Genomic DNA, 57,671 nt, shown 5'->3' on the forward strand with positions numbered 1-57,671 from the left:
TATCTGGCGTTGACTTTTGGCACGCTGTTGAGTTCTCAAGGAACGGTCGCTTCTTTTGTACTCACCCTTTCGGGCTTTCCTCCGGGCGCTTCCCTTCGGTCTTTCGTTTCCGACTCTATCAGATCTTTCCGATCCGATTTCCTCGGTGCTTTCCAGGTTCCCGCTTTCGCGTTTCCCTTTCCGGCGGTTCCGACTTTATCAGAGATTCTGAGTCGGGATTTCCACCCCCGGGGTCCCCTCCACGAAGTGGTCGGGTGCCCGTCTGAGCGGAGATGTAAACGTACTGGAGCGGGGCGCCTCGATGCAAATCGAGGCGCCCCGCTCCAGGTTGGCGCTGGCGGCGAGCCGACGGGCCGTCAGACCTCCACCACGACTGGCAGGATCATCGGACGGCGTCGGTACGTGTCCGAGACCCACTTGCCGATGGTCCTGCGCACCAGCTGCTGAAGCTGGTGGGGTTCGACGACCCCGTCCTGTGCCGAGCGTTCCAGTGCCTCGACGACCTTGGGGAGCACCGCGGCGAAGGCCGAGTCCTCGATGCCGGAGCCGCGGGCCTGTACGTGCGGGCCCCCGGTGATCTTGCCGGTGGACGAATCCATGACCACGAAGACCGAGATGATGCCCTCGTCGCCGAGGATCTTGCGGTCCTTGAGGGCCGGCTCGCCCACGTCGCCGACCGACAGGCCGTCGACGTACACGTATCCCGCCTGGACCTTGCCGGAGATCTTGGCCTTGCCCTCGACGAGGTCGACTACGACGCCGTCCTCGGCGATGACGATGCGGTCGTGCGGGACGCCTGTCAGGGCGCCCAGTTCGGCGTTGGCGCGCAGGTGGCGCCATTCGCCGTGGACCGGCATCAGGTTCTTGGGGCGGCAGATGTTGTAGAAGTACAGCAGCTCGCCGGCCGAGGCGTGGCCCGAGACGTGGACCTTGGCGTTGCCCTTGTGGACGACGTTGGCGCCCCAGCGGGTCAGGCCGTTGATCACGCGGTAGACCGCGTTCTCGTTGCCCGGGATGAGGGAGGACGCCAGGATCACCGTGTCGCCCTGGACGATGCGGATCTGGTGGTCCCGGTTGGCCATGCGGGAGAGCGCGGCCATCGGTTCGCCCTGGGAGCCGGTGCAGACCAGGACGACTTCACTGTCCGGGAGGTCGTCCAGCGTCTTGACGTCCACGACCAGGCCCGGCGGGACTCTCAGGTAACCGAGGTCCCGTGCGATGCCCATGTTGCGGACCATGGAGCGGCCGACGAAGGCGACCCGGCGGCCGTACTCGTGGGCCGCGTCCAGGATCTGCTGGATGCGGTGGACGTGGCTGGCGAAGCTCGCCACGATGATCCGCTTGCGGGCGCCGGCGAAGACCGTGCGCAGCACGTTCGAGATGTCGCGCTCGGGCGGGACGAAGCCCGGGACCTCGGCGTTCGTCGAGTCCGAGAGGAGGAGGTCGATGCCCTCCTCGCTCAGGCGCGCGAAGGCGTGCAGGTCCGTGAGACGGCCGTCCAGCGGGAGCTGGTCCATCTTGAAGTCGCCGGTGTGGACCACCATGCCCGCCGGGGTGCGGATGGCGACGGCCAGCGCGTCCGGGATGGAGTGGTTGACCGCGACGAACTCGCAGTCGAAGGGGCCGACGCGTTCGCGGTGTCCCTCCGCCACCTCGAGCGTGTACGGGCGGATGCGGTGTTCCTGGAGCTTGGCCTCGATCAGGGCCAGGGTCAGCTTGGAGCCGATCAGCGGGATGTCCGGCTTCTCCCGCAGGAGGAAGGGGACGCCGCCGATGTGGTCCTCGTGGCCGTGGGTGAGGACGATGCCCTCGATGTCGTCGAGGCGGTCCCGGATGGACGAGAAGTCCGGCAGGATCAGGTCGATTCCGGGCTGCTCCTCCTCGGGGAAGAGCACTCCGCAGTCGACGATCAGCAGACGGCCGCCGTATTCGAAGACCGTCATGTTGCGGCCGATCTCGCCGAGGCCTCCGAGGGGCGTGACCCGGAGGCCGCCCTTCGGGAGCGCGGGGGGACGGCCCAGTTCAGGGTGCGGATGACTCAAAAGACTCTCCTCACCACGCACGCCACGTACCGGTGGGCACGTGGCGCGCGTGACGTTCGTGCAGAAGCAGTTGTCGGTGGGGTGCGGGCACCGGTGGCCCGCCTATTCAGTTGTGAGGTTTGCAGTCCGTCCGTCGTGCGGTGGTGCGAAGTCTGTTGTCAGAGCTGTACCCCGCCGGCGGCAAGATCGATCTTGAGCTGCTCGGTCTCCTCGGGCGTGAGGCCGACCATGGGGGCGCGCAGCGGTCCCGCCGGGAGTCCCTGGAGGGCGAGCGCGGCCTTGGTGGTCATGACGCCCTGGGTGCGGAACATGCCGGTGAAGACGGGGAGCAGCTTCTGGTGGATCTCCAGGGCCTTCTGCACGTCGCCCGCGACGAACGCGTCCACCATGGCGCGCAGCTCGGGGGTGACGACGTGGCCGACGACCGAGACGAAGCCGACCGCGCCCACGGAGAGCAGCGGCAGGTTCAGCATGTCGTCGCCGGAGTACCAGGCGAGGCCGGAGCGGGCGATGGCCCAGCTGGCGCGGCCGAGGTCGCCCTTGGCGTCCTTGTTGGCGACGATGCGCGGGTGCTCGGCGAGGCGGACCAGCGTCTCGGTGTTGATCGGGACGCCGCTGCGGCCGGGGATGTCGTAGAGCATGACCGGCAGCGCCGAGGCGTCGGCGATGGCCGTGAAGTGCTGGTACAGGCCCTCCTGCGGGGGCTTGTTGTAGTACGGCGTGACGAGCAGGAGGCCGTGGGCGCCTACGCGTTCGGCGGCGCGGGCCAGCTCGATGCTGTGCTGGGTGTTGTTGGTGCCGACTCCGGCGACCACGTGGGCCCGGTCGCCGACGGCCTCCAGGACGGCCCGTACGAGGTCCGCTTTCTCCGCGTCGCTGGTGGTGGGGGACTCGCCGGTGGTGCCGTTGATGATCAGGCCGTCGTTGCCTGCGTCCACCAGGTGGGCGGCGAGCCGCTGCGCGCCGTCGAGGTCGAGTGCGCCGTCCGCCGTGAAGGGCGTGACCATGGCGGTGAGGACCCGCCCGAAGGGGGTCTGCGGAGTGGAGGTCGGAGCCATGGGTTACACGCTACTCGTTGCTCAGGGCGGGGTCTGCCCTCGGGGGAGGCGGCAGACCTGGAGAGAGGTGGAGCCCGGCACTGCCTGCTCGGGGGTTCAAGCAGTGCCGGGTCCCTTTGATCAGGCTAGATGAACTTCTCCAAACGCCGCAATCCGGACACTTCGCATGGTTGATGCGTACATCTGTGCCCGGCCGGGCGGGCCCGGGGCGGCTCTCCTTCTTCGTTTACGGCGCCACGCGGCCGTTCGCGTTGAAGGCCGCGTAGGTGAGCGGCATCAGCCGGGCCCACTCCTCCTCCATCCGCTCGCCGACCATCTCGATCTCGCGCTGCGGGAAGGACGGGACCTTCGCCAGTTCGTGCTGGGTGCGCAGGCCGAGGAAGTGCATCAGCGAGCGGGCGTTGCAGGTGGCGTACATCGACGAGTAGAGGCCGACGGGGAGCACGGAGCGGGCCACCTCGCGGGCGACGCCGGCGGCGAGCATCTCCTGGTACGTCCGGTAGGCCTGGCGGTAGGAGTCCTCCATCGACCGGCTCACCAGCTCGTGCTGCTCGGGGGTGCCCTCGACGAAGACGTACTTGCCCGGGCGGCCCTGCTGGACCAGCTTGCGGTCCTGTCCCGGCACGTAGAAGACCGGCTGGAGCTCCCGGTAGCGGCCCGACTCCTCGTTGTAGGACCAGCCGACGCGGTGCCGCATGAACTCGCGGAAGACGAAGATCGGGGCGCTGATGAAGAAGGTCATCGAGTTGTGCTCGAACGGGCTGCCGTGCCGGTCCCGCATCAGGTAGTTGATCAGGCCCTTGGAGCGCTCCGGGTCCTTCTGCAGCTCGTCCAGGGACTGCTCCCCGACGGTCGAGACGCGGGCGGCGAACAGGACGTCGGAGTCGGTCGCGCTGTTCTTGACCAGCTCGACGGTGACGTCGCTGCGGAGGTCGATCTTGAGATCGTCGGCGGGGGTGTCGGTCACGGGTGGAGGGCCTTCCCATCTGGTCGCTTGGCGACGCCACTCTACGACCGCGGACCCCGCGCCCGCCGAATGGGGCGTTCGGTGCCGTGCCGCGATGAATTCGGTGAAACAGGGCACCCGCGAGGGCGTTCGTTCGTCTGTATGAGTAACAGCACTTCATTCCAGTCCCTGAAGGGAGACGCAGCCCCTATGATCCGCCGGCGTGAACCCGTGCCGTTCGCCTTCGTCGCCGAAGCCGACAGGTTCCGCAGCAATGTCACACCCCCGCCCCGGGAGCGGGCGTCCTTCGGCCAGCTGGCCGGGCGCTGGCTGCTCGGTCTCACCGTCGTCGCCGGGATCGCGGGATCTCTCGTGATCGGGATGCCCGCGCTGTCGGCCGACCAGCCGTCCGGGCACAAACAGCCGTCGCAGGCCTCCGAGAGGCGCTAGCAGCGGCGCGAGGCCGGTCGGCCCTGACTCCATCCGGGGACCCGAGGGTGGTGAGCTCAGACACAGGTCGGTAGCCTCACCGGGCACAGCACCTGCCATGGAACGAGTGAGGACCAGCCGTGCCCCTGCCCTTCCTGACGGCCGACCGCGCCTTCGACGCCACCGACGACGTCGCGCTGCCGCACGACGACCGTGACCTCTGGCGCCGGCCCTACCGGCCGGGGCCGTGGCGTGTCGGGGCGGCGGCGCTGATGCTGCTGCTCGCCTCGTTCGTCCTGTTCGCGGCGGTCATCATCGCGGCGACGGACTCGCTGTCCGCCGCCGGTGTGGTGTTCGGCGTCGCGCTGGTCGTCATCGTGTGTGCCCTGCGGCTGCTGCGCATGGGCGCGTGGGTCAGCGCGCACGGGGTGCGGCACGTGAGCTTCTTCAGCACGCGCACGGTGACCTGGCAGCAGGTCGCCAGCGTGCGGACGGTGCAGCAGCCGGTGCGCTGGCTCGGGCTGCCGCGCACCGTGCAGGGGCAGGCGCTGCTCCTGGTCCGCCAGGGCCGGTCCGGAGAGACCTTCCCTCCGCTGCTGACCACGCACAGCGCCGACTTCCTCGCCCGGGACGAGGCCTTCGACCGGGCGGCGGACGCCGTGGAGGCGTGGGCCGCCGAGTATCGGGGCTGAGGAGACAGAGCGAAGGGCGGGGCCCGAACCACGAAACGGTTCGGGCCCCGCCCTTCGCTCTGCGCTCAGGCGGTCTCGACGGGCTTGCCGTCGTGCAGGGCGATCGCCCGCTGCATCGCCTTGCGGGCGCGCGGGGTGTCGCGCGCGTCGTGGTAGGCGACGGCCAGCCGGAACCAGGTGCGCCAGTCGCCGGGGGCGTCCTCCGCCTCGGCCTTGCGCAGGGCGAAGACCGCGTCGGCCGAGTCGCGGTCGATGCGGCCGCTGGGGGTGCGCTTCAGTTCGTCGACGGGCAGTCCGCCCTCGGCGTCGAGTTCGGCGGCGAGGGCGTTGGCCCTCCGGACGAACTGGGTGTTCTTCCACAGGAACCACACGCCGATGACCGGCAGGATCAGTACCGCGATGCCGAAGACGACGGCGACGGGCGTGCCGGTGCCGATGAGCATGACACCGCGGCTGCCGACCAGGGCGAAGTAGAAGACCAGGACGGCGGCCGTGACGGCGTAGGAGATTTTCGCGCGCATGGGGTCAGGGGGCTCGGTTCGGCTCTCGGTTCCGGTCTCGGTTCGGGTCTCAGTTCAGGTCCAGGAAGTGTTCCAGGCCGAAGGTGAGGCCCGGTGTGGTGACCACCCGGCGGGCGCCCAGCAGGATGCCCGGCATGAAGCTGCTGTGGTGCAGGGAGTCGTGCCGGACGGTGAGGGTCTCCCCCTCGGCGCCGAGCAGGACCTCCTGGTGGGCCAGCAGGCCGCGCAGGCGGACCGCGTGGACCGGGACACCGTCGACGTTCGCGCCGCGGGCGCCGTCCAGGGCCGTGGCAGTGGCGTCGGGCGCCGGGGCGGCGCCTGCCTTCTGCCGGGCCTGGGCGATGAGCTGCGCGGTGCGGGTGGCGGTGCCGCTGGGGGCGTCCACCTTGTTCGGGTGGTGCAGCTCGACGACCTCGACGGACTCGAAGTACGGGGCCGCGATCTGCGCGAACTTCATGGTGAGTACGGCGCCGATGGAGAAGTTGGGCGCGATGAGCACGCCCGTCCCGGGGGAGGCGTCGAGCCAGGAGGTCAGCCGCGCGAGGCGCTCGTCGGTCCAGCCGGTGGTGCCGACGACGGCGTGGATGCCGTGGCGTACGCAGAAGTCGAGGTTGTCCATCACCGAGTCGGGGGTGGTCAGCTCGACGGCGACCTGGGCGCCGGCCTCGGCCAGCGTGTCCAGGCTGTCGCCCCGGCCGAGGGCGGCGACCAGCTCCATGTCCTCGGCGGCCTCGACCGCCCGTACCGCCTCGGAGCCGATCCGGCCCTTGGCACCGAGGACGGCCACGCGCAGCTTGCTCATGATTTCGTTCGCTTCCTTACCGGGAGGTCGGGGCCGGGTGGGTCAGGCGACCGCGTCGTGCAGCTGCGACGCCTGCTTGTCCTTCAGCGGGCCGATGACCGACAGGGACGGTCGCCGGCCCAGGACGTCGCGGGCGACGGCTCGGACGTCGTCCGGCGTGACCGAGGCTATCCGGGCCAGCATGTCGTCGACGGACATCTGCTCGCCCCAGCACAGTTCGCTCTTGCCGATACGGTTCATCAGCGCGCCGGTGTCCTCCAGGCCGAGGACCGTGGAGCCCCTCAGCTGACCGATCGCGCGGCCGATCTCGTCGTCGGTGAGGCCGTGCTCGGCGACGTGGTCGAGCTCGTCGCGGCAGATCCTGAGCACGTCGTGCACCTGGGAGGGTCTGCAGCCCGCGTACACGCCGAACAGGCCGCAGTCGGCGAAGCCCGAGGTGTACGAGTACACGCTGTAGGCCAGGCCGCGCTTCTCGCGGACCTCCTGGAACAGGCGCGAGGACATGCCGCCGCCGAGGGCCGTGTTGAGGACGCCCATGGCCCAGCGGCGCTCGTCGGTGCGGGCCAGGCCCGGCATGCCGAGGATGACGTGGGCCTGCTCGGTCTTGCGGCCGATCAGCTCCACGCGGCCCGCGGCACGGATGGTGCGCCGCCCGTCGCGCGGGGCGATGGGCGCCGCCACCGGCTCCCGGAAGGCACCGGCCTTCTCGAAGGCGGCGCGGACCTGGCGTACGACCTTGTTGTGGTCGACGTTGCCGGCCGCGGCGACCACCAGGTGGGTGGGGTCGTAGTGCTTCTTGTAGAAGCGGCGGATGCGGTCGGCGGTGAGGGCGTTGACCGTGTCGACGGTGCCGAGGACGGGGCGGCCCAGCGCGTTGTCGCCGAACATGGTGTGCGCGAACAGGTCGTGCACGCAGTCGCCGGCGTCGTCCTCGGTCATCGCGATCTCTTCGAGGATCGCGCCGCGCTCGACGTCCACATCCTCCTCGCGGATGAGCGAGCCGGTCAGCATGTCGCAGACCACGTCGATGGCGAGCGGCAGGTCGGTGTCGAGCACGCGTGCGTAGTAGCACGTGTACTCCTTGGCCGTGAACGCGTTCATCTCGCCGCCGACCGCGTCGATGGCGGAGGAGATGTCCAGGGCGCTGCGCCCCCGGGTGCCCTTGAAGAGCAGGTGCTCCAGGTAGTGGGTGGCGCCGTTCAGGGCCGGGGTCTCGTCGCGGGAGCCGACGTGCGCCCAGATGCCGAAGGTCGCGGAGCGGACCGAGGGCAGGGTCTCGGTGACGATGCGCAGGCCGCCCGGGAGGGTGGTCTTGCGTACCGTGCCGATGCCGTGCTCGCCCTTGATCAGGGTTTGGGTACGGGCGACGGCCCGCGCCTCCGAGGAGGTGCGGGCCGTCGCCTTGGAGCCACGGGACGTCACTGGTCGGCGTCGTCCTTCTTCTCTTCGTCGCCCTCTTCGCCCTCGATCACGGGGATCAGGGAGAGCTTGCCGCGGGAGTCGATCTCGGCGATCTCGACCTGGACCTTCTGGCCCACGCCGAGGACGTCCTCGACGTTCTCCACGCGCTTGCCGCCGGCGAGCTTGCGGATCTGCGAGATGTGCAGCAGACCGTCCTTGCCGGGCAGCAGGGAGACGAACGCGCCGAAGGTGGTCGTCTTGACGACCGTGCCCAGGTAGCGCTCGCCGACCTCGGGCATGGTCGGGTTGGCGATGCCGTTGATCGTGGCGCGGGCGGCCTCGGCGGCCGGGCCGTCGGCGGCACCGATGTAGATGGTGCCGTCGTCCTCGATCGTGATGTCGGCGCCCGTGTCCTCCTGGATCTGGTTGATCATCTTGCCCTTGGGGCCGATGACCTCACCGATCTTGTCGACGGGGATCTTCACGGTGATGATCCGCGGCGCGTTCGGGGACATCTCGTCCGGCGTGTCGATCGCTTCCATCATCACGTCGAGGATGTGGAGGCGGGCGTCACGGGCCTGCTTGAGGGCGGCGGCCAGGACGGAGGCGGGGATGCCGTCCAGCTTGGTGTCCAGCTGGAGGGCGGTAACGAACTCCTTGGTGCCGGCGACCTTGAAGTCCATGTCGCCGAAGGCGTCCTCCGCACCGAGGATGTCGGTGAGGGCGACGTAGTGCGTCTCGCCGTTGATCTCCTGGGAGATCAGGCCCATGGCGATACCGGCGACGGGGGCCTTCAGCGGCACACCGGCGTTCAGCAGCGACATGGTGGAGGCGCAGACCGAGCCCATGGACGTCGAGCCGTTGGAGCCGAGGGCCTCGGACACCTGGCGGATCGCGTAGGGGAACTCCTCGCGCGTCGGCAGCACCGGCACGATGGCGCGCTCGGCGAGGGCGCCGTGGCCGATCTCGCGGCGCTTCGGGGAGCCGACGCGGCCGGTCTCGCCGACGGAGTACGGCGGGAAGTTGTAGTTGTGCATGTAGCGCTTGCGGGTCACCGGGGAGAGGGTGTCCAGCTGCTGCTCCATGCGGAGCATGTTGAGGGTGGTGACGCCCAGGATCTGGGTCTCGCCACGCTCGAACAGCGCGGAACCGTGCACGCGCGGGATGGCCTCGACCTCGGCGGCCAGGGTGCGGATGTCGGTGACACCGCGGCCGTCGATGCGCTTCTTCTCCTTGATGACGCGCTCACGGACCAGGGACTTGGTCAGCGAGCGGTACGCGGCGGAGATCTCCTTCTCGCGGCCCTCGAACTCCGGCAGGAGCTTCTCGGCGGCGAGCGCCTTGACGCGGTCCAGCTCGGCCTCGCGGTCCTGCTTGCCGGCGATGGTGAGCGCCTGGGCCAGCTCGGGCTTGACGGCACCGGTGAGCGCCTCGAGGACGTCGTCCTGGTAGTCCAGGAAGATCGGGAACTCGCCGGTCGGCTTCGCGGCCTTCGAGGCGAGGTCGGCCTGCGCGCGGCACAGCACCTTGATGAAGGGCTTCGCGGCGTCCAGACCGGCGGCGACGACCTCCTCGGTGGGCGCCTCGGCGCCGCCCTCGACCAGCTTGATGGTCTTCTCGGTGGCCTCGGCCTCGACCATCATGATCGCGACGTCGCCGTCCTCCAGGGCGCGGCCCGCGACGACCATGTCGAAGACGGCGTCCTCGAGTTCGGTGTGCGTCGGGAAGGCCACCCACTGGCCGCGGATCAGCGCGACGCGGACGCCGCCGATCGGGCCGGAGAAGGGCAGGCCGGCCAGCTGCGTGGACGCGGAGGCGGCGTTGATCGCCACGACGTCGTACAGGTGGTCGGGGTTGAGGGCCATGATCGTGGCGACGACCTGGATCTCGTTGCGCAGGCCCTTCTTGAAGGACGGGCGCAGCGGGCGGTCGATCAGGCGGCAGGTGAGGACGGCGTCCTCGGACGGCCGGCCCTCACGGCGGAAGAAGCTGCCGGGGATCTTGCCGGCGGCGTACATCCGCTCCTCGACGTCCACCGTGAGGGGGAAGAAGTCGAGCTGGTCCTTGGGGTTCTTGGAGGCGCTGGTGGCCGACAGCACCATGGTGTCGTCGTCCAGGTACGCCACGGCGGAACCGGCGGCCTGACGGGCCAGGCGGCCCGTCTCGAAGCGGATGGTGCGGGTGCCGAAGGCGCCGTTGTCGATGACGGCCTCGGCGTAGTGGGTCTCGTTCTCCACTAGCGATTTCTCCATTACGTGTCGTCTACGTGTCGTCTTTTGTCCCTCCTCGCCCGTGTGGCGGGGGGACGGGGCGGAGAAGCGCTCATCCGGTGCGGGCCGGTCTTCGATCGAAGCACCCGGGGTGCTGTCCCCGGGGGCCACTACCGAGGACCGGCGGCGGCGAGGTGAGCTTCTCCTCGTGTGTGTGTTTCGTTCGGTGTCGTGCGTTCGTACGTCGTGTGTCGTGCGTCTCGTGTTCTGTTACCACACTACAAAGCCGCGGCGACACCGCGCACGTACAGCAAAGGGAGCGGCCCCCGAACGATGGGAACCGCTCCCTTCACGGCGTCTTACTTGGCGCCCGCCGCACCGCGGCGGATGCCGAGGCGCTCGACCAGCGCACGGAAGCGCTGGATGTCCTTCTTGGCGAGGTACTGCAGCAGCCGGCGGCGCTGGCCGACCAGGATCAGCAGACCACGACGGGAGTGGTGGTCGTGCTTGTGGGTCTTGAGGTGCTCGGTCAGGTCGGAGATGCGACGGGACAGCAGAGCGACCTGGACCTCGGGGGAGCCGGTGTCGCCCTCCTTGGTACCGAACTCGGTGATGATCTGCTTCTTCACTGCGGCGTCGAGCGACACGCGTACTCCTCTGGTCTGTGAGTGGCCACCGAGTGCCCCCGGTCTACGTCTCGGGGGATCTTCCGTGACTCGGAAGGCGGGGATCCGCTGGGCGCGGCCTCCAGGGCTCGGGGGCTCCGGGGGCGCGTACACAAACGGCCGTCACACAGCGTACCAGTCCGGGTGGACACCCCCGGCGCGAGGCCCGGGAGCGGGCCGTCGCCCCGGCGAGTACGGACATGGACAAACCGCTGACCAGGAGAATCGCGGCCACTAGGGTAGCCGCACAGCCGACCGCAGGACAGGAAGGACCCAGCCGCGATGGCCGATGCCGAGGACCTCGAACTCAAGGCGCGCAAGGAACGGGAGCGGGACGAGCTCTACTCCCTCGACATCTCCGGTGTCGAATGGCACAGCGCGCCCGGCACCGAGGAGCACGAGGAGCGGGTGGAGATCGCCTACCTCCCCGCCGGCGCCGTCGCCATGCGGTCGTCGCTCGACCCGGGCACCGTGCTGCGGTACACGGAGGCGGAGTGGCGGGCGTTCGTGCTGGGGGCGCGGGACGGGGAGTTCGATCTGGAGCCGGCGTCGCCGGAGGGGGACGCCGGACCGCGTTGACGTGCGGGCGGAGAGGTGCCGGGCAGGCTCAGGGCTTCTCCGCCGCGCTGCTCCCGATGCCCAGGACCAGGTAGAGCCACTGCTTCTTCTGTTCGCCCGAGGGACCGTTCGCGGACTTGCGGCCGAAGAAGATCCGGCCGTTCTGGACGACGATGTCGTTCTCGTTCATCAATGTCATCGTCTCGGCCTCGGCCGGGAGGCCGAAGTAGAAGTACGGGATCTGCTCGTCCGTCCCGGGGTCGAGCGCGACCAGCGCGTTCGGCGAGATGTGGTCCTCGCTCAGGCGCAGTGCGAGGAGGCGGCCGCCGCTCATCCGCACCGGCTGGAGCAGGGATCCCGGACCGGAGTCGAACTTCTTCGTCGTGTCCCCCGTCTTCAGGTCGAAGCCGATGATCCAGTTGGAGACCTGCTTCTCGAGCTGGTCCTTGCTGCGGATGAAGACCTGGTCGTCACCCACGGCGATGGTCGGGCAGTCGTCGATGACCAGGTAGTCCGTGTAGGAGCACTCGGCGACGTACGCGCCGTTGCGCAGGCTGATCGTGGCGCGGTCGCGGCCCTTGTCGTCGAGCGACAGCAGGTCGGTGATCTCGATGTCGCCGCCCGAGACGGCGAGAACCGCCGGTTCGGTGGAGGGCACCTTGAGGTCGCGGGTGCCCTCGGCGGCGGAGTAGGTCCACACGGTCCGTCCCGTGGCGGGATCGACCTTGCGCACCTTGTAGCCGGTGTACTGGTAGGAGGTGTCCGGCACGCTCTTGTCACCGGTCCGGCACATCTGGCGGACGATCAGCGCGCGTCCTCCCGCGGCGCCCATGTCCTGACACGGGCTGGTGGCCGTGGTGGACCAGCGACGCTCGCCCTTCTCCATGCCGTACGCGGTGGTGCCGCCGCCCCAGGTCACGGCGACCGTGTCGTGCGTCAGGGTCACGCTCGGCCGGTCCTGGCCGCCGTCCTGCGCCGACTGGAGGCCGGCCGGGGAGACGGGGAAGCGGGCCTCCCAGACCATGCGGCCGTCGTCGAGGTCGACGAAGGCGACCTGGTTGCAGTAGGCGTCCTCCGCCCAGTCGTTGGCCCGGAAGAGGACGGCGGTGCGGTTGTCGCCGGTCACATGGCGGGTGTAGCCGCAGATGGGACCGTCGAGACCGAGCTTCCACTCCTCCTCGCCGGGCTCGATGTCGGTGCCGACGCGCATGCCGACGAGGGTCTTGTTGATGCCCTTGGCGAGGATGCGGTCCGTGGCCCACATGCCCGGCATCTCCACGCGCTCACCGGGATTCATGTCGTCCACGGAGAACCGGAAGGCCATCTCGCCCACGGTGCTCGCGGGTTGCCTCTCGACCGTCTCCCGCACGTCGAGGGGTCCTTGCGCTTCCGTGGCCCCTTTCCCGTCCTGGGAGGCGTTCTTGCCGCCCCCGCCGCCCCACAGGAGCCAGCCGCCGGTTCCCAACGCCGCGACGAGAACGACCGCGAGCAGCGCGGTCAGTGCCTTGCGCACCTTCCGTCCGGGCTTCCGTTCGTGAGGCTCCGCGGCCGGCGGGGGCTGGGGCATGGAGGGGGGCGGGCCGAAGCTCACGCGTGGGTCCTCTTCCTGGTCATGGGATTTCCCGCGAAGGGATGACGACAAAGGGATTCGACGAGCGTCCCTACTATGCCGGTGTCTTGATCACTCGTGGGTACGGGAGAGACCTCTCCGACCTGGTTCTGTCCGAGTTCCGTCCGACTTGTTCACGGATGTCGTGTGGCGGATGCACGGATTCGGAAACGAGGTACGGCACTTCGGGGCAGGCTGTGACGCAATGGGCAGATGCTGAGGTGAGGACGGGGCTGCCGGGGTGGGGCGTGTGGTGATTAGGCTGGTGTCCGGCGCGACGCCAGAACCCGTGGACGGGGCGTCGGCGTCGTACGGGGAGGGCCGACGATCGGACGACCTCGTTTCACTTCGGACAACGTCGGACGACAAAAACGGTCGCCCCAGCACGGCTTGAGGGGCTCGACCACACCAGGAGGAACTGTGAGCAGCGATCGGGACGGGATCCGCGGGGGCTGGGCGACGCCCGGCGATGACCAACCCGACACGGAGTCCGCAGTCGAGACGACGGGCGAGTTCACCATCGACTACGCCCCGCCCGCCTGGTACACGCAGAACGCCTCCAGCGACTCGGGGCAGGGGCAGGGGCAAGGCACGGGGACGGCGGGGGGTTCTGGTGCCGGTTCCGGTTCAGCTTCCGCCGCCGCTCCGTCCGATCCGCCGGCTCCGCGCGGGCCGGTTCCGCCGCTGCCGGGGCTGACTCCCCCGCCACACGCTGCCGGGGCCGGCGGCCCCTCGTCCTTTCCGGCTCCCTCGCCGGGGGCACCCTTCACCCCGCCGCCGCCCGCTCCGGGCACCGCGTTCACCCCGCCTCCGCCGCCGGGTCCGGGGGCGCCCTTCACTCCGCCAGCGCCGTCGGGTCCGGGGGCGCCCTTCACTCCGCCCGCGCCGTCGGCCGACGGGCCGGCCGGAGTTCCCAAGCTGCCGGTCGGGAGCGGCTTCGAGCCGCAGCAGCCGCAGCCGCCCGAGCAGCCGCAGGGACGCGAGGAGTCCGAGCCCGAGCCCGAGGCGGAGCCGCAGGTGCGGTCCGAGCCGGAGGGCGTGGCCGCCCCGGCGCCCGCCGCGGACCCGGCCTCTCCGACGGCCGTACCGGCGTTTCCGGCCGGTGGGTTCCAGCTCCAGGCCCCCGCTCCCCCGCCGGCCGAGGAGCCGGGGCCCGAGGAGGAGCCCGGCAACGGTGACCTGGAGAGCGGCGCCACCATGCGCTTCTCCGCCGCCGCCCTGAAGCGGGAGATCACCGAGCGCGCCGCGGCCGAGGACGCCGGGCAGGACGAGGAGCGGCCGGAGTCGCAGGCCGACGAAGCCGAAGCCGCCGTCCAGGACGACGTACCGGCCCCTGCCGATGTGCCGGACGCTGCCGACGAGGCTCTGTCGGTGCCGGACGACGCCGACGCCGACCGGCGGGACGACGTAGACGACGTACTTGACGAGAGCGGTGCGCCCGACGCTGCCGGCACGTCAGACACGTCCGACACGGTTGATGACGGGGACGAGTCGCTGCCTCCGGCTCCGGCTCCGGCTCCGGCTCCGGCTCCGGACAATGAGCCCGAGGACGCGGTGCCCGGGCCTCAGGACACCCAGCTGCCCACGACGGACGTCGTGACGCCCGCTGCCGGGCCCGAGGACGCCGTCCCGGCCGACGCCCCGCCCGCGGCGCAGGCTGCGGTGCCGCCGCTGCCTCCGTCGTACCCTCCCGTCGCCCCGGCCCCGGCGAACCAGTGGCCCGCCGAGCCGCAGCCCGCCCCCGCCGCTCCGGCGCAGCAGCCTCCGTTCCAGCCGCAGGCGCCCCAGCCTGCGCCCGCCGCGTGGAACCCGCCGGCCACCGCGCCGGTGCCGCCGAACCAGGCATTCCCGAACCAGGCGCCCCCACAGCCCGCATCGCAGCAGGGCTACGGGTTCCCGCAAGCGCCCGCGTCGTACGGGCAGGAGCAGCAGCCGCAGCCCGGCGTGCCGCAGCAGGGGCAGCCCCAGGGTGGTGCCACGCAGCCCCCGTCGGCCGTGCCGCAGGCCGCTCAGCAGGGCTTCGCTCCGCAGGTCCCCCCGGCTCCGTCGGCAGCTCAGCCCATGGCCCAGCCGGATCAGGCCGCACCGATCCCGCCGGTCCCGACCGCCCAGCAGCCGCACCAGGCACCGCCCGCGCCGCAGCCCGGGCAGCCGGAACAGCCCCACCCCCAGCAGCCCGCGGACCCCCGCCTCGGCGCCGCCTGGCCACAGCCCATGCAGCACGACCAGCGGCAGCCCACCAACCCGGGTGCCGCGCCGCTCGGTTACACGGCGGCCGTGGAGCTGTCGTCGGACCGGCTGCTCAACAACAAGAAGCAGAAGGCGAAGAGCAGCCGCCCCGCGGCCGGCGGCTCGCGCTTCAAGCTCGGCGGGAAGAAGGAGGAGGCCGAGCGGCAGCGGAAGCTGGAGCTGATCCGCACCCCGGTGCTCTCCTGCTACCGCATCGCCGTCATCAGCCTCAAGGGCGGCGTCGGCAAGACGACGACCACCACCGCCCTCGGCTCCACGCTCGCCACCGAGCGGCAGGACAAGATCCTCGCGATCGACGCCAACCCGGACGCCGGTACGCTCGGCCGCCGCGTGCGCCGCGAGACCGGGGCGACCATCCGCGACCTCGTCCAGGCGATCCCGTACCTCAACTCGTACATGGACATCCGGCGGTTCACCTCGCAGTCCGCGTCGGGGCTGGAGATCATCGCCAACGACGTGGACCCGGCCGTGTCCACGACCTTCAACGACGAGGACTACCGGCGCGCGATCGACGTGCTCGGCAAGCAGTACCCGATCATCCTCACCGACTCGGGTACCGGTCTCCTCTACAGCGCCATGCGCGGCGTGCTCGACCTCGCCGACCAGCTCATCATCATCTCGACGCCGTCCGTGGACGGTGCGAGCAGTGCCAGTACGACGCTGGACTGGCTCTCCGCGCACGGGTACGCCGACCTCGTGTCCCGTTCCCTCACCGTCATCTCGGGTGTCCGCGAGACCGGCAAGATGATCAAGGTGGACGACATCGTCGGACACTTCCAGACGCGGTGCCGGGGCGTGGTCGTGGTCCCGTTCGACGAGCATCTGGCCGCCGGCGCCGAGGTGGATCTCGACATGATGCGGCCGAAGGTGCGGGAGGCGTACTTCAACCTGGCGGCGATGGTCGCCGAGGACTTCGTCCGCCACCAGCAGATGCACGGGCTGTGGACGTCCGACGGCAACCCGCCGCCGGTCGCCGCCCCGCCCATGCCGGGCCAGCACCACCCGGGACAGCCCCAGCACCAGGCGGCCCAGCCTCAGGTGCCGGGCCAGCAGGCCGTGCCCGGCCAGCAGCCCATGCCGGGCCAGTACGCCCAGCCCGGGCAGCCGTATCCGCCGCAGCCCGGGCAGCACCAGCCGGGACAGCCCTACCCCGGACAGCCCTACCCGCAGCAGCCCGGTTACGGGTATCCGCAGCCGGGGCAGGTGCCTCCCCCGCCGCAGCAGTAGTCCCACCGGCCCCGAACGCCCGCCTCGTCACCCGACGGCGCGGGCGTTCGCGCGTTCGCGGTGTTCACGGCGTTCGCAGGCAGCACCGGTGGGACTCGGCCGTCAGGCTCTCACCAGGGAGGCACCAGAGGTCTGGGCCAATGAGAGTGATCCTTCGGTCAACTCATCGTTTCCGCAGGCCACATGGGGTTTGACGGACCGTTGACGCGTGCAGACTGCCGCTGATAGACACACACTTCATTCCGCCGGCGTCACCCGATCAAGCACGATCCAGCCATTCGCAGTTCGCTCCAACCTGTTCACAACTGTTCACACCTGTTCAAGCCCGCCTCACGCGGGGGCGCACGGCGTCTCCCGCGTGCGATGACGTGAGGTCAGGGAGTCATGAGCACACACGATCAGCATGGCAGTGGACGTACCGGGCCCCGTCCCAGGAGGGCACGGCTGCTCGCCGCCGCGGGCGCCGCGGCGCTCCTCCTCGCGGCGGGGACCGTCGCCCCGGCGGCCTCGACGGCGCGGGCCGCGGACGGCGACCAGGGGCAGAAGAAGGTGCTCACCGTCGCCGTGGCGCAGAGTGTCGACTCGCTCAGTCCCTTCCTGGCGGTGCGGCTGCTCAGCACCAGCATCCACCGGCTGACCTACGAGTACCTGACGAACTACGACCCGGAGGACAACCACGTCATCCCGGGCCTGGCCACCGAGTGGAAGTCGTCGCCGGACAAGCTGACCTGGACGTACACGATCCGCTCCGACTCCAAGTGGTCGGACGGGGAGCAGGCCACCGCCGAGGACGCGGCGTGGACGTTCAACAAGATGATGACGGACGACGGTGCCGCCACCGCCAACGGCAGCTTCGTCGCCAACTTCGAGAAGGTCACCGCGCCCAGCCCGACCCAGCTGGTGATCCGGCTGAAGAAGCCGCAGGCCACGATGACCGCGCTGGACGTGCCGATCGTGCCCAAGCACGTGTGGGAGAAGGTCGGGGACTTCTCGAAGTTCAACAACGATGACGACTTTCCCGTCGTCGGGAACGGGCCCTTCGTCCTCACCGACTACAAGCCGGACAGCTATGTCCGGCTGGAGGCGAACAACGACTTCTGGCGGGGCGCGCCGAAGTTCGACGAGCTGGTGTTCCGGTACTACAAGGACCAGGACGCCGCCGTCGCCGCGCTGCGCAAGGGCGAGGTGTCCTTCGTCGCCGGCTCGCCGTCGCTGACGCCCGCCCAGGCCGCCTCCCTCAAGGAGGACGAGAACATCCACGTCAACGACGCCCCCGGCCGCCGCTTCTACGCCCTCGCCACCAACCCGGGCGCCCGTGCCAAGGACGGCACGAAGATCGGTGACGGCCACCCGTCGCTGCTGGACCAGCGGGTGCGGCACGCGCTGTTCCTGGCGGTGGACCGCGAGGCGATCGTCGACAAGGTGTTCCAGGGCCACGCGGTCGAGGGCGAGGGCTACATCCCGCCGCGCTTCTCGCAGTACTTCTTCGAGCCGTCGGCCGAGCAGGAGCTGGCCTACGACCCGGCGGAGGCGGCTCGGCTGCTCGACGAGGCGGGCTACCGGACGAACGCCGACGGCGAGCGGGTCGGCAAGGACGGCGAGCCGCTGAACTACCGTGTCCTGTGCCACGCCACCGACCCGAACGACAAGGCGGTCGGCAAGTACCTCCAGGAGTGGTGGGGCGAGCTGGGCATCTCGATGACCCTGGACTGCCGGGACAACGTGACCGACCCGTGGCTGGCCGGGGAGTACGACCTCGCCTTCGACGGCTGGTCCGTCAACCCCGACCCGGACTTCGTGCTCTCCATCCACACCTGCGCGGCGCTGCCGGCGACGCCGAAGGACACCGGGGCCACCGACAACTTCATCTGCGACGAGAAGTACGACGAGCTGTACGCGCGGCAGCTCGGCGAGTACGACGCCGGCAAGCGGGCGGAGATCGTCAAGCAGATGCAGTCCCGGCTGTACGACCTGGGGTACATGAACGTCATGGCCTACCCGAACGCGGTCGAGGCCTACCGCACGGACCACATCGAGTCGATCACCACCATGCCGTCCGCGGCGGGCAACATCTACGGGCAGGACGGCTACTGGAGCTGGTGGTCGGCCGTCCCCGCGGACTCCGGCGACTCCTCCGGCGGCTCGTCGTCGACCGGGGTCGTGATCGGGGCCGTCGCGGGCGGGGCCGTCCTGGCCGGGCTCGTGGTGTTCTTCGCCCTCCGCCGCCGGGCCTCGGCGGACGAACGTGAGTGAGGTGGTGGCGTCGCCGCCCGCCGGCACCGGGCCGGCCGGCGGTGACGCCACCGGCCGTCCGTCCCGTGCGCGCCGCGCGTACCCGAGGTACGTGGCGGGCAAGCTGGCCGGAGCCGTCGTCTCCCTGTTCGCCGTCCTGGTCACCAGCTTCTTCCTCTTCCGGATGATCCCCGGCGACCCGGTGAAGTTCATGACCGGCGGCCGTCCGGTCTCGGCCGAGCAGATCACCGCCTACCGCCGGGAGTTCGGGCTCGACCTGCCGCTGTGGCGGCAGTTCACGGAGTACTGCGGCAAGGCGCTGACCGGGGACCTGGGCACGTCGTACCAGTTCCGCGCGCCCGTCGTCGACAAGATCACCGAGGCGTTGCCGAACACGCTGCTCCTCACCGGTACGGCCTTCGGCCTGTACACCGCGCTGGGCGCGTTCCTCGGCACCCGCTCGGCGTGGCGGCACGGCCGGCTCGGCGACCGGCTGAACACGGGGCTGGCGCTGACGCTGTACTCGGTTCCGTCCTTCTGGCTGGGGCTGCTGCTGGTCATCGTCCTGTCGGTGGGGGTGGACCCCCTCCCGGGCCTGTTCCCGACCGGGGGCATGGAATCGGGGGGCGGCGAGGAGGGGTTCGCCTACGTCGTCGATGTCGCGCACCACCTCGTGCTCCCGGTGGTGACGCTGGTCGCGGTGGAGTACGGGCAGACGCTGCTGGTCACACGGTCGGCGCTGCTGGACGAGATGGGCGGCGACTATCTGACGACGGCGCGGGCCAAGGGCCTGCGGGACGATCTCGTACGGCGCCGGCACGCCGTGCCGAACGCGCTGCTGCCGACCGTGACGCTGGTCTTCGTCAATCTCGGCCGGACAGTGGCCGGTGTCATCCTCGTCGAGACGGTCTTCTCCTGGCCGGGGCTGGGCGGGCTGTTCTACCAGGCGCTCAGCGTGCCCGATCTGCCGCTCGTGCAGGGGCTGTTCTTCGTCTTCGCCGCGGCGGTGATCCTCATGAACACCCTGGCCGATCTGCTGTATCCGCTGTTCGATCCGAGGGTGGGCCGATGACCGCCGAGACGGCCGAGACGGCCGAGACGTCCGGGGCTCCCGAGGAGCCGCCCGGTTCGCGTGCGCTCGCGTGGCGGCGGCGCCGCGCTTCCCTCGCACGCTTCTGGCGGGAGTACCGCAGGCACCGCGCGGGCGTGTTCGGGCTGGCGGCGCTGTCGTTGTTCGTGCTCGTCGCGCTGACCGCGCCGCTGACCGTCGGTTCCGACGTGGAGAGCGTGACCAACGCGCCCGGGCAGCCGCTGGAGAGCCCGAGCGGTCGGTTCCCGCTGGGCACCGACCAGTTCGGGCGGAGCCTGCTGGGCCTGCTGGTCTGGGGCTCCCGCGTCTCCCTGCTGGTCGGTCTGCTGGCCGCCGCGCTGTCCGTGACGATCGGCGCGCTCATCGGGATCACGGCCGGGCACTTCCGCGGCTGGTACGCCACGGTGATGATGCGGATCACGGACTGGTTCCTGGTGATGCCGACGCTGGTGCTCGCCATCGTGCTGGCGACGGTCCTGTCCCGTTCGCTCGGCACGATCGTGCTGGCGATCGGGGTGACCACCTGGCCGACCACGGCGCGGCTGGTGCGGGCGCAGACACTGGCGGTGGAGTCCCGGCCGTACATCGAACGCGCGAAGGCGCTCGGGGGCGGGCACTGGCACATCATGTCCCGGCACGTGCTGCCCAACGTGATGCCGCTGGTCCTCGCCCAGACGACCCTGATCATCTCCTCCGCCATCCTGGCCGAGGCGACCCTGGCCTTCCTCGGGCTCGGTGATCCGACGGTCGTGTCCTGGGGCGGGCTGCTGCAGGACGCGCGGGAGGCGGGGTCGGTGAGTTCCGGCGACTGGTGGTACCTGGTGCCGCCGGGCGTCGGGATCGCGGCCGTGGCGCTGGCGTTCACCCTGTGCGGACGTGCGGTGGAGGCCGTGCTCAATCCCAGGCTGGGGGTGTCCCGTTGAGTCTGCTCGAGGTACGCGACCTGAAGGTGACGTATCCCGGAGGTGTGGCGGCCGTGCGCGGGGCCGGCCTGACCCTGGCGGCCGGCGAGAAGCTCGGCGTCGCGGGCGAGTCCGGCTGCGGCAAGTCCACCCTGGCGCTGGCGCTGCTGCGGCTGCTGCCGGCCGGGGCCCGGGTCGGCGGGGAGATCCTGCTGGACGGCGAGGACGTACTGACGATGAAGTGGGGCCGGGTCCGGGCGGTGCGCTGGGCGGGGGCCTCGATCGTCTTCCAGGGCGCCATGCACTCGCTGAACGCCGTGCACCGCGTCGGGGACCAGATCGCCGAGCCCGTCCTGCTGCACCGCAGGGCCACGCCGGCCGGCGCGCGGAAGCGGGCCGGGGAGCTGCTGGAGCAGGTCGGCCTGCCGGCGGCGCGGGCGCGTGCCTACCCGCACGAGCTGTCCGGCGGGCAGCGGCAGCGCGTGATGATCGCGATGGCCCTGGCCTGCGACCCTCGCCTGATCGTCGCCGACGAGCCCACCACGGCGCTCGACGTGATGATCCAGGCGCAGATCCTGCGGTTGATCGAAAACCTGGTGGGCGAGCAGGACGTCGGCCTGATCATGATCAGTCACGACCTCGCCGTGCTGGCCGACACCTGCGACCGGCTCGCGGTGATGTACGCGGGCCGGGTGGTGGAGGAGGGACCGGCCCGGCAGGTCTACGAGGACGCCCTGCACCCCTACGGGCGGGCGCTGTCGGAGGCCTTCCCGAGGATCGGGGACCCGGGCTCGCGGTTCGCGCCGCGCGGGCTGCCGGGTGACCCGCCCGACCCGGCGGCGGTTCCGCCGGGGTGCGCGTTCCATCCGCGGTGCCCGGTGGCGCTGGACGTCTGCGCCACGGACGACCCGTGGCTGCGGGAGGCGGGGACGGACCGGCGGGCGGCCTGCGTCCACGTGGGTTCCGACGCCGGCACACCGCCGGCGCGGGACGAGGGAGTGAGGAGCAGCACCCCATGACCGGCACCACGCCCGAACTGCTGAGCGTCCACGGGCTGCACGTCGCCTTCCCCGGCCGGGGCGGCGGACCGCCCGCCCGGGCCGTGGACGGGGTCGACCTCGACGTCCGGCGGGGCGAGATCGTCGCGCTGGTCGGCGAGTCCGGCTGCGGCAAGACGACACTCGCCCGGAGCCTGCTCGGCCTGGTCCGGCCGACCGCGGGCCGCGTCACCTTCGACGGCGCGCCGCTCGAACACTCCGCCCGCGCGCTGAAGGCGTACCGCAAGCGGGCCCAGCTGGTCCTCCAGGACCCGAGCGGCTCGCTGAACCCCCGGCACACGGTGTACGACATCGTCGCCGAGGGCCTGCGCATCCACCGTCACGCCGGGGACGAGCGGGCGGCGGTGGCCGGGGCGCTGGCCCGTGCCGGGCTGCGTCCGCCGGAGCGCTTCTTCCTGCGTTACCCGCACGAACTGTCCGGCGGTCAGCGCCAGCGGGTCGTCATCGCGGGCGCGCTGGTCCTGGAGCCGGAGTTCCTGGTCGCCGACGAGCCGGTGGCGTCCCTCGACGCGTCGGTGCGCGGGGAGATTCTGGCGCTGCTGCTGCGGCTGCGTGCCGAGTTGGGCCTGTCCGCGCTGGTGGTGACGCACGACCTGGGGCTCGCGTGGAACATCGCCGACCGGGTCGCGGTGATGTACCTCGGTCGCATCGTCGAGACGGGTGCGGTGGAGCAGGTGCTGACGGCGCCCCGGCATCCGTACACCCAGGCCCTGATGTCCGTCCTGCCGGAGGCGCCGGGCCGTCCCGTCGTACTGACCGGCGAACCGCCCGACCCGGCGCACATCCCCACCGGCTGCCGTTTCCACGTCCGCTGCCAGGTCCTGGCCGGGGGCGAGGCGGCACGCGCCGGTGTCGCCGACGCCTGCCGGAACCGGAACCTGGAGATCCTGCACGGGGGTGACGAGTCCCAGGTCGCCTGCCACTGGGCGCGAGCCCGGGCGGTCGAGGCGACGACGGTCGGGGGTCAGACCGGGGACGGGGACGGGGCGGCTGCGGAGCCGGGCTGATGGACGGCCGGGCTGGCGGGGGCCGAGCTGACAGGGGGCTTGGCCGACGGGGCCGGTGACGGGCGGGCGCGCGGCCGTGGCGGGCGGCCCGATGGCCGGTGGCGGGCGCACGGGAGTCCGGGGCGGATCGGCCCACGGCCGGTGACGGGCGTGCATGCGCGGCCGTCGCGGGCCGATTCAACGCCCGAGCGGGCGCACACTCCACCATGACGAGCAGGCCCGCGGCCAGTGACGGGCGTTGACGCCCGGCCGTGGTGGGCCAGCCACGGCCGGCTACGTGGCGGGTGGGCACCGGGTGGCTGCCGTGTCAGGGCGTCCGGCCGGCCGGTCAGGCGGTGCGGCCGTCGTGCGGCGTGGAGCGGCCGCCTGCACCGGGGCCGGGCAGGGGCGGGGGCTGCGCGGAAGCAGGCCGGTGGCCGCGTCCGGCGGACGGGGCCACGGGTGGGGTCGTCAGTGGCGGTCGGGATGTGCCGCGATGATCGCGCGGCACTTCTCGACGTCCTCGCCCATCTGGTCCAGCAGCGCGTCCAGCGTGTCGAACTTCGCCTGCCCCCGTACGAAGGCCAGGAAGTCGACGGCGACGTGCAGCCCGTACAGGTCGAGGCCCACACGGTCGATCGCGTACGCCTCCACCGTGCGCTCGGTGCCCTCGAACTGCGGGTTGGTGCCGACGGAGATCGCGGCCGGCATCACCTCGCCCTGGGCGTTCAGCCAGCCGGCGTAGACGCCGTCGGCCGGGATGGCGGTGTGCGGGAGGGTCTCGACGTTGGCCGTGGGGAAGCCCAGCTCACGGCCGCGCTGGGCGCCCCGGACGACGACGCCCTCGACGCGGTGCGGCCGGCCCAGGATCTCGGCGGCGCCCCCGACGTCGCCCTCGGCGACCAGGCGGCGGGTCAGGGTGGAGGAGAACGGCTCGCCGCCGCCCGCCTCACCGGTCACGTACAGGTCGACGACCTCGGCCTCGAAGTCGTAGACCTTGCCCTGCTCGGTGAGGAAGTCGACGTTCCCGGCGGCCTTGTGACCGAAGCGGAAGTTGGGGCCCTCGACGACCGCCTTGGCGCGCAGCCTGTCGACCAGGACCTTGACCACGAAGTCGGCGGCGGACAGCTTCGAGAACTCGGTGGTGAAGGGGAGGATCAGCACTGCGTCCACGCCCAGGTCCGCCATCAGTTCGGCGCGGCGGTGGTGCGGGGCGAGCAGCGGCGGGTGGCTGCCGGGGCGGACGACCTCGCTGGGGTGGGGGTCGAAGGTGACGACGACTGCGGGGACGCCCAGCTCGCGGGCGCGGTCCACGGCGTGCTTGATGATCAGCTGGTGCCCTCGGTGGACACCGTCGTAGGAGCCGATGGTGACGACGCTGCGTCCCCAGTCCTCGGGGATGTCCTCCAAGCCACGCCAGCGCTGCACTGTGTCTGCTCCTTGTCGCAAACTCGTCGGAGTCGATGCCTCTTACGCAGCTCTAAGAGTGCCATGCCGCCCGTCCCGTGCCCGCATCGGCATGGGCGCTGTGACCGGGTGCACGCTTCACGCCGGGACCCGTGCGCCCGCCAGGCCCTCGATGGTGCGGCGGGTGCTGGGGCCCACCAGGGCGGCCCAGTCCTGAGGGGCGTCGGCCAGCCAGTCGGTCAGACGCCCGGCGAAGCCCGGCAGGTGGCGGGCCAGGTCGACCAGGCCCTGATCGAAGCGGGTGGCGCCGTCCGGGGTGCGCACGAGGAGCCGGCCGGTGCGGTGGACCAGGGCGCGCTGGCCGTCGCCGTCGCACCGGGCGGCGGCGTGCAGCAGCGCGTCGAGCACGGCGGGGTCCTGCTCGTGGGTCAGAAGGTGTTCGCGCAGCTCGTGGCGGAGCAGGCCGCGAACCGAGGTGCCGTCGGCGGCGAGGACTCCGGCGAGTGCGGCCCGCACCGGCTCGGGTCCCGCGTCCAGCAGGCCGGTGACCAGGGGCTGGAGCACGGCGCGGGCCGCCGGGTCGTGGTCGAGGCGCCGGTCGACGTAGGCGGCCACGTGCCCGGCGGTCTCGGGGCGCTCCGCGACGGCCTCGCCGACGAGTACGGCCACCCGGTGGGCCAGCGCGGGTGTGGTGGCGTCGGCGAGCCTGCGCAGCGCCTCCCCGGCGTCGGGTCCGCGCAGCCTGGCCCGGAAAGCGTCGAGGACGGGCTCCGGGTGGGTGGGCAGGGCGGCGGCCACCGCGCTCGGCGGCAGGTACGGGTCTGCCGCCGCGAAACGGCCGAGGGCCCGCGCGAGGTGGCGGTCCCGGCTGCCCGGGTCCATGACGAGCAGCGCGAGGGCGCCGCCGTGCAGCCGCTCGTCGGCGGGACCGGCGAGCAGGAGCAGGGCCGCGTGGCGGAGCAGGGTGCGGTCGGCGCCGGTGCGGGCGTGCGGGGCGGTGCGCAGGCCGTGGGTGACGGACTGCGCCCGCCGCTCCGGCCGCTCGTCGCGCGCCCAGCGTTCGACGGCCCGGCAGAGGGCGGAGGGCTCCTCCTCGGACAGGACGGCGAGCAGTTCGTCGGCCCGCCGGTGCGTGCTGTCGGCGAGCGCCTCGGTGAGTGCGTCCAGGCCGCGGTGGCGGTGGGTGTGCAGCAGCGCCTGCGCGGCCGTGGCGACGGTGGCGTGCGGCGTCGCGGGCAGCGGCCGCTCGTCGTCGAACCAGCGGACGAGGAGCGGTTGTACGGTCGTGGGGTCGGCGGCGAGCAGCCGGGCGGCCGTGTCGAGGTGGCGGGGGCCGGGTTCGCGCGGGGGGCCGTCGGCGAGGACGAGGCGGCGCAGCAGGTCCAGGCGGGTGGCCTCCGGCAGTCGCAGGGCGGTCCAGAAGGCCGGTCCGAACTCTCCCTGCCCCGGGGACTCCTCGCCGCTCCGCTCGGCGATACCGTCGGCGAGCAGCCGCAGCACGTCCGTGTACGGGGTGGCGTCGGGTACGCGGGTCAGCACCTCTGTGAGCAGCCGGGCGGCCCACCAGGATTGCGGGTCGGTGTCGAGGGCGCCCACCAGCTCTTCGAGGGTGAGGGCGAGTTGGGGGATGCCGTGCTGGCGGGCGAGGAGCAGCACGGCTTCGACGACGGGGCCGATGCGGTGGTGCGGTACGGGGAGGGCGTGGGCGTGCTGCGGGGTGGCGCCGCGGTGGACGAGGGCGCGCAGGGCCTCGTCCAGGTCGAGGTGGGTGCCCTGGAGCCAGTCGGCGAGCTCCTCGTGGACGAAGCGGTAGCCGTTGCCGGCGGGGACGAGGAGGCCTTCGGCGAGCACGGCCGTCGCCCAGCCGGTGCCGCCGCCCAGCCGTGCCGGGGCCGGTCCCCACGGGAACACCGCCTCGAACGACTCCCGGTCCAGCACGCCCTGCCCGGGGCCGAGACTGCGCCGGGCCGCCTCGTGCACCTGCCCGGAGACCTTCGCCGCGAGGCGGCGGCGCACGCCGGTGCCGTGCAGGGCGTTGTCCCGGGCCAGCCGGGTCGCGACGCGCAGACAGAGCAGGTCCAGGTAGGCCGTGAAGACGGCGTCCCGGTCGACGCGGGCGGGGGGAGGTGCGGCGGGCAGGGCCCCGTGGACCTCGGCGAGCAGGCGGAGGGTGAGAGGGTGCCGGGCGTCCTGGCCGTCGAGGGCGCCTTCCGGTACGCGGTAGCGTGCGCGCGCTTCCCGGGCCTCCTCCTCCGAGAGGTCACCGAGCCGGACGCAGGGCGGCGCCCCCGCACCGGCCGGCGCGGAGTGGGGGACCTGGGGGGCGGTTCCGGCCGGAAGCCCGCCGGGGCCCGACTCGTACGGGAGCCCTGCGGGGCCTGAACCGGCCGAGAACCCAGCGGACTCCGAGCCGGACGGCAGCCCGGGGGACTCCGGCCCACACGAGAACCCGGTAGGGACCGACCCGGACGAAAGCCCGGCAGGCTCCATGTAGGACGGAAGCTCGGTGGGCTCCGAGCCGTACGAAAGTCCGGTGAGCCTCGCCCCGTACGGGAGTCCGATCGGGCTCGACCCGTACGGGAGCCCGGCGTGCCCTGAACCGGGCGAGAACCCGGCAGGCTCCGTACCGGACGACAGCCCGGCAGGCGTCATCCCGCACGAAAGCCCCGCAGTCGTCGCCCGCCACGCCGTGCGGTCGCTGTCGGCGGCGTCGGCGGCGTCGCCGTCCGGCCCGGTGCACGACCCCGGTGCCGCGGTCGGCCAAGCACACCCGTCGCCGAGCACCGGCCCGGCCGACGCGCACCCGCGTTCCCCGTGCAGCAGGTCCCGCGGGTACTCCGCCCCCGCCCGCTCCCAGTACTCCGCCCGGCAGGCCACCACGAGCCGTGTCTCCGTCTCCGTCAGCCATGCCGCCGTGCCCTCGGTCCACTCGGGAAGGCGGTGGGCCAGGACGGGCGGCATCTCCTCGGGGCCGTCGAGGAGGAGCAGGAGGGGGCGGCCGGCGGTGTGCGCGAGGTGGGCCAAGCGCTCCGGGGTGATGTCACCGAGGCCGGCGGGGCGGGAGCGGTCGGCGGCGGCCACGATGCGGGCGGCTCGGCCCAGCGCCCTGCGTGCCGCGTCCGCCACCGACATGTCGTCGTCGTGCAGGTCGGCGCCGCGCAGCCACAGGGTGGGCGCCGGTTCCGTACCCCGGGAGCGGCGGGCGGCGAGGGCGGCCAGCTCGGTCGTACGGCCGCTGCCGGGGGCACCGACGAGTCCGAGGACACGGGCCCGGCCGCGGGGCTCGGTGAACGCGGCGAACTCCCGGACCACGTCGGCGCGTTCGACCGGCTCCACCCGGTCGGCGCCCCCGTCGTCCGGGCCGTCCTGCCCCACCTGGGTCGCCGTGAGGGCGAGCACCCCGGCCAGGTTGAGATCGGCGCCGTAGGCCGGGACCGTCGCCGCGTTCTCGGCGAGCAGGCCGGCGAGGGGGCCGGGGGCGTGCGGCAGCGGGACGGCGAAGCCGATGTCGCTGTGGCCGGAGCTCAGGGCGGTACCGAGGACCCCGAGGACCGCGCCGGTGGTGAGGTCGAGGACCGGTCCCCCGGCCGCGCCGCCACCGAGCCGCAGGGCGTCCCGCCCCGAGGTGCCGACCGCGAGCTCCAGCGCGTCGGCGAGGAGGTGGAAGCGGTCGGTGGCCGCGTAGTGGACGTCGGTGGTGCCCAGCACCCGGGCCTCGCGCCAGCCGCCGGCGGCGATCCGGACGTACGTCCCGGCCTCGGTCCTGCCCCGCGTGCCGACGGGCAGCGGGGGCACGCCGAGGCCCTCGGCGCGTACGAGGGCCAGGCCGAGCGCGGGCAGCGGGGTCACGTCGGCGGCGGCCACGACGCGGCGGCGGCCGCCGGCGGCGCTCAGCACGAGCCGGGACAGGCCGTCGACGGCCTCGTGGCTCGTGATCACCGTGCCGTGGTGGTCGGCGGCGAACCCGGTGCCGCGGGGCCGGCCGGCGAGGTCGTGGACGCGGACCAGGGCGTCGTCGGGCCCGTGTTCCGCGGGGTCTGTGTCCTGCGCCTGCGGCCCGGCGTGCGGACCCCGGACGTCGTGCCCCGACCGCCGTGCCATCCTGCCGCTCCCCGCCTCCCGGGACCGGTTACGCGACGCCATCGCCGCACCTCCCCGCCGTACACCCGTGCTGTGTGTTCGACGGTAGGCGCGTGATGATCAGCGGGACAGGGCGCGTCGCCAACGCGCCCCCTTCCGCTCCCCCGGTTCACTCCGAGCGCCTGCCCGGACGGGTGAACGGACGGGGTGGGTTGGATACACCCTAGGGGGTGGGGGAACCGAGGGGGGCCGTGGAGCGGCGATGGTGGAAACCCCGTGGTCGCCGCTCCACGGACGGAGCCCGTCGGCGGGCCGTTCAGCCGAAGACGGCCAGGCTCTTGGCCTTGCCCTTCTGTTCCTCCACGAGCGCGAGGAAGCGGCCCTCCTGGTCGAAGACGGCGACGGCACCGGCGCCCGCGTACTCGTCGGGCATCTCCAGCCGTACGCCGTTGAGGAGGAGCCGGGCGCGCCGGGTGTCCACCGTCCACTGCGGGAAGGCGGCGCGGGCCGCGTCCGCGACCGGCATGACGGTCAGCTCCTCCTGGAGCTGGTCCAGCGTCTTGGCGGTGTCCAGCTTGTAGGGGCCGACGCGGGTGCGGCGCAGCGCGGTGAGGTGGCCGCCGACGCCGAGGTCGGCACCGAGGTCCCGGGCCAGGGCGCGGATGTAGGTGCCGGAGGAGCAGACCACCGAGACCACCAGGTCCAGCACCGGGGTGCCGTCCTCGGCGACGGCGTCCCGGACGTCGTACACCGCGAAGGAGGAGACGGTGACGGGGCGGGCGGGAATCTCGAACTCCTCGCCCTCGCGGGCCCGCTTGTAGGAGCGCACGCCCTTGATCTTGATGGCGCTGACCTTGGACGGCACCTGCATGATGTCGCCGGTGAGCCTGGCGACGGCCGCGTCGACGGCGTCCCGGGTGACCTTCGAGGCGTCCCGCGACCCCGTGATCTCGCCCTCGGCGTCGTCGGTGAGCGTCGTCTGCCCGAGCCTGATGGTGCCCAGGTACTCCTTCTCGGTGAGGGCGAGGTGCCCGAGGAGCTTCGTCGCGCGCTCCACACCGAGGACCAGGACACCCGTCGCCATCGGGTCGAGCGTGCCGGCGTGCCCGACGCGCCGGGTGCGGGCGATGCCCCGCATCTTGGCGACGACGTCGTGCGAAGTGAAGCCCGACGGCTTGTCGACGATGACGAGGCCGTCGGGCGTGGTGTGCTTCTCGGTCATTTAGCGGTGTCGTCCGTCTCGTCGGCCTCTTCGTCGTCCTCGCCCGGCTTGCGGTACGGGTCCGCCTCGCCGGCGTACGCGGCGCCCGCGGAGGCCTCGCGCACCTTGGCGTCGGACTGGCGTGCCTTGTCGAGGAGGTCCTCGATGTTCCGGGCGGTGTCCGGGAGGGCGTCCATGACGAAGGCCAGGGTCGGCGTGAACTTCACGCCCGCCGCCTTGCCGACCTCGGAGCGCAGGATGCCCTTGGCGCTCTCCAGGCCCGCTGCGGCGGCCGCCCGCTCCTCGTCGTCCCCGTACACCGTGTAGAAGACGGTCGCCTCCCGCAGGTCACCCGTGACCCGGGTGTCCGTGATGGTGACGTGCGAGCCGAGCCGCGGGTCCTTGATCCCGCGCTGCAGCTTCTGGGCCACCACCTCTCGGATGAGGTCCGCCAGCCTTTTCGCCCGCGCGTTGTCGGCCACTGGTCCGTCTCCCGTTCTTTCTTCTCTGTGTTTCGTGGGTCTGTCGTGTTCGCGGTCAGTCGTCTCAGCGGTCAGTCGTCTTCGCCGTGGAAGCGCCGCCTGACGGACAGCAGTTCCACCTCGGGCCGGCCGGCCACCAGCCGTTCGCACCGGTCGAGTACGTCACTCAGGTGCCCGGCGTCGCCGGACACCATGGCCAGGCCGATGACGGCCCGGCGATGGAGGTTCATGTGATCCACCTCCGCCGCGCTCACCGCGTACTTCCGCTGGAGTTCGGCGACGATCGGGCGGACGACGGAGCGCTTCTCCTTCAGCGAATGTACGTCGCCGAGGAGAAGGTCGAAGGACAGCGTCCCCACATACATGTGCAACCGGTTCACCCGCCGGTCCGGGATCGATGGCCCCGCCATCCACGGGCGGGGACATCAGAACCGTACAACGAACGGCCGGGGCCGATCGACGGATATTGCTCTCCGCCGACCGGCCCCGGACCGCACCGTCTTCGAAGTCGGGGGTGTTACACCCGCGGCTTCTCGCGCATCTCGTACGTCGCGATGACGTCGTCGACCTTGATGTCGTTGAAGTTTCCGAGGTTGATACCGCCCTCGAAGCCTTCGCGGATCTCGGTGACGTCGTCCTTGAAGCGACGCAGACCCTCGATGTTGAGGTTCTCCGCGATGACCTTGCCATCGCGCAGGAGGCGCGCCTTGGTGTTGCGCTTGACCTCGCCGGAGCGGATGAGAACACCCGCGATGTTGCCCAGCTTGGACGAGCGGAAGACCTCGCGGATCTCCGCCGTACCGAGCTCGACCTCTTCGTACTCCGGCTTGAGCATGCCCTTGAGGGCCGCCTCGATCTCCTCGATCGCCTGGTAGATGACCGAGTAGTACCGGACGTCCACACCCTCGCGCTCGGCCATCTGCTGTGCCCGCCCGGCGGCGCGCACGTTGAAGCCGATCACGATGGCGTCGGAGCCCATCGCCAGGTCGATGTCGGACTCCGTGACCGCACCGACGCCGCGGTGCAGGACGCGGATGTCGACCTCTTCGCCGACGTCCAGCTGGAGCAGGGAGGATTCCAGCGCCTCGACCGATCCGGACGCGTCGCCCTTGATGATCAGGTTCAGCTGCTGGACCTCGCCGGCCTTCAGCACCTTGTCCAGGTCCTCCAGCGACACGCGGCGCGTGCGCTTGGCGAACGCGGCGTTGCGCTCGCGGGCGGCGCGCTTCTCCGCGATCTGGCGGGCCGTACGGTCCTCGTCGACCACGATGAAGTTGTCACCGGCGCCCGGGACGTTGGTCAGGCCCAGGACCTGGACCGGCGTCGACGGACCAGCCTCGGCGACGTTGTTGCCGTTGTCGTCGAGCATGGCGCGGACGCGGCCGTAGGCGTCGCCCACCACCATCGTGTCGCCGACCCGCAGGGTGCCTCGCTGCACGAGGACCGTCGCCACGGCACCGCGGCCGCGGTCGAGACGGGACTCGATCGAGATGCCCTGCGCGTCCTGGTTCGGGTTGGCCCGCAGGTCGAGCGAGGCGTCCGCGGTGAGGACCACGGCCTCCAGCAGGGAGTCGATGTTCTCCCCCTGCTTGGCGGAGATGTCGACGAACATGGTGTCGCCGCCGTACTCCTCGGCCACCAGGCCGTACTCGGTCAGCTGACCGCGCACCTTGGTCGGGTCGGCACCCTCGACGTCGATCTTGTTGACCGCGACGACGATCGGGACCTCGGCCGCCTTGGCGTGGTTCAGCGCCTCGACCGTCTGCGGCATGACGCCGTCGTTGGCCGCGACGACCAGGATCGCGATGTCGGTCGACTTGGCACCGCGGGCACGCATGGCGGTGAACGCCTCGTGACCCGGGGTGTCGATGAAGGTGATCTTGCGCTCTTCACCGTTGACCTCGGTCGCGACCTGGTAGGCACCGATGTGCTGGGTGATGCCGCCGGCCTCGCCCGCGATGACGTTCGTCTTGCGGATGGCGTCGAGCAGTCGGGTCTTTCCGTGGTCGACGTGACCCATGACGGTGACGGCCGGCGGACGGACGACCAGGTCCTCCTCGGAGCCCTCGTCCTCGCCGAACTCCAGGTCGAAGGACTCGAGAAGCTCGCGGTCCTCCTCCTCCGGGCTGACGATCTGAACCGTGTAGTTCATCTCGTCGGCGAGGAGCTGGAGCGTCTCGTCGGAGACGGACTGGGTCGCGGTGACCATCTCGCCGAGGTTCATCATGACCGCGACGAGCGACGCCGGGTTGGCGTTGATCTTCTCCGCGAAGTCGGTGAGCGACGCACCGCGCGACAGGCGAATGGTCTCGCCGTTGCCGCGAGGCAGCATCACGCCGCCGACCGACGGGGCCTGCATGGCCTCGTACTCCTGGCGCCTCTGCCGCTTCGACTTGCGACCGCGACGCGCGGGACCGCCGGGACGGCCGAAGGCGCCCTGCGTGCCACCGCGGCCACCGGGACCGCCGGGACGGCCGCCGAAGCCGGGACGGCCACCGCCGCCGCCGAAGCCGCCGCCACCGGGACGACCGGCGAAACCGCCGCCGCCACCGGGACGACCGCCGCCACCGCCACCGGGACGGCCGGCGAAGCCGCCGCCGCCCGGACGACCGCCGCCACCGGGACGACCGGCACCGCCGGGACCGCGACCGCCGCCACCGGGGCCGGGACGCGGGCCGGCAGCCGGACGCTGCGGCATCATGCCGGGGTTCGGACGCGGGCCGCCGGGACGGGGACCGCCCTGGCCGCCGCCCTGCGGACGCGGCATCGAGCCCGGGGTCGGGCGGTTGCCGCCCGGAGCCTGGGGACGGGGACCGCCGCCCTGGCCGCCGGGAGCCTGCGGACGCGGGCCGCCGCCGGGAGCACCGGGACCGCCCGGACGCGGGCCGCCCTGCGGACGGGGCGCCTGCGGGCGCGCCATACCGGCGTTGCCGCCGGAGGTGAAGGGGTTGTTGCCCGGACGCGGGCCGCCGGGACGGCCGCCGGGGCGCTGGCCCTGGGCGCCGGGACGCTGGCCACCGGGACGGCCCTGGCCGCCCTGCTGACCGCGGTCCTGACCCGGACCGGACGGACGGGCGCCGCCGGGCTTGGGAGCGCCGGGACGCGCGCCACCGGGCTTCGGACCGGCCGGAGCCTGGGACGAAGCGGCCGGGGCGGCCGGCGGAGCGGTGAACTCCGGCGCGGCCGGGGCCGGACGCGGCGCGGGCGCGGGCTTCGGGCCCGGCGTCGGACGCGGGCCCGGCGCCGGGGCGGACGGGGCCGCGGGCTGCTGGGCGGCCGGAGGCTTGGGAGCCGCCGGAGCCGCCGGACCCGGACGGGGCGCAGCCGGGCGGGCCGCCTGCGCCGGGGAGGGCGCCGACGGCCTGGGGGCAGCCTTCTTCGGGGCCGCGGGACGACCGGCGGACCGGCCGTTGCCGCCACCCTGCTGGAAGGCGTCTGTCAGCTTGCGTACTACGGGCGCTTCGATGGTCGAAGACGCCGAACGGACGAATTCACCGAGTTCCTGGAGCTTGGCCATGACGACCTTGCTCTCGACACCGAACTCCTTGGCGAGTTCGTAGACCCGGACCTTAGCCACTTCGCTCCTCTGAGGTCCGGGTTGCGTCCGGACCGTCGCTAGTTCATGGGCGTACTCATCGCGTACTCATCGAGTGCTCATCGCAATCTCGACCTGCTTTCGACTCGCGAGGTACCAGACCGCACGGGGTTCCGCGCGGCATGTCTTCCTTACCACGTTGCTCACGTGCCGCTTTCAGCGGCCGTGCTGCAACCTTGTGCCTGCTCGACGTAGTGACGCAACGCCTTTACGTCGAGCGGTCCCGGGACGCGGAGCGCCCGCGGGAACGCCTTGCGGCGCACTGCCTGGTCGACACAGACCGGTACGGGGTGCACGTACGCACCCCGGCCGGGCAGCGTACCGCGTGGATCGGGGGCGCATTCGCCCTCGACCGCCACGGTGCGCAGCAGCTCGCTCTTGACCGCTCGCTCCCGGCACCCCACGCAGGTGCGCTCGGGGCATGCTCGGGTACGTGTCCGGCCAGACACTCCTAAGTCTACCTCCCCGGACCGACCTCACCCCTTTGGGGCAAGAATCGAACACGTGCCGCACGCAAGACTGTCGTGATCTCAGCGCCGCGCGGCTTGGATCTATTCCCCCGTACCCGCCGGACGGCCCGGACCTACTCCCCGTGCCCGCCGGACGACTGGTCGGAGGGCTGCTCGGTGTCGGGCCGGATGTCGATCCGCCAGCCGGTCAGCCGGGCCGCGAGGCGGGCGTTCTGGCCCTCCTTGCCGATGGCCAGCGACAGCTGGTAGTCCGGCACGATCACCCGGGCGGAACGGGCCGCCAGATCGACGACCTCCACCTTGGAGACGCGGGCCGGGGAGAGCGCGTTCGCCACCATCTCGGCCGGGTCGTCCGACCAGTCGACGATGTCGATCTTCTCGCCGTTCAGCTCGCCCATGACGTTGCGCACCCGGCCTCCCATGGGGCCGATGCAGGCGCCCTTGGCGTTCAGGCCCGAGCGGGTGGAGCGCACGGCGATCTTGGTGCGGTGGCCGGCCTCGCGGGCGATCGCGGAGATCTCGACCGACCCGTCGGCGATCTCGGGGACCTCCAGGGCGAAGAGCTTCTTCACCAGGTTGGGGTGCGTACGGGAGAGCGTCACGGAGGGGCCGCGTACGCCCTTGGCCACGCGGACGACGTACGAGCGCAGCCGCGTGCCGTGCGGGTAGGTCTCGCCGGGCACCTGCTCCTGCACCGGCAGGATGGCCTCCAGCTTGCCGATGTCGACCAGCACGTTCTTCGGGTCGCGGCCCTGCTGGACCACGCCGGTGACGATGTCGCCCTCGCGGCCTGCGTACTCACCGAGCGTCGCGTCGTCCTCGGCGTCGCGCAGCCGCTGCAGGATGACCTGCTTGGCGGTGGTGGCGGCGATGCGGCCGAAGTCGGACGGGGTGTCGTCGAACTCGCGGGGCGCCTGGCCCTCCTCGAGGTCGTCGGGGTCCTCCTTCGCCCACACGGTCACGTGTCCGGTGTCCCGGCTGAGCTGCACGCGCGCGTGCCGGCGGCTTCCCTCGGTGCGGTGGTAGGCGATGAGGAGGGCCGACTCGATCGCCTCGACCAGCAGGTCGAAGGAGATCTCCTTCTCCCGGACCAGACCCCGCAGGGCGCTCATGTCGATGTCCACGGCTACGCCTCCTCCTCTTTCGTGTTGTCGTCGGTGTCGCTGTCGGTGTTCTGGGTGTTCTGGGTGTCCTTGCGGTTGAACTCGACCTGGACGCGTGCCTTGTCGATGTCACCGAAGGGAAGCCTGCGGGTGGTGGCCTTGCGGCCCTTGACTCCGGGGACTTCGAGGTCGAGTCCGTCGTCGTCGACGCCCAGGATGCGCGCGACCAGTTCGCCGCCCTCGTGGAGCTGGAACCGCACCAGGCGGTCCGTGGCGCGCACGAAGTGGCGGTGCTCGGTGAGGGAGCGCTCGGCGCCCGGGGTGCCGACCTCGAGGGTGTACTCCGCGTCGCCCATCGCGTCGGTCTCGTCGAGCTTCGCCGAGAGCGCGCGGCTCACATCGGCGATCCGGTCCAGGTCGGCGCCGGTGTCGGAGTCGACGACCACGCGCAGCACACGCTTGCGGCCGACCGAGTCCACCGCGATCTCCTCGAGGTCCAGTCCCTGGGAGGCGACGAGCGGCTCAAGCAGCTCTCGCAGCCTCTCGCTCTGGGTGGTGCTCATCCGGGTGACTCCTCGGCCGCGTGTGCTGTTGTGGGACGGTGCGCGTGTCTGGTCAAAGGGTATCCGGTCGCGAGGGGTGTTGCCGTCCACCCCGGCTCGGCGGTGCCGATGGGTGGTGCCCGGCCGGGGCCCGGGTACCGTGATCACGGGCAGGCGGCCGCGGTGCGGGGTTCTGTTCGGCGCGGGTTTCGTGCGCGCCGCGCTTCGCTCCGCTGTGGTTGTCTCCGCCGTCTGTCTCCGCTTCCGTACGAGCCCGTCGAGGACGTCTGTCGTGTCGCTTCCCGTATCGCCGCGTCTGCCCTCCGGGCCGCGCAGAAGGAGCCTGCTCGCTTCGGCCGCCGGGGCCGCGCTGCTCGTCGGCTGTTCCGGCGGCTCGGACTCCGGTGGCCCGGGCGGTGATCCGTCCGCCGCCGAGCGGGCCCGCGCGCGTGCGGCTCGGGACAGCGAGGCGCTGGCCGGGCGGTACGCGGCGGTGATCGCCGCGCATCCCGGGCTGGCGGAGCGGCTGCGGCCGCTGCGGGAGGAAGTCGTACGGCACGCGGAGGCGTTCGGTGCGGTATGGGCGGCCTCTCCCGAAGCCTCGGCCGAGGCATCGCCGTCGGTCTCCGCGCGGGCCGCCGGGCCGGAGGACGGCTCCGGTGCCGTGCCCGCGGGTGAGAAGGACGCGCTTGGTCTGCTCGCCGCCGCCGAGCGGGAACTGACCGACCGGCGGACCGGTGCGCTGGCGGGAGTGCCGGGCGAGCTGGCGCGGCTGCTGGCCTCGGTGGCGGCGGCCGGGGCGGCGCACGTGTATCTGCTGACGGAGGGTGACGGGTGAGCAAGGCTGAGGACCGGGAGCTGGACGCCCTCCAGGCCGCGCTGGCGGCGGAGCACGCGGCCGTGTACGGCTACGGGGTCGTCGGTGGACGAGTCGGCGAGGAACGGCGTACCGAGGCACGGGCGGCGTACGACGCGCACCGGGCTCGGCGGGACGCGCTGGCGCGCGAGGTGCGCGATCTCGGTGCGAAGCCGGTCGCGGCGGCGGCCGGGTACGCGCTGCCCTTCGAGGTGCCGGACGCGGCGTCGGCGGTGCGGCTGGCGGCGGAGCTGGAGGAGCGGGTGGCCGGCGTCTACTCCGACCTGGTGCGGGCCGCCGGCGGTGACCGGCGGGCGGCCGCGGCCGGGGCGCTGCGGGAGGCGGCGGTCCGTGCGGTGCGGTGGAGGGGCGGGAGCGTACCCTTCCCTGGGCTCGCCGAGCGGGCCGGTTCGGCGACACCGACTGCGTAACACGTACGGCTGCGTAACACGTACGGCTCTGCCCGTACGGGAAGGGAACGGCTCGCGCATGGCTTTCGAACCGCCGCGGCGTCTGGTCAGGGCGCTCGGTGAGACGGCACCGGACGGTGACGACTGGTTGGAGAAGCTGCCCGGGGTGGCTGAGCGGGCCGTGGAGTCGCGCGACCTGGCCGTGGAACGGGTGCAGGTGCCCGGCGGGCGCAGCAGCCTGGTCGTCCTGGTGCGGCGGGCCGACGGGGCGCCGGCCGTGCTGAAGCTGGCCCCGCGCCGGGCGCGGCCGGAGAGCGAACGGGCCGCGCTCGCCCACTGGGGCGGGCTGGGTGCCGTGCAGTTGCTCGACGAGGCGGCTGGAACGGAGGGGGTGCTGCTGCTGGAGCGGCTGCATCCGGACGTGTCGGTGCGGTCGCTGCCGGAGTCGAAGGCGCTGCTGGAGGCGGCGGGGACGCTGCGCCGGCTGTGGGTGGAGCCGCCCGCCGGTCATCCCTTCGAGACCGTGGCGGAGCGGACCGGGCGGCAGGCCGAGGCGATGCGGGCGGGTGCGGTGACCGACCCGGAGGTGGCGCCGCTGGTCGACGCGGCGCTCGCGGTGCGCGGGGAGTTGCTGGCCGGGGTTCCCGAGGAGCAGTTGCTGCACGGCACGTTCCGGCAGAGCAAGGTGCTCGCCGGGGGCCGGATGCCGTGGCTGGCCGTGGGGCCCGATCCGGTGGTCGGTGAGAGCGCCTTCGACCTGGCGCGGCTGGTGCGGGACCGGGTGGAGGATCTCGTCGCGCAGCCCTCCGGGGCCTCGACCACCCGGCGCCGGATCAAGCGGCTCGCGGAGTCGCTGGAGGTGGATCAGGAGCGGCTGCGGGGGTGGACGCTCTTCCGGGCGGTGGAGTCGGGGGTGCGGGCCCGGCGCGTGGGGCGGGAGCGGGACGCGGAGCTGCTGTTGGAGTTCGCCGGCTGGTTGTGACGGGTGCCTGCGGCGCCGCTGCGGGTTCGGCGGGGGTGCGCGTAGCGCGTTCGGTTGTGTTCTGGTCGGGGCCGCGCCGGGGGGTGTCCGTCCTCGGAACGGCGCGGAATCGGTCGGCCACAGAAGTGGACGGCGCGGACGCGCCAACCGCTGCGGGCGGACACCCCCCGACACGCCCCCTTCCCGCCGTACGCGGCTGACCGACCACGCGGCGCCTCCGGTGGGCGCCGCGCCGGCGTGCGCGGCTGCGGGCGGTGGGGCTACGCCGCCGGGCTGCGGGCCGCCGTCCCGCCCCAGCTGCGGGCAGTCGTGCCTCCCCCAGTGCCTGAACGGCCTGGGAGGTACCCCCAGGGCGGCACGCCGGGTGAGCCCTGACATCCGGGCCCAGGGCCCACCCCGCGTCGTCAGACGGTGAGGCGGGTGATGGCCTCCTCGACCGTCACTTCCTCGCGCTCGCCCGTGCGGCGGTCCTTCAGTTCGACCACACCTTCCGCGGAACGGCGGCCGGCGACCAGGATCTGCGGGACGCCGATGAGTTCGGCGTCGGTGAACTTGACGCCCGGGGAGACGCCCGCGCGGTCGTCCACCAGGACGCGGACGCCGGCCGCGGCCAGCTTGTCGGAGACCTCCAGGGCCAGCTCGGTCTGCAGGGCCTTGCCGGCGGCGACGACGTGGACGTCGGCCGGGGCGACCTCCTTGGACCAGACGAGGCCCTTCTCGTCGGCGTGCTGCTCGGCGAGGGCGGCCACCGCGCGGGAGACGCCGATGCCGTAGGAGCCCATGGTGACTCGGGCCGGCTTGCCGTTCTGGCCGAGGACGTCGAGCTTGAGGGCGTCGGTGTACTTGCGGCCCAGCTGGAAGATGTGGCCGATCTCGATGGCGCGGTCCAGCTTGAGGCCGGTGCCGCACTTCGGGCAGGGGCCGCCCTCGCGGACGACCACGACGTCGACGTACGCGTCGACCTCGAAGTCGCGGCCCGCCACCACGTTCTTGGCGTGCGTGTGCTCCTTGTTGGCGCCGGTGATCCACGCGGTGCCGGGCGCGACGCGGGGGTCGGCGATGTACTTGACCTTGTCGCCCAGGCCCTGCGGGCCGACGTAGCCGCGGACTAGGTCGGGGCGGCCGACGAAGTCCTCGGCGGTGACCAGTTCGACGGCGGCCGGGGCGAAGTGGGCCTCGACCTTGTCCATGTCGACCTCGCGGTCGCCGGGGACGCCCACCGCGACGATCTCGCCGTCCACCTTGACGAGGAGGTTCTTGAGGGTGGCGGAGGCCGGGACGCCGAGGGAGGCGGCCAGGGTCTCGATGGTGGGGGTGTCGGGGGTGGGGATGTCCTCGGCAGCGGGGACATCGGTGGCGTCGACGGGGCTGAGCGCGTAGGTGATCGCCTCCGTGTTGGCGGCGAAGTCGCAGTTCGGGCAGTCCGCGAAGGTGTCCTCGCCGGCCTCGGCGGGGGCCAGGAACTCCTCGGACTTGGAGCCGCCCATCGCGCCGGCCGTCGCCGCGCAGATGCGGTAGTCGAGGCCCAGGCGCTCGAAGATGCGCTGGTAGGCGGCGCGGTGCAGGGCGTAGGACTCGGCGAGGCCCTCGTCGGCGACGTCGAAGGAGTAGGAGTCCTTCATCAGGAACTCGCGGCCACGCAGGATGCCGGCCCGGGGGCGGGCCTCGTCGCGGTACTTGTTCTGGATCTGGTAGAGGATGACCGGCAGGTCCTTGTAGGACGATGCCTGGTCCTTGACCAGGAGAGTGAAGATCTCCTCGTGGGTGGGGCCGAGGAGGTAGTCGCCGCCCTTGCGGTCCTGGAGGCGGAAGAGTTCGGGGCCGTACTCGTCCCAGCGGCCGGTGGCCTCGTACGGCTCGCGCGGCAGCAGGGCGGGGAGCTGGACCTCCTGGGCGCCGATGGCGTCCATCTCCTCGCGGACGATGCGCTCGATGTTGCCGAGGACCTTCTTGCCGAGCGGCAGCCAGCTCCACAGGCCGGCGGCGGTGCGGCGCACGTAGCCGGCGCGGACCAGCAGCTTGTGGCTGAGGACCTCGGCGTCCGCCGGGTCGTCGCGCAGCGTCTTCGCCATCAACTTCGACATGCGCTGGACCGGTGCGTTGGCCATGGTTCTCGTGTCTCCTGCTGCGTAAGGGTGGTGCTAGGAGGTTAGCCGGGGGGTCCGGTGCGGTGGAAATCGGTTATGCCCCGGCTAGTGCCTGCGGAGCGGCAGCGGGGCGCCCATCACCGCGTACGGCTTGGGGGCGCTGGGGAAGAGGACCTGGCGGGCGAGGTCCTCGTAGCCGAGGGAGTGGTAGAGGCCGCGGGCGGGGCTGTCCCGGTCGATCGCGGAGAGGATCGAGCGGGGCTGGGCGGCGCCGTCGGTGATCGTGGTGATCAGGGTGCGGCCCAGGCCGCGGTTCTGGTGAGCCGGGTGGACGTGGAGTTCGGTGATGACGAAGGAGTCGTCGAGCCAGCTGTCGTTGCCCTGGGCGCGGAGGTAGGGCTCGACGACGGTGGACCACCAGTGGGAGCGGTCGTTGGGCATGCCGTAGACGAAGCCGACCAGGGCGCCTCCGGTGGTGGCGCCGAGGGCCCGGGCACCGGGGTAGGTCAGGTGGCGCAGGACGATCTGGCGGCGGACGGCGACCTCGTCGGGGCCGAGGCCGAACGCGACGGCCTGGACGGCCAGGGCCTCGTCGACGTGGGCGGAGAGGTCCAGTGGGCCGATCACGACGTCCATGTGCGGGAGCCTAGCGCTTCGCTGGTCGGGGCAGGGGGTGCGGGTTGCCGTCCGCGCGGGTCAGAAGAGCACGCTCATGAAGGCGCCGACCTCCTGGAAGCCGACCCTCTGGTAGGTGCGCCGGGCCGCCGTGTTGAAGTCGTTGACGTAGAGGCTGACGACCGGGGCGACGTCCGCGAGGGCGTAGCGCAGGACCGCCGCCATGCCGGGGGCCGCGAGGCCCGTGCCCCGGTACTCGGGGGCCACCCACACGCCCTGGATCTGGCAGGCGCGGTCGGTGGCGGCGCCGATCTCGGCCTTGAAGACGACCTTGCCGTCGGCGTCGAAGCGGGCGAAGGAGCGGCCGGAGCCGACGAGTTCGGCGACCCGGGCCTGGTAGAGCAGGCCGCCGTCGCCGGCCAGCGGGGAGATGCCGACCTCCTCGGTGAACATCGCCACGCAGGCCGGCATGATCCGCTCCATCTCGTCCTTGCGGACGCGGCGGACGTAGGGGTCGGGGGCGATGTCGGTGGGGAGGCGGTCGGTGACCATGAGGGGCTGGCGGGTGCGGACCTCGCGGGCGGGGCCCCAGCCCGGTTCGAGGAGTCGCCAGAGCTGGGCGGTGGTGTCGGCGGGGCCGACGATGGAGGAGCAGCGGCGGCCGGCCCGGCGGGCGCGGTCGGCGAAGGCGCGCACGGCGCGCGGGGTGGCGCAGATGGGGACGAGGTTGGCGCCCGCGTAGCACAGGGACGTCAGCATGCCGTGCTCGTACCAGCCCCACATCTCGCCGCCGAGGCGCCACGGGTCGAGGCCGGCGATCTGCACGCGGGCGGTCACGAAGGCGTTGGCGACCGGCTCGCGGTCGAGGACGGCGAGTGCGGCGTCCAGGTCGCTCGGTTCGAGCACGCGGGAGGTGGTCTGCGTCAACACGTGCGGGGGCCTCACCCTGAGATCTGCTGGTCTCCGCACTGTACCTGCCATGAATATGCCGCGCCGCCCCCTGGGGCGACGCGGCGGGAGCGGCGGTGGCTCAGCCCGCGACGGAGACCGAGGGCTCGCCGGAGGTCACGCCGTCGGCCTCCATCTGCTCGGCGATCTTCATGGCCTCCTCGATGAGCGTCTCCACGATCTTGGACTCGGGGACGGTCTTGATGACCTCGCCCTTGACGAAGATCTGGCCCTTGCCGTTGCCGGAGGCGACGCCGAGGTCGGCCTCGCGGGCCTCGCCGGGGCCGTTGACCACGCAGCCCATGACGGCGACGCGCAGGGGGACGTCCATGCCGGTGAGGCCCGCGGTGACCTCTTCGGCGAGCTTGTAGACGTCGACCTGGGCGCGGCCGCAGGACGGGCAGGAGACGATCTCCAGGCCGCGCTGGCGCAGGTTCAGCGACTCCAGGATCTGGATGCCGACCTTGATCTCCTCGACCGGCGGGGCGGAGAGGGAGACGCGGATGGTGTCGCCGATGCCCTGGGAGAGCAGCGCGCCGAAGGCGACGGCCGACTTGATGGTGCCCTGGAAGGCGGGGCCGGCCTCGGTGACGCCGAGGTGGAGGGGGTAGTCGCACTGGGCGGCGAGCTGGCGGTAGGCCTCGACCATGACGACCGGGTCGTTGTGCTTGACGGAGATCTTGATGTCGCGGAAGTCGTGCTCCTCGAAGAGCGAGGCTTCCCAGAGGGCGGACTCGGCGAGGGCCTCGGGGGTCGCCTTGCCGTACTTCTGGAGCAGGCGGCGGTCGAGGGAGCCGGCGTTCACACCGATGCGGATCGGCGTGCCGTGGTCCTTGGCCGCCTTGGCGATCTCCTTGACCTTGTCGTCGAACTGCTTGATGTTGCCCGGGTTCACGCGGACCGCCGCGCAGCCCGCCTCGATCGCGGCGAAGACGTACTTCGGCTGGAAGTGGATGTCGGCGATCACCGGGATCTGCGACTTCTTCGCGATCACCGGGAGGGCGTCGGCGTCGTCCTGGGTGGGGCAGGCCACGCGCACGATCTGGCAGCCGGACGCCGTCAGCTCGGCGATCTGCTGGAGGGTCGCGCCGATGTCGGACGTGCGGGTGGTGGTCATGGACTGCACGGACACGGGGGCGTCGCCGCCCACCGCCACGGTCCCGACCTGGATCTGCCGGCTCTTGCGGCGCTCCGCGAGCCTGGTCGGAACGTCCGGCATGCCGAGAGAAATCGCAGTCATCTGCTGTGCAACCCCAAGTCGTGGATCAAGGTCCGGTCCCGTCAGCGGCGGGCTCCGGCATTCGAGATTACGGCACGGACATGAACGTCCGGCACACGGCGTACGGGAGATGCACCCAATGGCGTCCATCTGCCGTACGACCGGCGTGAAGCCCGGTCCGGAGGGACATGCTCTCCGGATCGGGCTTCTCGTCGGACCATGTGAATGGTCCGGTTCGCACGGATATCAGCTGATCCGTACCGGATTGACGACATCTGCTACCAGGACGAGCAACGTGAAGCAGACGAAGATGCCCGCCACCACGTAGGCCACCGGCATCAGCTTCGCCACGTCGAACGGTCCCGGGTCCGGGCGGCGCAGCACCTTCGCCGCGTTGCGGCGCAGCGACTCCCACAGGGCGCCCGCGATGTGGCCGCCGTCGAGCGGCAGCAGCGGGAGCATGTTGAAGAGGAACAGGGAGAGGTTGAAGCCGGCCACCAGCATGACGAACATCGCGAGCTGCTGGGTGGGCGGGATGTCGAGGGTGGCGATCTCGCCGCCGACGCGGGCGGCGCCGACGACGCCCATCGGGGAGTCGGCCTCGCGGGGGCCGTCGCCGAAGGCCGCGTCCCACAGGGCGGGGATCTTGGAGGGCAGGGCGGCGAGGGAGTCGACGGCGTCGCCGATCCGGTCGCCCATCCAGGTCACGGACTGGCCGAAGTCCTGTTTCACCACGCCGGTGGCCGAGCTGAAGCCGAAGAAGCCGGCCGTGACGTACTCGCCTTCGACGATCCGGCCGTTGGAGTCCTTCTTCGCGACCTGGTTGGTGGCGATGGTCGCCTCGAGGGTGACCTGCTGACCGTCGCGTTCGACGACGACCGGCACCGTCTCGCCGGGGTGGGAGCGGATCAGGTTGGACAGCCGGTCCCATTCGTCGGTCCGTACGCCGTCGAAGGCGACGATCTTGTCGCCCGCGCGCAGCCCGGCCGCGGCGGCCGGGGAGGCCGGGTCGGACTTGGTGCAGTCGTCCCGGTTCTCGCTCTGCGAGATGACGCACTGGGAGACCGAGCTGACGGTGGTGGTCTGCTGGGAGATGCCGAAGCCCATCAGGACGGTGAGGAAGAGCACCACCGCGAGGATGAGGTTCATGAACGGCCCGGCGAACATGACGATGACGCGCTTCCACGGCTTGCGCGTGTAGAACAGACGCTTCTCGTCGCCCGGCTGCAGTTCCTCGAAGGCGGCCGAGCGGGCGTCCTCGATCATGCCGCGCCAGGGCGAGGTGGAGCGGGCCTCCATGCGGCCGTCGGCGCCGGGCGGGAACATGCCGATCATGCGGATGTAGCCGCCGAACGGGATGGCCTTGACGCCGTACTCGGTCTCGCCCTTCTTCCGCGAGAAGATCGTCGGCCCGAAGCCGACCATGTACTGCGGCACGCGGATGCCGAACATCTTGGCGGTGGACAGGTGCCCCAGCTCGTGCCAGGCGATGGAGAACAGCAGGCCGACCGCGAAGACGACTATGCCGAGGATGAACATCAGGGTCGTCATGCACGGGCCTCCGCCGTCTGTGCCGCCAGTTGCCGGGCCCGGGTGCGTGCCCAGGTCTCCGCTTCGAGGACGTCCGGGACGGTGAGCGAGGTTCCCGCACGGGGGGTGCCGTGTTCCTCGACCACCCGCGTGACGGTCTCCATGATCCCGAGGAACGGCAGCGCGCCGTCGCGGAACGCCCCGACGCACTCCTCGTTGGCGGCATTGAACACCGCCGGGGCCGTGCCCGCGAGCTGCCCGACGTGCCGGGCCAGGTCGACGGAGGGGAAGGCCTCGTTGTCGAGCGGGAAGAACTCCCAGGTCGAGGCCTTGCTCCAGTCGAAGGCGGGGGCGGCGTCGGGGACGCGTTCGGGCCAGCCGAGGCCGACGGCGATGGGCCCGCCCATGTCGGGGGGCGTGGCGTGGGCCATCGTCGATCCGTCCGTGTACTCGACCATCGAGTGGACATACGACTGCGGGTGCACGACCACCTCAATGCGGTCGAAGGGAATGTCGTAGAGGAGGTGGGCCTCGATCACCTCCAGGCCCTTGTTGACGAGGGTGGCGGAGTTGATCGTGATCACCGGGCCCATGGCCCAGGTGGGGTGGGCGAGGGCGTCCTCTACGGTGACGCTCGCGAGCTGTTCCCTCGTACGCCCCCGGAAGGGCCCGCCGGAGGCGGTGACGACCAGCTTGCGGACGTCGGCGCGGGTGCCGGCGGCGAGCGCCTGGAAGAGGGCGGCGTGCTCGGAGTCGACCGGGATGATCTGTCCCGGCTTGGCGAGGGCCTTGACCAGCGGGCCGCCGACGATGAGCGATTCCTTGTTGGCGAGCGCGAGGGTGCGGCCCGCTTCCAGGGCGGCGAGGGTCGGGGCGAGTCCGATGGAGCCGGTGATGCCGTTGAGGACGGTGTGGCAGTCGGAGGCGGCGACCTGGGTGGCCGCGTCCGGTCCCGCGAGGATCTCGGGGAGCGGCTCCCCACTGCCGTACTGCGCCCTGAGGGCTTCCCGCAGCGCCGGTACGACGTCCTCGCGGGCGACGGCGACGGTCCGCGCCTTCAGCCGGTACGCCTGCTCGGCGAGGAGGGCGACCCGGCCGCCGTTGGCGGACAGGGCGGTGACCCGGAAGCGGTCCGGGTTGCGCAGCACGAGGTCGATGGCCTGGGTCCCGATCGACCCGGTGGACCCGAGGATCACCACGTCCTTCGGGCCGTCGCCCGCCACCGGGTCGTACACGAGGTGGGGGTCGGCGAGTGGGGCTGGACTGTCGCTCATTCCCCCATTGTGGCCGCAACGGCCCTCCGGGAGGACAGCGCGTCCCTCGGTCGGGTGTCGTGGGGTCCCGGGGGCGGGGTTCGGACCGTGTCCGGCGGCGTCGGCGGGGGTGTCGGGGCCGGGTTGGGGCGGGGCGAGGCTGGGTTGGGGCGAGGCCCGTGGCCGGGTCCGGACGGGACGATCGAGCCGGGGCGCGGGGGCGCCCGCGCGGCGGGGCGTGGCGAGCCGGGGACGGCGGACGGGCGCGTCCCGCCCCGCACACGGGGCGGGACGGAGGCCGGGCCCGACGACCAGAACGTCGCTCGCCGGGGCCGACGGGAGACCAGACCAGCCGCCCCGGGCCGGCGGACCGGAGACCGGACCGCCGTCCGCCGATCGGGAGCGCGTCCCGGGGCCCGGCGACGCTGACCGGCCCCGCGAGCAGCGCGCCGGAGCGGGGCGGCCGGGAGGGGACGCGGTCAGACGTGGCGGACCCGGAGCCGCCCGCCCCGGGCGGGAAAGTTCCGGAGGAACGGGCGGGCTCAGCCGATGGGCCGGCGGACGTTCTCCCTGGTGCTCGGGCCGGGCGCGGCGTCCGCGATCCACGGGCCGTCGCCCGACGGGTCGACGACTCCCTGTTCCAGCCACTCGTAGGCGCCGCCCAGCACTCCCTTGACGACCTTGCGGTCGAGGTCGTCGGTGTTGGTCCACAGGCGGCCGAAGAGTTCCTCGACGCGGATGCGGGACTGGTGGCAGAAGGCGTCGGCGAGCTGGTAGGCCTCGCGGCCGTGGTCGCCCTCGGCGCGCAGGTGCTCGGCGCGGACGCAGGCGGCGCTCATCGCGAAGAGTTCCGCGCCGATGTCGACGACGCGGCCCAGGAAGCCCTGCTTGGTCTCCATCCGGCCCTGCCAGCGGGACATGGCGTAGAAGGTGGAGCGGGCGAGCTTGCGGGCGGTGCGTTCGACGTAGCGCAGATGTCCGGAGAGGTCACGGTGGCCGGACGGGTGGAAGTCGGCGTAGGAGCGCGGGAGCTGTCCCGGTCCGGCGACGAGCTTGGGCAGCCACTTGGCGTAGAAGACGCCGGCCTGCGCGCCCGCCCTCGCCTTGTCGGTCAGGGTCTTGTCGGGGTCGATCAGGTCTCCGGCGACCGAGAGGTGGGCGTCGACGGCCTCGCGCGCGATCAGCAGGTGCATGATCTCGGTGGAGCCCTCGAAGATGCGGTTGATGCGCAGGTCGCGCAGGAGCTGCTCGGCGGGGACCGCGCGCTCGCCGCGGGCTTCGAGGGAGGCCGCGGTCTCGAAGCCCCGGCCGCCGCGGATCTGGACCAGTTCGTCGGCCATCAGGCAGGCCATCTCGGAGCCGTAGAGCTTGGCGAGGGCGGCCTCGATGCGGATGTCGTTACGGTCCTCGTCGGCCATCTGGGAGGACAGGTCGAGGACGGCTTCGAGGGCGAAGGTCGTCGCCGCGATGAAGGAGATCTTCGAGCCGACCGCCTCGTGCAGGGCGACCGGCCTGCCCCACTGCTCGCGCACCGCCGACCACTCGCGGGCGATCTTCAGGCACCACTTGCCGGCGCCGACGCACATGGCGGGCAGGGAGAGGCGGCCGGTGTTGAGGGTGGTGAGGGCGATCTTGAGGCCGGCGCCCTCCGGGCCGATGCGGTTGGCGGCGGGCACCCGGACCCGGTGGAAGCGGGTGACGCCGTTCTCCAGGCCGCGCAGGCCCATGAACGCGTTGCGGTTCTCGACCGTGATGCCTTCGGAGGCGGCTTCCACGACGAAGGCGGTGATGCCGCCCTTGCCGCCCGTCCCGTCCTCGGACTTCGGGACGCGGGCCATGACGACGAGCAGGTCGGCGACCACGCCGTTGGTGGTCCAGAGTTTCACGCCGTCGAGTACGTAGTCGTCGCCGTCCCGCACGGCGGTGGTCGCCAGCCGCGCCGGGTCGGAGCCGACGTCCGGCTCGGTGAGCAGGAAGGCGGAGATGTCGGTCCGGGCGCAGCGCGGCAGGAACGTGTCCTTCTGGTCCTGCGTGCCGAACATCTTCAGCGGCTGCGGAACCCCGATCGACTGGTGCGCGGAGAGCAGCGCGCCGATCGCCGGGTTCGCGGATCCGACCAGGGCGAGGGCCTTGTTGTAGTAGACCTGGGTCAGACCGAGACCGCCGTACTTGGTGTCGATCTTCATGCCGAGGGCGCCCAGCTCCTTCAGCCCGGTGATCACGTCGTCCGGGATGCGGGCGTCGCGCTCGATCACGGCCCCGTCGATCTTCGTCTCGCAGAAGTCGCGCAGCTTGGCGAGGAACTCCTCGCCGCGCTGGACGTCCTCGTCGGCGGGGAGCGGGTGGGGGTGGATGAGGTCGAGACGGAAGCGGCCGAGGAAGAGCTCCTTGGCGAAGCTCGGCTTGCGCCAGTCCTGTTCGCGGGCCGCCTCCGCGACCTGGCGGGCCTCGCGTTCGGTGACGGTGGGTCGGGAGGAGGGGGTGGTTGGTGCGGACATGAGGCTCACCTCGCCGCGAATCGGCATCGGGGGACCGTACGCCCTCGAAGATCGGCACGGTTCGTGGTGCGCGAACTTGCGGACGTACGTTACTAGTCGGTGCTACCCGATCGTATGTACCCGATCCCGGACGGGCCCACCACCCTTCGTGCGGCCGTTCGGCCGACACGCCCGGGGAAGGGGCAGTGGAAGAAAAGACTGTCGAAGCGCTTCGACATCCTATGGACACCACTCCCCAGGAGGGTTACTGTCGATCCACCCTCACCCGCCGTTGTCCGCCCCGCGCGCTGTCGAAGCGCTTCACAAACTTGGAGAGCTGGATGGTCACCCTCGCCGAGGTCGCCCAGCACGCCGGAGTCTCGGCGAGCACGGTGAGCTATGTCCTCAGCGGCAAGCGGTCCATCTCCACCACCACCCGTCAGCGGGTCGAGGAGAGCATCCGGAAGCTCGGCTACCACCCGAACGCCGGCGCCCGCGCCCTGGCCAGCAGCAGGTCGAACATCATCGCGCTGATGATCCCCCTGCGCACGGACATGTACGTGCCGGTGATGATGGAGATCGCCATCGCGGTCGCGACCACCGCGCGCACCCACGGATACGACATCCTGCTGCTCACCGGTGAGGAGGGCCCCGACGCGGTGCGCCGCGTCACCGGCAGCGGGCTCGCCGAGGCGATGATCCTGATGGACGTCGAACTCGACGACGAGCGGCTGCCCCTGCTACGGGGCACCGACCAGCCGTCCGTGCTGATCGGGCTCCCGGCCGACACCACCGGGCTGACCTGCGTCGACCTCGACTTCCGGGCGACCGGCGCGCTGTGCGTGGAGCACCTGGCGAAGCTGGGGCACCGCGACATCGCCGTCATCGGCGAGGCCCCCGCCGTCTACGAACGGCACACCGGCTTCGCCGAGCGCACGCTCGACGGGCTGCGCTCCCGGGCACGCGAGCTGGAGCTGCGGCTGCTGCACCGGCCCTGCGAGGGCGGGTACGACGCGATGGCCGCCACCCTGGCCCGCGTCTTCGACGAGCGGCCGGAGACGACCGGGTTCGTCGTGCAGAACGAGTCGGCGGTCGAGCCGCTGCTCGCCCTGCTGCGCCAGCAGGGCCGCGCGGTGCCGGAGGACGTGTCGGTGGTCGCGGTCTGCCCCGAGCAGGTCGCCACCCAGGCCTCGGTACGGCTCACCTCCGTCGCCCTGCCCGCGCAGGAGATGGGCCGGCACGCCGTGGAGCAGCTGATCGCCAAGCTCGACGGGCACGGCAGCGACGAGGTCGTGCTGCTCGCGCCGGAGCTGACGGTGCGGGCCAGCTCGGGGCCGGCGCCCGTCCGGTCGTAGCGTCTTCCTCCTTCTCACGCAGGGTCCCTTCCCACCCGCAGGTGGCCTCTTCTCACCCGCAGGAACTCCCCAAGGAGCGTGCCTCGTGACCCAGCCTGCCCAGACGCCGCCCAAGGTCGGCCTCGCCCAGTCCTCCCCCACCGTCGGCACGCTCCGCGAGCGGGACGGGGCGCTGGAGTGGAGCGGCCGTCAGGAAACCGTGCGGATCGAACCGTGGGGGCCGGACGCGATCCGGGTCCGGGCCCGGCTCGGCGGCCCCGTGCTGGCGGACCTCCCGGGCGCCCTGCTGCCGGACGCCCCGGCGACCGGGAGCACCGTCAAGATCGAGGACGGGTCCGGCTCGCTCACCGTCGGCGCGCTGACCGTGGAGGTCGACGCCGAGGGACTGGTCCGCTTCGTGCGGACCGCCGACGGCGGTGAGCTGCTGGCCGAGGAGCGCGCCCACTTCTGGTGGCCCGGCCCGCGCCTCTACACGGCCGTCGGCAACGGGTACCACCGGCTGGAGCAGCGGTTCGCCGCCCACGACGACGAGAAGCTGTACGGCCTCGGCCAGCACCAGCACGGCCGCCTCGACCAGAAGGGCCTGGTCGTCGACCTGGTCCAGCGCAACGCCGAGGTGTCCATACCCGTCCTCACCTCCAGCCGCGGCTACACCCTGCTGTGGAACAACCCGGCGATCGGCCGTGTGGAGCTGGCCGGCAACGGCACGCGGTGGGTCGCCGACTCCGCCCGGCAGATCGACTACTGGATCACCGCCGGCACCCCGGCCGACACCCAGCGCCGCTACAGCGCGGTGACCGGCCGTACGCCGATGCTGCCGGCGTGGGCGGCGGGCTTCTGGCAGTGCAAGCTGCGCTACCGCACACAGGACGAACTCCTCGCGGTGGCACGGGAGTACAAGCGGCGCGGGCTGCCGATCGACGCGATCGTCTGCGACTTCTTCCACTGGACGCACCTGGGCGAGTGGAAGTTCGACCCGGCCGAGTGGCCGGACCCGGCGGCCATGGTCCGTGAGCTGGACGAGCTGGGCATCAAGCTGGTGGTGAGCGTCTGGCCGTCGGTGTCGCCGCTCTCCGAGAACCACCCGGTCATGGAGCAGCGCGGGTACTTCATCGGCACCCAGTACGGCCCGATGGCGCACGCCGACTGGCCGGACAAGGAGGTGGCCTCGACGGTCCAGGTCGCCTTCTACGACGCCACCAACCCCGAGGCCCGTGATTTCGTGTGGTCGCGGGTCAGGGAGAACTACCTCGACCCCTACGGCATCACCGCCTTCTGGCTGGACGCCTGCGAGCCCGAGCTCAAGCCCGGCTTCCCGGAGAACCTGCGTTACTGGGCGGGCCCGGGTCTGGAGGTCGGCAACCTGTACCCGGCCGAGAACTCCCGCGCCTTCGACGAGGGCCTGCGCGCCTCCGGCGTGGACGAGGTGATCACCCTCAACCGCTCGGCCTGGGCGGGCAGCCAGCGCCACGGCGCCGCGCTGTGGTCCGGCGACATCGGCACCGACTTCGCCACCCTGCGCCGCCAGATCGCGGCCGGCCTCAACACCGCGCTCTCCGGCATCCCCTGGTGGAACACGGACATCGGCGGCTTCCACGGCGGCGACCCGGACGACCCGGCGTACCGGGAAGTGCTGGTCCGCTGGTTCCAGTTCGGCGCGCTGTCCCCGCTGATGCGCCTGCACGGCTTCCGCGACCCGGGCATGCCGCTGGGCCCGGACATGACCGGCGGCCCGAACGAGGTGTGGTCCTACGGCGAGGAGGCGTACCCGGTCCTGGAGAAGTACCTGCGGCTGCGCGAGCGGCTGAAGCCGTACGTGCTCGACGTGATGCGCGAGGCGCACGAGGAGGGGCTGCCGGTGATGCGGCCGCTGTTCCTGGAGTTCCCCGGGGACCAGGCCGCCTGGGACGTCGACGACGCCTACCTCCTCGGCCGGGACCTGCTGGTCGCGCCGGTGCTGACGGCCGGCGCCACGGTGCGCACGGCGTATCTTCCGGCGGGCGCGCGCTGGACGGACGCGTGGACGGGTGAGACGTACGAGGGCGGGGCGAGCGTGACGGTGGACGCGCCGCTGGACCGGATTCCGCTGTTCCTGCGGGACGGGGCCGAGCTGCCGGTGGCGGAGTAGGGACGCCGAGCGCGCCGCCAACTAGGCTGCGCGGCAGTAGAGTTGCCCGGCCGCGAAAGGAATCCCGTGCCTTCGACTCCGCTCGCCCTCAGGCTCGCCGACCTGGCGCTGCGCCCCGCGTTCGGCTCCCGTCGCACGCCCGACCGGACCTTCGACCGGCTCCTGGCGCGGGCGGGAGGGGCGGCGGGGGACGAGCGGTTCGCCGACGACTTCCGTTCGCTGCTGCGCTGGTGGGCCGGGGCCGAGAACCTCACCCCGGTCGGCTGGCAGTCCGCGCAGTCCCACGTCGGCAGACACCTCACCAACCGGGCCCGGATACGGCGGCTGATCGCCGAGCATCCCGGGATCGAGCGGGAGCCCGTCGAGAGGCCGGTCTTCGTGGTGGGCCTGCCGCGCACCGCGACGACGCTCACGCACGGCGTGCTGTCCCTGTCGGACGAGCACCGCTGCCCCCTGCTGTGGGAGCTGCTCAACCCCGGCCTGGAGGTACCGCCCGGCGGGCGGCGCAGGGCGACCGCGCCCGCGCGTCGGATGACCGCCGGCATCAACATGCTCACGCCGCGCTTCCGCGACATCCACCCGATGACCGCCGAAGGCCCCGAGGAGTGCACCTTCGCCCTGCCGCACGCGCTGATGCCGCTCTCCTCGGCACGGATACCCGAGTACCAGGCCTGGCACTACGAGCGGGACTTCGTCGCCGACTACCGCCACCTCAAGCAGGTCTACCAGGTGCTCCAGTACGGTCGTCCGCGCCGCCGCCGCTGGATCCTCAAGTCCCCCATGCACCTGGAGAACCTCGACGCGCTGCACACCGTCTTCCCGGACGCCACCATCGTGTGGACGCACCGCGACCCGGTCACCGTCGTGGCGTCCTTCTGCAGCCTGGTCGAGCACGGCATGGCCGTCAGCACCCGCCCCGTCGACCCGCGCGGCATCGGCGCCACCTGGCTGGAGCTGCTGAGCCGCTCCGCGACGCGTGGTCTCGCGGCCCGCGCCGCCATCCCCCGCCACTCACTCGTGGACGTCCCGTACTCCTGGCTGGGGACCGATCCGGCCGCCGGCGCGCCCAAGCTCTACGCCGCCGTCGGCGCCCGCTGGACCGACGCCGAGGCCGCCCGGCTCGCCGCGGTCGCCGCCCGCCCCAAGGGCACCCGCCCGCACCGGTACGAGCTGTCCCGGTACGGCCTGACCCGCGCCGACGTCGAATCCGCCTTCGCCGAGTACAACGCGCTGCGGGCCGAGGTCGACCGCGCCTGACGGCACGGCCGGCGGGCGCGGTGGTGCTACCGCGTCTTGACGCCGATGACGCGGTCCGCTCCGGCGACGAGGTCGAGCGGCTCGGCGCCGGAGGGGGTCCGGAGTTCGACGCGGTGCGTGCGGGCGGGTCGCAGGACGGCCGTCGCGTCGCCGTCGGGCGTCCAGGTGAGGTCGAGTGCCGCCCCGAACCGGGTGCGTACGCCCTTGAGCTCGCCCGCCGGGCAGAACTCCGGGAGCGCGGGCAGCAGGACCAGCCGGTCCGGGGTGGACTGCACGAGCATCTCGATGAGCACGGCCGGGAGCGCGTGCGCGGCGTCCGCGTTGTAGACGTCGCGGCGGGGGTAGTGCGCGCTCATCAGGGAGGCGTGGAAGAAGTCACCGTCGAGTACCCGGCCGAGGGCGTGGGCGACTCGCTCGGCGTCCCGGAGGCGGGCCGCGACCAGAGCGTGGTGGAGGTGGCCGTGGGCGGAGTCGTTCTCGGCGCCGCGCAGTTCGAGCGCCCGGTGGGCGGCCTCGGCGAGTGTGGGGGTGTCGTACGGGCTGATCTCGTCGAGGGGCCAGACGCCGTAGAGGTGGCTGAGGTGGCGGTGGTCGTAGGTGTCCTCCAGGCCCGGGCTCGCCCATTCCGCCAGGGCTCCGTCGGCATTGGTCCGGTGCGGTGGGAGACGGTCGGCGAGGGCGCGCCAGCGGTCGGCGTGTGCGGGGTGGCGGTCGGCGGCGGTCAGCAGGGCGTGCCGGGCGGCGGAGAGGTCCATGGCCGCGTTGACGGTGCCCCAGCCGGCGTTGGCGGGGCGGTTCTCGGGTGAGTAGGACGGGACGACGAGTACGTGGCCGTCGTCGTCGGTGCGGGTGAGGAAGTCCTCGTAGAAGAGGGCGGCTTCGGCGAGCGCGGCGGTGGTGCGGGGGTCGTGGGCGCCGCGGGTCTCGTCGTGGTCGACGAGAGGCTTGAGCAGCCAGTCGGCGCCCGCGGTCCACAAATGCAGCGGGTACTCGCGGCTGAAGTGACAGGTGTGTCCCGACTCGCCGTCCGTGTGGGAGGGGGCGACGACACCGCGGGTGCCGAAGATCGCGCGGGCGTTGTCCCGCCAGTCCGGGAGCTGGCGGTGGACCAGTGCGGCGTGGGCCTCGGTGACCTCGGGGAGGGCGGCGGCCGCGGCGGAGGCGGTCTGGAGGTTGAGGTTGGCGTTGGTGGTGAACGCTCCGGACCACGCGGTGTTCCAGTCGCCGGTCCACAGGCCGGTCAGGCGGGGCGGGAGCAGGCCGCTCGCCGACAGGAGGTGGTAGCGGCCGGCGGCGAAGAGGCGCTCCAGGAGGGCGGTGCCGCGGGGGCGTCCGAGCAGCGCGGAGCCCGGCAGGGCGCGTTCGGCGGGGTCGGCGGCGAGGTCGAGGGTGACGCGGTCGTAGGCGGTGCGGTGCAGGGCGAGGTGGCGGTCGAGGAGGCCGTCGTACGACGTCCCCTCCCGCAGGTCGCGCAGGGCGCGGCCCTCGGTGACCACGTCCAGCTCGCCGGTGTGGCGGCGCACCCGGGTGAGGAGCAGTACCTCCGTGGCGCCCTCGACGAGCACGCCGGGCGGGACCAGCTTGGTGGTGCCGCCGGTGACGGCGGCCAGGGTGACGCCGGTGTACGCCAGGCCGCTGTCGCCGGGGTAGCGGGCGCGCAGGCTGAGCTGGGCGCCCTCGGGGGTGAGGACGGCGCCGTGGCCGACGCCGAGGCCGGCGGGGGCGCCGGGGAGGCGGGGGTCGAGGGAGAGGTCGAGGGTGAGGTGCGGGGCGGTGATGTGCTGGACGATGACGTCGTCGGCGCGGGAGACGAAGACGCGGCTGGTCCAGGTGGCGCAGGTGGCGGTCGTCTCACCGGTGGTGAAGTCGACGGAGCGGCGGTAGTCGGAGCGGGCGTCGCCGGGCGGTCTGTTCAGGCGAAGCTGGAAGGCCGGGTGGAAGGGGCGTACCCATTGCAGCGGGCGCCCGTCGGTGAAGCTCTCGGCGGCGTCCGTCTCCCCGGCCAGCAGGCGGTCCTGAAGGTTGGGGAGTCCGGCGGCGAGCCGGGGTGGGCGGCGGTGCTCGTCGCCGTTCGGGCGGACGAGGGTGTGGTGGGTGACGACGACCCGGTCGGCGTGCGGATCGCCGAACACGAGGGCGCCGTGGTGGCCGTTGCCCGTCAGGAAGGCGTCCTCCCAGCGGGTGGCGGGCTCGGGCTCCCAGGTGCCGTGCACCGGCGTACCGGTCATGGGGCCGGCTCCGTGAGGACGGCCACGCCGTGGCGGCCGAGGGTGACGCGGTCGGTGACGGTCGCCTCGGTCAGCAGGTCGCGGTGGGTGCCCGGGACGTCCACGGTGACCGGGTCGCGGCCGTGGTGGAGGAGGAAGAGCAGGTCGCCGCGGCGTACGGCCTCGACGCCGGCCGGGAGCCCGTCGAGCGCGGGGCGGGCGCCCGCGTCGGCGGCGATGCGGGCGAGCAGGTCGCGCAGCGCCGCCGGCTCGGGGAGGGTGGAGAGGTACCAGGCGCGGTTCTTGCCGAGGACGGCCGGGAGTCCGTCCAGCTCGCCGCCCTTGTAGCGGATCGTCTCGGTGGCGGTGCCGTCGGGTTCGATCTCCTCGGACCACAGGGTGCCGCGGAAGCCGTCGCAGGCGGCCGTCTCGTCCGCCTCCAGGGGCCACCACTCGTGCAGGACGCGGATGCCGAACAGCTCGCGCAGCCGGGCGTCCATGGCGCCGGGCCTGACCCGGTCGTCCTCGTCGGCTACGCCGGTCAGGAAGCCGCAGACGAGGGTGCCGCCGCCGCGGACGTAGGCGAGGAGGTTGTCGATCGCCGCGTCCGTGAGCGCGTAGAGCTGGGGTACGAGAACCGCCTTGTAGGGGGTCAGGTCGTGTTCCGGGTGGGCGAAGTCGGTGGTGAGGTGGGCCTCCCACAGTGCGCGGTGCCAGGCGCGCAGGACGTCGGGGTAGTCGGAGCGGGTGGAGGGGCGGCCGTCCTGGGCGCCGGCCCACCAGGAGTGCCAGTCGTGCAGAACGGCGACGTCGGCGGTGACGGTGGTGTCCGCCGCGTGCGGGCCGAGCTTCGCGAGGTCGGCGCCGAGCTGCTTGGCCTCCTGGTACGTGCGGCCCCGCTCCCCCGCGTGGGAGACCATCCCGGAGTGGAACTTCTCGGCGCCCTGCCTCGACTGGCGCCACTGGAAGTAGCAGAGGGCGTCGGCGCCGCGGGCGACGGCCTGGAGGGACCACAGGCGGTTGAGGCCGCGCGGCTTGGGGTGGTTGGCGCCGCGCCAGTTGACGGGTCCGGCCGCCTGTTCCATGAGCATCCAGGGGCCGCGTGCCTGCGAGCGCGTCATGTCCTGGACCAGGGCGCCTTCCTGGGCGCCGAGGGGGTCGCGCGGGTCGGGGTAGAGGTCGACGGAGACGACGTCCTCCTCCTCGGCCCAGCGCCAGGCGTCCTGGCCGGACCAGAGCGGCATGAAGTTGGTGGTCACCGGGAGGTGCGGGGTGTGGCGGCGGACGATGTCGCGTTCGGCGACGTAGCACTCCAGGAGCATGTCGGAGGTGAAGCGCCGGAAGTCCAGGACCTGGGCCGGGTTCTTGAGGTAGTGGGTGCGGCGGGCGGGCAGGATCTCCGCCCAGTCGCCGTAGCCCTGGCTCCAGAACGCCGTCCCCCAGGCCGTGTTGAGGGCGTCGAGGGTGCCGTACCGGTCCTGGAGCCAGCCGCGGAAGCGGGTGGCGGCCTCGTCACCGTGGTCGTAGGTGCAGTACTCGTTGTTGATGTGCCACATGGTGAGGGCGGGATGGCCGGCGTAGCGGGCGGCCAGGGCCTCGGTGATGGCGGCGGCGTGGCGGCGGTAGGTGGCGCTGGAGTGCGAGAAGTGCTGCCTGCCTCCCCACCACTCGGTGCGGCCGTCCTCGTCGCGAGGCAGGGTGTCCGGGTACAGGTGCCCCAGCCAGGGCGGGGGCGAGGCGGTGGGGGTGGCGAGGACGACGCCGATGCCGTTCTCGTGCATCAGGTCCATCAGGCGGTCCAGCCAGGCGAAGTCGTGGACGCCGGGGCGCGGTTCGAGTCTCGCCCAGGAGAAGACGCCGAGGGTGACGGAGTTGACGCCCGCGTCTTTCATCAGGCGGACGTCCTCGTGCCACGTCTCCTCGGGCCACTGCTCGGGGTTGTAGTCGCCGCCGTAGAGGATGCGGTGGCGGGTGGTGTCCGACAGGTTCGGCATCAGCAGGGGTCTCCGTACTGGATGCCGCGTCCGTTGGTGGCGAGGTAGACGCGGCCGTACACGCGGGGGTCGCCGGTGATCGTCTCGCCGGTCCACCCCCACTGGTGCTGGTCGTCGTTGATCCGCGTCCAGCTCTTCGCCTCGTCGTCGGAGCGGTAGACGGCGGTGATGGTCTCGGTGGAGCCGACCTGGTAGACCGCCGGATAGCCGGCGCCGTCGGCGGCCTTGCCGAAGCCGAGGGTGTACGAGGCCCAGCAGCTGTCGACCTTGGTGAAGGTGGTGCCGCCGTCGGTGGAGCGGTGGAGGCCGTTCCACTTGGTGCTCAGCCACAGGTCACCGCTGCGGCCGGGCGCCACGGCCAGCTTGAACTGGGCGTCGCCGGCGGGCAGCCCGGTGGCGCGGGCGGTGAAGGTGCGGCCGCCGTCGGTGCTGGCGAGCAGCGTCCCCGCGTCGGTGTCGTACGCGTAGAGGAGCGCCGGGTCCACCGGGTCGGCGACCGGCGTGGCGCCCTTGGGGAAGGAGGCGACCTCGGTCCAGGTCGTGCCGTTGTCCACCGAGCGGTGGGCCGGGTGCCGGGTGCCGTCCCAGTGCACGAAGGACCACAGGAGCACGCTGCCGTCGGCGTTGGTGGCGATCGGTCCGGGTGCGTCCTTGGCGATGCCGGGCTGGGAGGCGAAGGGTGCCCAGGTGACGCCGCCGTCGTGCGAGTACGCGCCGTTGCCGTGATCGCCCCAGCCCGCCCGGACGACGTACGCCGGTCTGCGGGCGGCCTGCGCGAGTCCGGTCGCCGAGCCG

Annotated in this window: 43 protein-coding genes (1 of these 43 running past the window's edge); 15 read left to right on the forward strand and 28 right to left on the reverse strand. The window is 72.2% G+C overall.

The genetic code is table 11. The annotated features are described in order from the left end of the window. Positions 1 to 356: 356 nt before the first annotated feature. From AMK11_RS31255 to thyX, 3 genes are all read right to left on the reverse strand, one after another. On the reverse strand, positions 357 to 2,042 hold the full coding sequence (locus AMK11_RS31255) for a ribonuclease J (protein ID WP_030977408.1): 1,686 nt from the start codon (positions 2,040 to 2,042) through the stop codon (positions 357 to 359). 158 nt (positions 2,043 to 2,200) lie between these two features. Continuing rightward, entirely contained in the window at positions 2,201 to 3,100 is a 900-nt protein-coding gene (gene dapA, locus AMK11_RS31260) for a 4-hydroxy-tetrahydrodipicolinate synthase (protein ID WP_073731491.1), read from the reverse strand. Positions 3,101 to 3,326: 226 nt separating this feature from the next. Continuing rightward, positions 3,327 to 4,067 carry an FAD-dependent thymidylate synthase gene (thyX, locus tag AMK11_RS31265; RefSeq protein ID WP_073731492.1) on the reverse strand — a complete coding sequence of 247 codons (741 nt, stop codon included), beginning with the start codon at positions 4,065 to 4,067 and terminating at the stop codon, positions 3,327 to 3,329. A 189-nt stretch (positions 4,068 to 4,256) separates the two neighbouring features. Between thyX and AMK11_RS31270 the strand changes: the two genes are divergently transcribed. Both AMK11_RS31270 and AMK11_RS31275 read left to right on the forward strand, forming a co-directional pair. Continuing rightward, on the forward strand, positions 4,257 to 4,496 hold the full coding sequence (locus AMK11_RS31270) for a hypothetical protein (RefSeq protein WP_073731493.1): 240 nt from the start codon (positions 4,257 to 4,259) through the stop codon (positions 4,494 to 4,496). Positions 4,497 to 4,615: 119 nt separating this feature from the next. After that, the gene (locus AMK11_RS31275; RefSeq protein ID WP_073731494.1) at positions 4,616 to 5,167 is read left to right on the forward strand and encodes a hypothetical protein; all 552 of its coding nucleotides are present in this window, start codon (positions 4,616 to 4,618) and stop codon (positions 5,165 to 5,167) included. A gap of 65 nt (positions 5,168 to 5,232) precedes the next feature. Here AMK11_RS31275 and AMK11_RS31280 read toward each other — a convergent pair whose 3' ends face one another. The 5 genes from AMK11_RS31280 to rpsO all read right to left on the reverse strand — a co-directional run bounded on the left by AMK11_RS31280 (position 5,233) and on the right by rpsO (position 10,748). Further along, the gene (locus tag AMK11_RS31280; RefSeq protein WP_073731495.1) at positions 5,233 to 5,688 is read right to left on the reverse strand and encodes a hypothetical protein; all 456 of its coding nucleotides are present in this window, start codon (positions 5,686 to 5,688) and stop codon (positions 5,233 to 5,235) included. A 49-nt stretch (positions 5,689 to 5,737) separates the two neighbouring features. After that, complete coding sequence (dapB, locus tag AMK11_RS31285) at positions 5,738 to 6,490, reverse strand: 4-hydroxy-tetrahydrodipicolinate reductase (protein ID WP_073731496.1); 753 nt, start codon at positions 6,488 to 6,490, stop codon at positions 5,738 to 5,740. A 42-nt stretch (positions 6,491 to 6,532) separates the two neighbouring features. Then, complete coding sequence (locus AMK11_RS31290; protein WP_073731497.1) at positions 6,533 to 7,912, reverse strand: M16 family metallopeptidase; 1,380 nt, start codon at positions 7,910 to 7,912, stop codon at positions 6,533 to 6,535. Further along, positions 7,909 to 10,128: a polyribonucleotide nucleotidyltransferase gene (locus AMK11_RS31295; RefSeq protein WP_073731498.1), complete on the reverse strand. Its 2,220-nt coding sequence runs from the start codon at positions 10,126 to 10,128 to the stop codon at positions 7,909 to 7,911. The genes AMK11_RS31290 and AMK11_RS31295 overlap by 4 nt, the downstream gene beginning before the upstream one ends. Positions 10,129 to 10,460: 332 nt before the next feature. After that, positions 10,461 to 10,748 carry a 30S ribosomal protein S15 gene (gene rpsO, locus AMK11_RS31300; protein WP_019330982.1) on the reverse strand — a complete coding sequence of 96 codons (288 nt, stop codon included), beginning with the start codon at positions 10,746 to 10,748 and terminating at the stop codon, positions 10,461 to 10,463. 300 nt (positions 10,749 to 11,048) lie between these two features. Here rpsO and AMK11_RS31305 point away from each other — a divergent pair, with 300 nt between their 5' ends. Next, positions 11,049 to 11,345, forward strand: a complete 297-nt coding sequence (locus AMK11_RS31305; protein WP_073731499.1) for a DUF397 domain-containing protein — start codon at positions 11,049 to 11,051, stop codon at positions 11,343 to 11,345. Positions 11,346 to 11,373: 28 nt separating this feature from the next. Here AMK11_RS31305 and AMK11_RS31310 read toward each other — a convergent pair whose 3' ends face one another. Then, positions 11,374 to 12,837, reverse strand: coding sequence for an outer membrane protein assembly factor BamB family protein (locus AMK11_RS31310; RefSeq protein ID WP_241847116.1), 1,464 nt, complete (start codon positions 12,835 to 12,837; stop codon positions 11,374 to 11,376). Positions 12,838 to 13,353: 516 nt separating this feature from the next. On the opposite strand from AMK11_RS31310, the gene AMK11_RS31315 reads away from it, so the two are divergent. The 6 genes from AMK11_RS31315 to AMK11_RS31340 all read left to right on the forward strand — a co-directional run bounded on the left by AMK11_RS31315 (position 13,354) and on the right by AMK11_RS31340 (position 22,699). Next, a complete protein-coding gene (locus AMK11_RS31315; RefSeq protein ID WP_079187819.1) occupies positions 13,354 to 16,410 on the forward strand; it encodes an SCO5717 family growth-regulating ATPase in 3,057 nt (1,018 codons plus the stop codon). 384 nt (positions 16,411 to 16,794) lie between these two features. After that, positions 16,795 to 18,663, forward strand: a complete 1,869-nt coding sequence (locus tag AMK11_RS31320; protein WP_073731502.1) for an ABC transporter substrate-binding protein — start codon at positions 16,795 to 16,797, stop codon at positions 18,661 to 18,663. Position 18,664: 1 nt separating this feature from the next. Then, positions 18,665 to 19,714: an ABC transporter permease gene (locus tag AMK11_RS31325; RefSeq protein ID WP_073731503.1), complete on the forward strand. Its 1,050-nt coding sequence runs from the start codon at positions 18,665 to 18,667 to the stop codon at positions 19,712 to 19,714. Further along, positions 19,711 to 20,655 carry an ABC transporter permease gene (locus AMK11_RS31330; RefSeq protein WP_073731504.1) on the forward strand — a complete coding sequence of 315 codons (945 nt, stop codon included), beginning with the start codon at positions 19,711 to 19,713 and terminating at the stop codon, positions 20,653 to 20,655. The genes AMK11_RS31325 and AMK11_RS31330 overlap by 4 nt, the downstream gene beginning before the upstream one ends. Continuing rightward, entirely contained in the window at positions 20,652 to 21,653 is a 1,002-nt protein-coding gene (locus AMK11_RS31335; protein ID WP_073731505.1) for an ABC transporter ATP-binding protein, read from the forward strand. The genes AMK11_RS31330 and AMK11_RS31335 overlap by 4 nt, the downstream gene beginning before the upstream one ends. Continuing rightward, positions 21,650 to 22,699 carry an ABC transporter ATP-binding protein gene (locus AMK11_RS31340; RefSeq protein WP_073731506.1) on the forward strand — a complete coding sequence of 350 codons (1,050 nt, stop codon included), beginning with the start codon at positions 21,650 to 21,652 and terminating at the stop codon, positions 22,697 to 22,699. The genes AMK11_RS31335 and AMK11_RS31340 overlap by 4 nt, the downstream gene beginning before the upstream one ends. A gap of 450 nt (positions 22,700 to 23,149) precedes the next feature. Here the strand turns inward: AMK11_RS31340 and AMK11_RS31345 are convergent, their stop codons facing one another. The 9 genes from AMK11_RS31345 to rimP form a co-directional block, all read right to left on the reverse strand. Continuing rightward, positions 23,150 to 24,106, reverse strand: a complete 957-nt coding sequence (locus tag AMK11_RS31345) for a bifunctional riboflavin kinase/FAD synthetase (RefSeq protein ID WP_073731507.1) — start codon at positions 24,104 to 24,106, stop codon at positions 23,150 to 23,152. Between the two features lie 117 nt (positions 24,107 to 24,223). After that, positions 24,224 to 28,186, reverse strand: coding sequence for a trypsin-like peptidase domain-containing protein (locus AMK11_RS37655; protein ID WP_073731508.1), 3,963 nt, complete (start codon positions 28,184 to 28,186; stop codon positions 24,224 to 24,226). A gap of 295 nt (positions 28,187 to 28,481) precedes the next feature. Continuing rightward, the gene (gene truB, locus AMK11_RS31355; protein WP_073731509.1) at positions 28,482 to 29,387 is read right to left on the reverse strand and encodes a tRNA pseudouridine(55) synthase TruB; all 906 of its coding nucleotides are present in this window, start codon (positions 29,385 to 29,387) and stop codon (positions 28,482 to 28,484) included. Further along, a complete protein-coding gene (rbfA, locus tag AMK11_RS31360) occupies positions 29,384 to 29,848 on the reverse strand; it encodes a 30S ribosome-binding factor RbfA (protein ID WP_073731510.1) in 465 nt (154 codons plus the stop codon). The genes truB and rbfA overlap by 4 nt, the downstream gene beginning before the upstream one ends. 71 nt (positions 29,849 to 29,919) lie before the next feature. Next, positions 29,920 to 30,213, reverse strand: coding sequence for a DUF503 domain-containing protein (locus AMK11_RS31365; RefSeq protein WP_019330973.1), 294 nt, complete (start codon positions 30,211 to 30,213; stop codon positions 29,920 to 29,922). Positions 30,214 to 30,365: 152 nt separating this feature from the next. Next, on the reverse strand, positions 30,366 to 33,425 hold the full coding sequence (gene infB, locus AMK11_RS31370) for a translation initiation factor IF-2 (RefSeq protein ID WP_073731511.1): 3,060 nt from the start codon (positions 33,423 to 33,425) through the stop codon (positions 30,366 to 30,368). A gap of 161 nt (positions 33,426 to 33,586) precedes the next feature. Further along, positions 33,587 to 33,892: a YlxR family protein gene (locus AMK11_RS31375; protein WP_073731512.1), complete on the reverse strand. Its 306-nt coding sequence runs from the start codon at positions 33,890 to 33,892 to the stop codon at positions 33,587 to 33,589. Positions 33,893 to 34,026: 134 nt separating this feature from the next. After that, entirely contained in the window at positions 34,027 to 35,037 is a 1,011-nt protein-coding gene (gene nusA / locus AMK11_RS31380; RefSeq protein WP_073731513.1) for a transcription termination factor NusA, read from the reverse strand. A gap of 2 nt (positions 35,038 to 35,039) precedes the next feature. Beyond that, entirely contained in the window at positions 35,040 to 35,579 is a 540-nt protein-coding gene (gene rimP / locus AMK11_RS31385) for a ribosome maturation factor RimP (protein WP_073731514.1), read from the reverse strand. A 271-nt stretch (positions 35,580 to 35,850) separates the two neighbouring features. Here rimP and AMK11_RS31390 point away from each other — a divergent pair, with 271 nt between their 5' ends. From AMK11_RS31390 to AMK11_RS31400, 3 genes are read left to right on the forward strand one after another with little or no spacing between them, the layout of a single operon-like run. After that, positions 35,851 to 36,396, forward strand: a complete 546-nt coding sequence (locus AMK11_RS31390) for a hypothetical protein (RefSeq protein WP_073731515.1) — start codon at positions 35,851 to 35,853, stop codon at positions 36,394 to 36,396. Next, on the forward strand, positions 36,393 to 36,845 hold the full coding sequence (locus AMK11_RS31395) for a DUF4439 domain-containing protein (protein ID WP_073731516.1): 453 nt from the start codon (positions 36,393 to 36,395) through the stop codon (positions 36,843 to 36,845). Before AMK11_RS31390 ends, AMK11_RS31395 begins: the two co-directional genes overlap by 4 nt. Before the next feature lie 58 nt (positions 36,846 to 36,903). Continuing rightward, positions 36,904 to 37,806, forward strand: a complete 903-nt coding sequence (locus AMK11_RS31400; RefSeq protein ID WP_073731517.1) for an aminoglycoside phosphotransferase family protein — start codon at positions 36,904 to 36,906, stop codon at positions 37,804 to 37,806. Between the two features lie 404 nt (positions 37,807 to 38,210). Here the strand turns inward: AMK11_RS31400 and AMK11_RS31405 are convergent, their stop codons facing one another. From AMK11_RS31405 to AMK11_RS31435, 7 genes are all read right to left on the reverse strand, one after another. After that, positions 38,211 to 39,914, reverse strand: coding sequence for a proline--tRNA ligase (locus AMK11_RS31405; protein ID WP_073731518.1), 1,704 nt, complete (start codon positions 39,912 to 39,914; stop codon positions 38,211 to 38,213). Positions 39,915 to 39,998: 84 nt separating this feature from the next. Beyond that, complete coding sequence (locus AMK11_RS31410; protein WP_073731519.1) at positions 39,999 to 40,529, reverse strand: GNAT family N-acetyltransferase; 531 nt, start codon at positions 40,527 to 40,529, stop codon at positions 39,999 to 40,001. 60 nt (positions 40,530 to 40,589) lie between these two features. Continuing rightward, positions 40,590 to 41,438 (reverse strand): GNAT family N-acetyltransferase, encoded by an 849-nt coding sequence (locus AMK11_RS31415; protein ID WP_073731520.1) that lies wholly within the window; start codon positions 41,436 to 41,438, stop codon positions 40,590 to 40,592. Between the two features lie 100 nt (positions 41,439 to 41,538). Further along, complete coding sequence (gene ispG, locus AMK11_RS31420; RefSeq protein WP_073731521.1) at positions 41,539 to 42,696, reverse strand: flavodoxin-dependent (E)-4-hydroxy-3-methylbut-2-enyl-diphosphate synthase; 1,158 nt, start codon at positions 42,694 to 42,696, stop codon at positions 41,539 to 41,541. 225 nt (positions 42,697 to 42,921) lie between these two features. Beyond that, complete coding sequence (locus AMK11_RS31425) at positions 42,922 to 44,214, reverse strand: M50 family metallopeptidase (protein WP_079187832.1); 1,293 nt, start codon at positions 44,212 to 44,214, stop codon at positions 42,922 to 42,924. A gap of 8 nt (positions 44,215 to 44,222) precedes the next feature. Continuing rightward, positions 44,223 to 45,479: a 1-deoxy-D-xylulose-5-phosphate reductoisomerase gene (gene dxr, locus AMK11_RS31430; protein WP_073731523.1), complete on the reverse strand. Its 1,257-nt coding sequence runs from the start codon at positions 45,477 to 45,479 to the stop codon at positions 44,223 to 44,225. A gap of 521 nt (positions 45,480 to 46,000) precedes the next feature. After that, complete coding sequence (locus AMK11_RS31435; RefSeq protein ID WP_073731524.1) at positions 46,001 to 47,956, reverse strand: acyl-CoA dehydrogenase family protein; 1,956 nt, start codon at positions 47,954 to 47,956, stop codon at positions 46,001 to 46,003. Positions 47,957 to 48,276: 320 nt separating this feature from the next. Here AMK11_RS31435 and AMK11_RS31440 point away from each other — a divergent pair, with 320 nt between their 5' ends. The 3 genes from AMK11_RS31440 to AMK11_RS31450 all read left to right on the forward strand — a co-directional run bounded on the left by AMK11_RS31440 (position 48,277) and on the right by AMK11_RS31450 (position 52,675). Further along, positions 48,277 to 49,290, forward strand: a complete 1,014-nt coding sequence (locus tag AMK11_RS31440; protein WP_073731525.1) for a LacI family DNA-binding transcriptional regulator — start codon at positions 48,277 to 48,279, stop codon at positions 49,288 to 49,290. 85 nt (positions 49,291 to 49,375) lie between these two features. Further along, positions 49,376 to 51,418, forward strand: coding sequence for a glycoside hydrolase family 31 protein (locus AMK11_RS31445; RefSeq protein WP_073731526.1), 2,043 nt, complete (start codon positions 49,376 to 49,378; stop codon positions 51,416 to 51,418). A 66-nt stretch (positions 51,419 to 51,484) separates the two neighbouring features. Then, a complete protein-coding gene (locus AMK11_RS31450; protein WP_073731527.1) occupies positions 51,485 to 52,675 on the forward strand; it encodes a sulfotransferase family protein in 1,191 nt (396 codons plus the stop codon). A 26-nt stretch (positions 52,676 to 52,701) separates the two neighbouring features. Here AMK11_RS31450 and AMK11_RS31455 read toward each other — a convergent pair whose 3' ends face one another. The 3 genes in view from AMK11_RS31455 to AMK11_RS31465 are tightly spaced (each overlapping or abutting the next) and all read right to left on the reverse strand, a layout consistent with a single transcriptional unit that may run on beyond the window. Then, entirely contained in the window at positions 52,702 to 54,903 is a 2,202-nt protein-coding gene (locus AMK11_RS31455; protein WP_073731528.1) for a glycosyl hydrolase family 95 catalytic domain-containing protein, read from the reverse strand. Beyond that, positions 54,900 to 56,876, reverse strand: coding sequence for a beta-galactosidase (locus AMK11_RS31460; RefSeq protein ID WP_073731529.1), 1,977 nt, complete (start codon positions 56,874 to 56,876; stop codon positions 54,900 to 54,902). The genes AMK11_RS31455 and AMK11_RS31460 overlap by 4 nt, the downstream gene beginning before the upstream one ends. Then, positions 56,876 to 57,671, reverse strand: partial view of a sialidase family protein gene (locus AMK11_RS31465; RefSeq protein ID WP_073731530.1) — the 3' end only. 1,415 nt of this gene lie beyond the right edge of the window; only the last 796 of its 2,211 coding nucleotides appear in the window; its start codon lies off the right edge, out of view — the gene reads right to left on this strand; its stop codon occupies positions 56,876 to 56,878. The genes AMK11_RS31460 and AMK11_RS31465 overlap by 1 nt, the downstream gene beginning before the upstream one ends.

Source organism: Streptomyces sp. CB02414 (assembly GCF_001905385.1).
Taxonomy (GTDB): domain Bacteria; phylum Actinomycetota; class Actinomycetes; order Streptomycetales; family Streptomycetaceae; genus Streptomyces.

Bases quoted from the DNA above. Each gene is read 5' to 3' on its own strand.
- dapA (WP_073731491.1), bottom strand. From the start codon at position 3,100: ATGGCTCCGACCTCCACTCCGCAGACCCCCTTCGGGCGGGTCCTCACC.
- ispG (WP_073731521.1), bottom strand. From the start codon at position 42,696: ATGACTGCGATTTCTCTCGGCATGCCGGACGTTCCGACCAGGCTCGCG.
- dxr (WP_073731523.1), bottom strand. From the start codon at position 45,479: ATGAGCGACAGTCCAGCCCCACTCGCCGACCCCCACCTCGTGTACGAC.
- AMK11_RS31365 (WP_019330973.1), bottom strand. From the start codon at position 30,213: ATGTATGTGGGGACGCTGTCCTTCGACCTTCTCCTCGGCGACGTACAT.
- AMK11_RS31400 (WP_073731517.1), top strand. From the start codon at position 36,904: ATGGCTTTCGAACCGCCGCGGCGTCTGGTCAGGGCGCTCGGTGAGACG.
- AMK11_RS31330 (WP_073731504.1), top strand. From the start codon at position 19,711: ATGACCGCCGAGACGGCCGAGACGGCCGAGACGTCCGGGGCTCCCGAG.
- AMK11_RS31425 (WP_079187832.1), bottom strand. From the start codon at position 44,214: ATGTTCATCCTCGGCATAGTCGTCTTCGCGGTCGGCCTGCTGTTCTCC.
- AMK11_RS37655 (WP_073731508.1), bottom strand. From the start codon at position 28,186: ATGGCACGGCGGTCGGGGCACGACGTCCGGGGTCCGCACGCCGGGCCG.
- AMK11_RS31305 (WP_073731499.1), top strand. From the start codon at position 11,049: ATGGCCGATGCCGAGGACCTCGAACTCAAGGCGCGCAAGGAACGGGAG.
- truB (WP_073731509.1), bottom strand. From the start codon at position 29,387: ATGACCGAGAAGCACACCACGCCCGACGGCCTCGTCATCGTCGACAAG.
- AMK11_RS31435 (WP_073731524.1), bottom strand. From the start codon at position 47,956: ATGTCCGCACCAACCACCCCCTCCTCCCGACCCACCGTCACCGAACGC.
- AMK11_RS31340 (WP_073731506.1), top strand. From the start codon at position 21,650: ATGACCGGCACCACGCCCGAACTGCTGAGCGTCCACGGGCTGCACGTC.
- AMK11_RS31455 (WP_073731528.1), bottom strand. From the start codon at position 54,903: ATGACCGGTACGCCGGTGCACGGCACCTGGGAGCCCGAGCCCGCCACC.
- AMK11_RS31440 (WP_073731525.1), top strand. From the start codon at position 48,277: ATGGTCACCCTCGCCGAGGTCGCCCAGCACGCCGGAGTCTCGGCGAGC.
- dapB (WP_073731496.1), bottom strand. From the start codon at position 6,490: ATGAGCAAGCTGCGCGTGGCCGTCCTCGGTGCCAAGGGCCGGATCGGC.
- rimP (WP_073731514.1), bottom strand. From the start codon at position 35,579: ATGAGCACCACCCAGAGCGAGAGGCTGCGAGAGCTGCTTGAGCCGCTC.
- AMK11_RS31270 (WP_073731493.1), top strand. From the start codon at position 4,257: ATGATCCGCCGGCGTGAACCCGTGCCGTTCGCCTTCGTCGCCGAAGCC.
- AMK11_RS31405 (WP_073731518.1), bottom strand. From the start codon at position 39,914: ATGGCCAACGCACCGGTCCAGCGCATGTCGAAGTTGATGGCGAAGACG.
- AMK11_RS31320 (WP_073731502.1), top strand. From the start codon at position 16,795: ATGAGCACACACGATCAGCATGGCAGTGGACGTACCGGGCCCCGTCCC.
- AMK11_RS31280 (WP_073731495.1), bottom strand. From the start codon at position 5,688: ATGCGCGCGAAAATCTCCTACGCCGTCACGGCCGCCGTCCTGGTCTTC.
- AMK11_RS31410 (WP_073731519.1), bottom strand. From the start codon at position 40,529: ATGGACGTCGTGATCGGCCCACTGGACCTCTCCGCCCACGTCGACGAG.
- AMK11_RS31460 (WP_073731529.1), bottom strand. From the start codon at position 56,876: ATGCCGAACCTGTCGGACACCACCCGCCACCGCATCCTCTACGGCGGC.